Source organism: Natronobacillus azotifigens (assembly GCF_026805325.1).
Taxonomy (GTDB): Bacteria; Bacillota; Bacilli; order Bacillales; family Amphibacillaceae; genus Natronobacillus; species Natronobacillus azotifigens.
In genome coordinates this window covers 1-44,234 of sequence record NZ_JAPRAT010000033.1, presented here as the reverse complement: position 1 = coordinate 44,234, position 44,234 = coordinate 1, and the positions used below count along the sequence as shown (strand labels likewise).

The 44,234-nt window shown below is 38.4% G+C and carries 36 protein-coding genes and 2 riboswitches; of the genes, 2 read left to right on the top strand and 34 right to left on the bottom strand.

Annotated elements, in window-relative coordinates; translation table 11 throughout:
• Positions 1–650: 650 nt before the first annotated feature.
• From OWO01_RS14110 to rhaM, 9 genes are all read right to left on the bottom strand, one after another.
• Positions 651–3,170 (bottom strand): exo-rhamnogalacturonan lyase family protein, encoded by a 2,520-nt coding sequence (locus OWO01_RS14110; protein ID WP_268781107.1) that lies wholly within the window; start codon positions 3,168–3,170, stop codon positions 651–653.
• Between the two features lie 15 nt (positions 3,171–3,185).
• Positions 3,186–3,836 carry a YesL family protein gene (locus OWO01_RS14105; RefSeq protein ID WP_268781106.1) on the bottom strand — a complete coding sequence of 217 codons (651 nt, stop codon included), beginning with the start codon at positions 3,834–3,836 and terminating at the stop codon, positions 3,186–3,188.
• Between the two features lie 24 nt (positions 3,837–3,860).
• Positions 3,861–4,553: a DUF1961 family protein gene (locus tag OWO01_RS14100; protein ID WP_268781105.1), complete on the bottom strand. Its 693-nt coding sequence runs from the start codon at positions 4,551–4,553 to the stop codon at positions 3,861–3,863.
• A 204-nt stretch (positions 4,554–4,757) separates the two neighbouring features.
• On the bottom strand, positions 4,758–7,013 hold the full coding sequence (locus OWO01_RS14095; protein WP_268781104.1) for a helix-turn-helix domain-containing protein: 2,256 nt from the start codon (positions 7,011–7,013) through the stop codon (positions 4,758–4,760).
• A gap of 20 nt (positions 7,014–7,033) precedes the next feature.
• Positions 7,034–8,875 carry a rhamnogalacturonan lyase gene (locus tag OWO01_RS14090; protein ID WP_268781103.1) on the bottom strand — a complete coding sequence of 614 codons (1,842 nt, stop codon included), beginning with the start codon at positions 8,873–8,875 and terminating at the stop codon, positions 7,034–7,036.
• 83 nt (positions 8,876–8,958) lie between these two features.
• Entirely contained in the window at positions 8,959–10,728 is a 1,770-nt protein-coding gene (locus OWO01_RS14085) for a glycoside hydrolase family 35 protein (protein WP_268781102.1), read from the bottom strand.
• Positions 10,729–10,936: 208 nt separating this feature from the next.
• On the bottom strand, positions 10,937–12,028 hold the full coding sequence (gene bglB, locus OWO01_RS14080) for a beta-galactosidase BglB (RefSeq protein WP_268781101.1): 1,092 nt from the start codon (positions 12,026–12,028) through the stop codon (positions 10,937–10,939).
• A gap of 22 nt (positions 12,029–12,050) precedes the next feature.
• Complete coding sequence (locus tag OWO01_RS14075) at positions 12,051–12,878, bottom strand: sugar phosphate isomerase/epimerase family protein (RefSeq protein WP_268781100.1); 828 nt, start codon at positions 12,876–12,878, stop codon at positions 12,051–12,053.
• 1 nt (position 12,879) lies between these two features.
• Positions 12,880–13,203 carry an L-rhamnose mutarotase gene (gene rhaM / locus OWO01_RS14070; protein ID WP_268781109.1) on the bottom strand — a complete coding sequence of 108 codons (324 nt, stop codon included), beginning with the start codon at positions 13,201–13,203 and terminating at the stop codon, positions 12,880–12,882.
• A gap of 312 nt (positions 13,204–13,515) precedes the next feature.
• Between rhaM and OWO01_RS14065 the strand changes: the two genes are divergently transcribed.
• Positions 13,516–14,292 carry an IclR family transcriptional regulator gene (locus OWO01_RS14065; RefSeq protein WP_268781099.1) on the top strand — a complete coding sequence of 259 codons (777 nt, stop codon included), beginning with the start codon at positions 13,516–13,518 and terminating at the stop codon, positions 14,290–14,292.
• A gap of 26 nt (positions 14,293–14,318) precedes the next feature.
• Here OWO01_RS14065 and kduD read toward each other — a convergent pair whose 3' ends face one another.
• The 22 genes from kduD to OWO01_RS13955 all read right to left on the bottom strand — a co-directional run bounded on the left by kduD (position 14,319) and on the right by OWO01_RS13955 (position 36,883).
• A complete protein-coding gene (kduD, locus tag OWO01_RS14060) occupies positions 14,319–15,101 on the bottom strand; it encodes a 2-dehydro-3-deoxy-D-gluconate 5-dehydrogenase KduD (protein ID WP_268781098.1) in 783 nt (260 codons plus the stop codon).
• Positions 15,102–15,120: 19 nt separating this feature from the next.
• Positions 15,121–15,951, bottom strand: coding sequence for a 5-dehydro-4-deoxy-D-glucuronate isomerase (kduI, locus tag OWO01_RS14055; RefSeq protein ID WP_268781097.1), 831 nt, complete (start codon positions 15,949–15,951; stop codon positions 15,121–15,123).
• A 30-nt stretch (positions 15,952–15,981) separates the two neighbouring features.
• Entirely contained in the window at positions 15,982–16,992 is a 1,011-nt protein-coding gene (locus OWO01_RS14050) for a PfkB family carbohydrate kinase (protein WP_268781096.1), read from the bottom strand.
• A 13-nt stretch (positions 16,993–17,005) separates the two neighbouring features.
• Entirely contained in the window at positions 17,006–17,641 is a 636-nt protein-coding gene (locus OWO01_RS14045; RefSeq protein ID WP_268781095.1) for a bifunctional 2-keto-4-hydroxyglutarate aldolase/2-keto-3-deoxy-6-phosphogluconate aldolase, read from the bottom strand.
• A gap of 601 nt (positions 17,642–18,242) precedes the next feature.
• Positions 18,243–18,605: a VOC family protein gene (locus OWO01_RS14040; RefSeq protein ID WP_268781094.1), complete on the bottom strand. Its 363-nt coding sequence runs from the start codon at positions 18,603–18,605 to the stop codon at positions 18,243–18,245.
• Positions 18,606–18,812: 207 nt separating this feature from the next.
• Entirely contained in the window at positions 18,813–19,703 is an 891-nt protein-coding gene (locus OWO01_RS14035; protein ID WP_268781093.1) for a glycoside hydrolase family 43 protein, read from the bottom strand.
• A gap of 35 nt (positions 19,704–19,738) precedes the next feature.
• Positions 19,739–21,361: a hypothetical protein gene (locus tag OWO01_RS14030; protein ID WP_268781092.1), complete on the bottom strand. Its 1,623-nt coding sequence runs from the start codon at positions 21,359–21,361 to the stop codon at positions 19,739–19,741.
• On the bottom strand, positions 21,354–22,148 hold the full coding sequence (locus OWO01_RS14025; RefSeq protein WP_268781091.1) for an ABC transporter ATP-binding protein: 795 nt from the start codon (positions 22,146–22,148) through the stop codon (positions 21,354–21,356). The genes OWO01_RS14030 and OWO01_RS14025 overlap by 8 nt, the downstream gene beginning before the upstream one ends.
• 279 nt (positions 22,149–22,427) lie before the next feature.
• Positions 22,428–23,681: a phosphoribosylamine--glycine ligase gene (purD, locus tag OWO01_RS14020; protein WP_268781090.1), complete on the bottom strand. Its 1,254-nt coding sequence runs from the start codon at positions 23,679–23,681 to the stop codon at positions 22,428–22,430.
• A 26-nt stretch (positions 23,682–23,707) separates the two neighbouring features.
• The gene (purH, locus tag OWO01_RS14015; RefSeq protein ID WP_268781089.1) at positions 23,708–25,243 is read right to left on the bottom strand and encodes a bifunctional phosphoribosylaminoimidazolecarboxamide formyltransferase/IMP cyclohydrolase; all 1,536 of its coding nucleotides are present in this window, start codon (positions 25,241–25,243) and stop codon (positions 23,708–23,710) included.
• Positions 25,244–25,255: 12 nt separating this feature from the next.
• Entirely contained in the window at positions 25,256–25,825 is a 570-nt protein-coding gene (gene purN, locus OWO01_RS14010) for a phosphoribosylglycinamide formyltransferase (RefSeq protein WP_268781088.1), read from the bottom strand.
• On the bottom strand, positions 25,818–26,846 hold the full coding sequence (gene purM, locus OWO01_RS14005; protein WP_268781087.1) for a phosphoribosylformylglycinamidine cyclo-ligase: 1,029 nt from the start codon (positions 26,844–26,846) through the stop codon (positions 25,818–25,820). Before purM ends, purN begins: the two co-directional genes overlap by 8 nt.
• Positions 26,847–26,867: 21 nt before the next feature.
• Positions 26,868–28,280 carry an amidophosphoribosyltransferase gene (gene purF / locus OWO01_RS14000; RefSeq protein ID WP_268781086.1) on the bottom strand — a complete coding sequence of 471 codons (1,413 nt, stop codon included), beginning with the start codon at positions 28,278–28,280 and terminating at the stop codon, positions 26,868–26,870.
• A complete protein-coding gene (gene purL / locus OWO01_RS13995) occupies positions 28,256–30,484 on the bottom strand; it encodes a phosphoribosylformylglycinamidine synthase subunit PurL (protein ID WP_268781085.1) in 2,229 nt (742 codons plus the stop codon). Before purL ends, purF begins: the two co-directional genes overlap by 25 nt.
• Positions 30,468–31,154: a phosphoribosylformylglycinamidine synthase subunit PurQ gene (gene purQ / locus OWO01_RS13990; protein ID WP_268781084.1), complete on the bottom strand. Its 687-nt coding sequence runs from the start codon at positions 31,152–31,154 to the stop codon at positions 30,468–30,470. The genes purL and purQ overlap by 17 nt, the downstream gene beginning before the upstream one ends.
• Complete coding sequence (gene purS / locus OWO01_RS13985; RefSeq protein WP_268781083.1) at positions 31,151–31,402, bottom strand: phosphoribosylformylglycinamidine synthase subunit PurS; 252 nt, start codon at positions 31,400–31,402, stop codon at positions 31,151–31,153. The genes purQ and purS overlap by 4 nt, the downstream gene beginning before the upstream one ends.
• Positions 31,399–32,112 carry a phosphoribosylaminoimidazolesuccinocarboxamide synthase gene (gene purC, locus OWO01_RS13980; protein WP_268781082.1) on the bottom strand — a complete coding sequence of 238 codons (714 nt, stop codon included), beginning with the start codon at positions 32,110–32,112 and terminating at the stop codon, positions 31,399–31,401. Before purC ends, purS begins: the two co-directional genes overlap by 4 nt.
• A gap of 534 nt (positions 32,113–32,646) precedes the next feature.
• The gene (purB, locus tag OWO01_RS13975) at positions 32,647–33,942 is read right to left on the bottom strand and encodes an adenylosuccinate lyase (RefSeq protein ID WP_268781081.1); all 1,296 of its coding nucleotides are present in this window, start codon (positions 33,940–33,942) and stop codon (positions 32,647–32,649) included.
• Between the two features lie 25 nt (positions 33,943–33,967).
• On the bottom strand, positions 33,968–35,101 hold the full coding sequence (gene purK / locus OWO01_RS13970; RefSeq protein ID WP_268781080.1) for a 5-(carboxyamino)imidazole ribonucleotide synthase: 1,134 nt from the start codon (positions 35,099–35,101) through the stop codon (positions 33,968–33,970).
• Complete coding sequence (gene purE, locus OWO01_RS13965; protein WP_268781108.1) at positions 35,088–35,579, bottom strand: 5-(carboxyamino)imidazole ribonucleotide mutase; 492 nt, start codon at positions 35,577–35,579, stop codon at positions 35,088–35,090. Before purE ends, purK begins: the two co-directional genes overlap by 14 nt.
• A 349-nt stretch (positions 35,580–35,928) precedes the next feature.
• A riboswitch (purine riboswitch) is annotated at positions 35,929–36,028 on the bottom strand.
• Positions 36,029–36,105: 77 nt separating this feature from the next.
• Positions 36,106–36,285 carry an NETI motif-containing protein gene (locus OWO01_RS13960; RefSeq protein WP_268781079.1) on the bottom strand — a complete coding sequence of 60 codons (180 nt, stop codon included), beginning with the start codon at positions 36,283–36,285 and terminating at the stop codon, positions 36,106–36,108.
• Positions 36,263–36,883 (bottom strand): DUF2179 domain-containing protein, encoded by a 621-nt coding sequence (locus OWO01_RS13955; RefSeq protein WP_268781078.1) that lies wholly within the window; start codon positions 36,881–36,883, stop codon positions 36,263–36,265. The genes OWO01_RS13960 and OWO01_RS13955 overlap by 23 nt, the downstream gene beginning before the upstream one ends.
• Positions 36,884–37,231: 348 nt before the next feature.
• Between OWO01_RS13955 and OWO01_RS13950 the strand changes: the two genes are divergently transcribed.
• Entirely contained in the window at positions 37,232–37,600 is a 369-nt protein-coding gene (locus OWO01_RS13950; protein WP_268781077.1) for an Hsp20/alpha crystallin family protein, read from the top strand.
• A 137-nt stretch (positions 37,601–37,737) separates the two neighbouring features.
• Here OWO01_RS13950 and OWO01_RS13945 read toward each other — a convergent pair whose 3' ends face one another.
• The 3 genes from OWO01_RS13945 to OWO01_RS13935 all read right to left on the bottom strand — a co-directional run bounded on the left by OWO01_RS13945 (position 37,738) and on the right by OWO01_RS13935 (position 44,138).
• Positions 37,738–39,039 (bottom strand): NCS2 family permease, encoded by a 1,302-nt coding sequence (locus tag OWO01_RS13945; RefSeq protein ID WP_268781076.1) that lies wholly within the window; start codon positions 39,037–39,039, stop codon positions 37,738–37,740.
• A 118-nt stretch (positions 39,040–39,157) separates the two neighbouring features.
• Positions 39,158–39,259, bottom strand: a riboswitch (purine riboswitch).
• A 713-nt stretch (positions 39,260–39,972) separates the two neighbouring features.
• The gene (locus OWO01_RS13940; protein WP_268781075.1) at positions 39,973–43,422 is read right to left on the bottom strand and encodes an FtsX-like permease family protein; all 3,450 of its coding nucleotides are present in this window, start codon (positions 43,420–43,422) and stop codon (positions 39,973–39,975) included.
• 14 nt (positions 43,423–43,436) lie between these two features.
• Positions 43,437–44,138, bottom strand: a complete 702-nt coding sequence (locus tag OWO01_RS13935) for an ABC transporter ATP-binding protein (protein ID WP_268781074.1) — start codon at positions 44,136–44,138, stop codon at positions 43,437–43,439.
• Positions 44,139–44,234: the final 96 nt, after the last annotated feature.

Below are 44,234 nucleotides of genomic sequence, written 5' to 3'. Positions count from 1 at the left end.
CAACTTGATATTTTTGAAGTGGGAGTCTTACGGACGGTTGCTCCGGGATGAAAAATCACTTTCTAATGATGGGATATTTTTCATAAATTACTTAAATACGATACCAATTAGTACCTATGCTCCCTTATTCGTAAAATGGATTCGATCATCGATTCCGGAATGATTAAATAATTTGTTTGTAGTTTCTCTAAATCTCTATTTCTATCATTTTTTTGCACTTATGACATCAAATCAATGACAAGTAGTTTATTTTCTTTAAGAAAAGTTATCATCTGATTTATATAGGGGGGAATATCATCTACACCATTGTCCTTTTTAAAAATAAAAAGTAGGTACAGGTGTAATTAATATTGGGGTTGTTTTACATTATTGAATTTTTTTCATAACTAATAAAGGCTCTGACTCTTGGAATATCAAAAACTTATCCTTCCCAATACTATATCAAAAGGCCGAAAATTCACCCTATACACATTTAAGGGCAGCTTCAAAATAAGTTTTCTGAACTTACAAGGAAAGCAAGACGTTGACATGCTTATGCGTGTCAACGTCTTTCCCTGCTTACATCAACCAGGTTCTATTCAATTCTAACGGGGAAGTTTGAACTTCCCTATAGTCACTAGTTTGACCAATTGGCTTGCTGGCGTCCGCACCTAATTAGTAAAAACTTCATCTAATACCTCACTCGCATAACTCAATGCGAGGAATATATTTAAGCTCCACTGAGCAACAACATTTGTTGTTATCCAAGGGATTTCGAGTAAAGTTCGATAACTTGTTCCTTCTACTGGTGATATCGGTAATGGCACTCCGCTTACCTTTTGATCCAATAAATGTTTCCATGCAGTTTTCGCCAAAGTTAGGTCATGATCATATTTTGCGCTGTATGCCATTAAGCCACTTGCAAACATTGGCCAATGAAAGTGGTTGTTAGTTAGTTTCCCTCCAGAGAATTTCTGCTTTTCTTCATTAGTCATGGCGTACACGCGACCGAATTCCGCCACCATATTTTTGAATGTCTGATCATCTAGTAGATCAACTAACTCTAGCCAGACCTGCGGTGCCCCAAAAGCGATAATCATATGGTATCCACCTTCATTACCCGTATCCATATAAATCATTTTTGATCGTTTTGGATCATATTGATAGGTGGGCCCAGAGAGTAACCGATGCGGAGTCTTCTTAATATCATTTAAACTCTGCTTGATTTTATCTAAATACACTTGATTCCTAGTACGCTCATAATAGCTCATCCAGTTTGATGTTAAACTGGCCCAATCAGGACCAACACGAGCATGAGTAAGCTTATCTTCCCGCTGATAAAATTCACGCATCGGATCTAAACGATCTAGTGCTTGATCGGCATCTTTCACCTCATCTAATAACTCGAGCATACGTTCATCAGCTGTTAAATAATAATAATATTTATAAAGACAAGCCATGCTTATCCTCAGTTCTTTACACCCACAACCCCAGTGACTTACATTATGTCTGGAACCTAAACCCTCAAACTCACCAAGATGATAACGATCCACTTCACTGTTATGTCGTGTCATCGCTTCTACCATTCGAAAAATACTGGCATCACCAGTTCGAAAAAAGCTATACCATAGCCACAGGTTCGGAACTAGTTCTGTATTTTGCCAGGCATAACCACCTAAATCATAAAACCATTGTTTTCTCGCATGATCGTAACTATGCATCACATCTCCATAATGCCAATACCCGTACCATTCTCGTTGTTTGATTTCGGCCTGATAAAAACGAACCAAATCATCTAATGCCTTTTCAATAAACTCTTTCGCATGAGAGGAGGTATCTACTAAAGGCCATGTTCCTGTAGCTTTTGTTTTGTAGTAGTATTCAGGGTTTGTTACAACTAACGTCGGTCTTTCTACATAGTTACTGAATTCTGTTAATGCTTGATCACTTGGTGGTTCATCAAACAATTCCAAATATGCTTCCGATGTGTTCGCGACTCCTACAGGTGTTGCTCGCATTTCAGGGAATCCCTCATAAGCACTCTCCACATGAGTTTCTTTTGAATAATGCCGTAAATCCATCGCTTTTGCTTCCGGCGAATAGAACCATAGACTGTATGTTGTATTCGATTCATTGATCTGTTCAACTTGAAAGCCAGTAGGATACTTCTCTTTGAAATCTTTGATTCCTAGTGCAATACCACCATGATCATCTCCTGCATATATAACACCATCCGCATTTTTCAAGGTTGGAATCTGTTTCCAACTACAAGTTTTATCAGTTCGTTTTTGTACAAACGAACGATCGATTGCTTGTTGAGTAACCATAAAATCTTGCCATATAGCATTACCAAATGCTTCTTGATAGATTTCTTGGTTGTCAACATCAAGGGCTTCCCCGCGGAGTTGTTTGTTATATAATTCTGATTGTCTAAATCTCCTTGATGCTAATAACTGTGCGGGTTCGTTATAGACCCCTTCCGTCGTTGTGATTCTGACATGCCGATTAAAGGAGGAACCGCTAAGTTGTCGATGAAACTGAAAACCTAAGCCTTTTATTTGCTCTTCTAGTGATTCGTCATTATAGAGAAAGGTATGTACCATTTTTACTTGCTTGCTATCTTTATAGAAAATCAAGCGTAGCGTAAACAAAAAGCGATCATCTTCATCTAGTGCGCCATCAATTTTTATCGTCGCTTGAATTGGCCCAGATTTCTCGATGATTGTATTTTTAATTTTACTAATTAATGGCTTTCTTTTTGTAAGTACGCCTTTACTCGTTTCTTCTGTTGATTCTAAACTACTCACCAGGCGTCCTTGAGACAATAGGATGCGGCCATTGTAGTCTTTGATCCATTGAATAATATCTTCGCCTTGTTTAGCGATGCTAATGACTAAATTTCCAGTATCGATTTTAACAGAAGACGAATTTTCTTCAACAACGAGTTTATTGTGGGAAAAAACAGCCATATCATTCAAGGTATTCGCATCTTGCTTCGATGCATCTGTAACAAATGCATGCCCTGACCACTTAATACTTCCGTCCGGCCAGTATGCAAGTGGCCAACTTTGGACAGCTTGTTGATTGATAGGCAATTCACTGATGGTTTTATACATCCCTTTTACCCATGGATAACCAAAGGTGACTCCTTCTAACTTTGTCGGACGTAGATCCAGCCATTGTAATTTCATAAAAAGCACCCCCATTTAACTCGTCTTGTTTTTGCGCTCTTCCTCTACCATCCGATCGTTCATTGTAAAAAACGAATACGTGATCCCCATGATTCCATAGGCCAGTCCACTTACTGCCAATAACAAGGAGAACGGATATAATCGATAACTTAAATAACCAATGATCACTATCCAAAACGCATTGAGCAGTGTTGGGACCAAATTTCCCATCATTAGCGTTATTGCTTTTGTTACATATTCATACATGCGTAGTTCGTAATGGACATATAGTGGAAAAATGTAGGAAATGATTATACAAGCTAAAACAGCAATGACAATCGTTGCACCACTTATGATTTGAAAAATTAATTCCGGCTGAATAGAAGCATATCGATAATTAACAAGTAGGATATAGCCAAACAGCATAATGAATATGGCTAACACATTACCACGAACAAAATTTTCTTTATACGTACGAAAATAAAATGTAAAGGTAAAACGATCATCACCCATTTTATTCATGAGTGTTTTTCTAATCGTTGCATATAAAGCAATCGTACTCGGTCCGATCCCAAAAAGACCTAAACCGATAACCATAAAACTAAACCATAAAATATTCAAATAAAGCAATTGATAGATAAATTCAATCCCACCATAAACTTTACCTAAGGAGCCATTTGGTTTCATATCATTCACCCCAACTTTAATGTTTTAGTATGTTTCCGCTTGGTATACTTGTAATCTTCTATATCTCGCTTTCATCGGTGCCATTTGTCTGAACCCAATCTTACCCGCTGAAAGTAGCGATCCGTATGTATACCCATCATCCTCCCATTCAAGAACAACTAAATCATCAATCGAGAATTGGATATAGTGATCAAACTTAACAAGTCGCAATCGATAGTCTTCTTTAGCGTCGGCAACGGTTGGAATAGGATCGGCTCCTTGAGCAACTAAATGAAAACCAGTGCTCTTTCTTAAATTACATGTACAGAATTCACGCTCGTCTTGCCATTTACGTCTAAAATAAGAAAGGTGATACGTGTGAATATCGCTAGAATGATATTGTGGATAATGTCCCGTTCTTTTTTTTAAGTGCTCACTAAAAAGATCTTCACCTCGCTCACCAGTTGCCGAAAAAAACAACATGCATAACCCAGGTTCTTCTATTGGCGTAAAACTCCACTCTATCATGATTCGATCTGGGAAATCTTTGTTCAACCAAAACAACCAATGAGAAAAATCTCCGTTCACCCCCGAGCTTTTTTTAGCAGATAGCATCAAGCCCTCATCAGTAATCTGATAATCTACTTCTCCTTCTGCCACGAAATCCGCTAAATCTGCCATGGTTTTGAAGTGATTTTCATATAATAACGAACCTTTTTTAAAATGAAAGTGTTGCATCATTGACCTCCTTCTTCGGGCTTCCGCTCATTTCGATACGCTTAATTAATCAGTTTTAATTGAACCAGTTATCGCAGTCAAATGAATATTGTCTTCTATCATAGGGACAGTTCTGATATTCGTGTTTCAGGCAATTGGCTAAAGTAGAATCACCCATGATGAATTGTTACCAAACTATCCCCTTTAAAAATCTTTGATCAAGTGCTATGCGTTGTTGCGATACCTACCCGGTGTTACATTGGTATGTTTTTTAAAGATACGGTTAAAGTAACTGTGACGATACCCGACAGCTTCGGCAACCTCTTGTACCTTCAATGTTGAACTCGTAAGCAATATTTTTGCTTTCTCAATTCGATAGCGTGTTAAATATTCAATAAAGTTTTCTCCCTTACCTTGTTTGAACAATTTACTTACCGTATAAGCAGTAAAACCCAATTCTTGTGCACACTGTTCCAAGGAGATATCCTCTTGGTAGTTTTCATGAATATAATCTGTTACCGCTTTAACGATATAATCTTGTTTGGATAATGATTTACTCTCCATTTTTAATAGGTAAGGCTTAATCATACAATCAATAATTAAATACTTTAGTCGCCCAATATCATAACTTTGCAAAATATCTTTAAGAATATTTTTCCCTTTATAAATAGCCAATGGGTACATACCATTTTTTAATATTTCTGTATGAATCGCTCCATATAATTGAATAAATCCGTATTGAATCGATCCATCATTATCTTCCTTTATTTTCTCGATAAAATCATCGATCAATTGGTTAATTAGTGCGTGATCAAACTGAGCGATGGCTTCAAGAATTTTTTTCTCTGTATCAAACGGATACATTACTTGCGGTTCTTTATTCGTCTCAATTTTTTTCGGCATTTTAATCAAGATCGATCGATAACCTAACAATTCTTTATACTTTCTCTGCCTTATCTCTTCTACTGCCAGTGGCAATTCAATCACGTGATAAACAGACTGACTTAAATACATCGTTACCTGCCCATATTGATCTAAATTGTTGATTTTTTCATAAAGCTTCGTTACCGCTTCTTCTAACTCTTGATCATTTTCTGTTATCACGATCATTCCAAAAAAACGATCATTGAAAGGGATAACAAAATGTTTTAGCGGAAAAACCTCTGCAATAATACTCAATAATTGATTTTGGTTTTTCTTCGTTTCGGTTGCAATATCAACATAAGCAATTTTCCGATCATCCATTATGACATTGTATTGCTTTAATTTTAATCGCAATTCTCTTTCCGGTTCTTCATTTAAGTAACCTTCTATTAGTTGAAAAAATAAATTACTAATCAGCTTTTCGTTTAATATGTCTGCATGAAACTCTAATGCTTCTTTTTCTTCATTTAGTTTTAACCAGTTCGCTTCTATTAAACTTAATTCATCTTTCTGCGTATTCCCGTGTCCTGTGATCGCCTGTAAAAGTTTATTGATCGGGCGATACATCGATCTAAATGTTAAATTGGCAACCACAATGGAAATGAGCAAAACTACTAAACTGGCGATCACAATCGTTCTAGATAAGTTGATAATCGGAGCGGTAATGCTTGAAACAGGCACTGCAGAAATGTATGTCCACGTTGAGTTTACTCGATTTAACGTTCCTTTTTTTACGGAATATTCGATGTCATTAAAATTGATTGTTTGTAATATCTTTGTTGGATGATCACTTGCCATTATTTCCTCATAAAAAACAAGATCACTTTGTTCTTCTGTAATTACGACACCCGAATTTTCTTCAACCAAAAAAGAGAAGCCTTCTGTCGATAAACTTAAACCAGCAAGCATCTGTAATACTGCCTGGTGATTTAATTCTACTATGATAGACGCACTGTTCAGGTCCTGATCGTAGCTGTAAGTAGGAATGTTTTTTACCAATACTAAAGGGAAAAAAATATGACCATGATCATCAAGTTCATGACGAGTGGTCCAATAGAAGGCATGTTCATGATGCAAGTAATCTTGATAGATCGATAATTTTTCTTCATCATCTACCCATCGATATTGTGGATTAAAAACAGCCGGTCGTCGTTCAAGATTGACAAATAAATGAATTCTTTCAATTAAACTATTACCATTTTGCTTGGAAAATAATGAAGAACGAATCTCTGACGCAAGCTCGTATTCTTGTTGGTAATTAATAAGGTGTAAATCTTGGGCAAATAAGCTCTCGTGTGACCAGTAATTTAAATTCATTTCCAAACTTCGCATCTGTGAATTGATATAGTCGACTTGGTTCGTAATTTGTTGATTGTGGGCATCGATCAAGGACTCTCTTAAATGAGTAACCCCAAACACATGTATGATTGAACCGATTAATAAGCTAGGAACACTTAAGACAATAAGCAGTATAACTACTTGCTTCTTGTAATAGCTCACGCCAAATTTCGGCATAGGAATGGTGCTACTCTTTAATCGTTGTAGTATCTGCCACAAAGCAATCACCTTCCACTTATTTATTTCCGTTCAATCAACTGTACTCTTGGAATAGGAATCTTCATATATTCTTCATCAAAACCAATATAAAAACTTGGGTGTGGTGGCTGATTATAAGCGACATTTTGCCAGGCGATCGCTACCCGGTATTGACTGTCGTGCATTAAGGCATACAATCGATGCGGACTATAATCTGTCGTCATATAGACACGTAATGCGCTTGAATCTTCTAATCGCCAGATAACCTCCTCCCGCCAATCACCAAATAGATCTGCTTGTAAATTCGGATTTCCTTTTGTTCCATTATTAGATAAAGTGCCCTCTGCACGAAGCAATAAATCTTGCGTTCCCTTTTCCCAATTCCACTTATAAATCGTTCCAACACCGGCTTCTATTTCTGGATTAAATTCATGATCGACTATTTCACGGCCCAAATCACCATCCCACCAAATCACAAAGTTAGCTGGTAATACAGGTCCGTCAACCACTTTACCTTTTGTTGTATAAAAACTCTCTGTTTCTTCTATTCTATGATGACCTTCAGGGGCATATCCCCATAATTGAGCTCCTTTGTAACGGGGATCAATATCAGCAGCCACCCCTCGCCCAATGTCTTCCGATGGAGATGGGATACTAAATAATACTTTTCCTGTCTTGGCATCATGAATTTCAAAGCCGTGCTCATGTGGACTTTCTTCATGGGTCATAAATATTTCTAATCCTGGATTATCTAAATCAAAATCTCCGACATGAAGTGCATCTCCATGCCCAAAACCTGTCGAATATAATAATGTACCATCATGATCAATCACAGCTGAACCATAAACAATTTCATCGAATCCATCTCCGTCAACATCTGCTACACTTAACGAATGTGCTCCCTGCCCAGCTAATTTGGGTTCGTCATGTTCAGAATCGATTACCCAACGTTCCACTAGTTTTTTATCGATTACATCGTAGCTAACTATAACAGCACGAGTATAGTAACCACGACAAACAATCGCACTGGCGTTTTCTCCATCTAAATACGCCACACCACCTAGATAACGATCAATCCGATTCCCATCATAATCTCCCCAGCTTCCGGGTTCCCCACGATCTGGTTTGTAGGGAATCGTATCGAGGGCTGCACCAGTTTCCCCATCAAATAACGTTAAAAACTCATCCCCTTCATGAATAAAGCCTTTTTTGTTACGATAGTCTTTCTGTTTATCTCCAATAATCTGACCTAAACCATCCACCGTACCATCAGCTGTTTTGCAAATCAGTTCAGCAATACCATCTCCATCAAAATCATAAACAAGAAACTGTGTATAATGTGCACCAGATCGAATGTTCACGCCCAAATCAATTCGCCATAATCTTTCTCCTTCAAGCGTATAACAATCAATCAGCGTATTCCCTGTATAACCATCATGCGCATTGTCTTTCGCGTTACTCGGATACCACTTTACAAAAATCTCATAACGTCCATCTCCCGTTACATCTCCAATGGATAGGTCGTTTGCAGAATAGGTATACGTCTTTCCGTCTGGCGTTACGCCATCTTCTGGCTTATCCATTGGAATATCAAAGTAGTTTTGTTCTAATACAGATGCTTCCTTACTCATTTCTGTATAATCGCCTTGTTTTACTTCTATGTTGTAAACGCTGTCAATTTTCCCATTACGATCTAGATAATTTGTATTTTCAGTATTTGTTTGCTTATGAATCGGTTGTTGGTCTCGATAAATGATGAACTCGGCATCGGTAAATTCTGTGATAAATAATCGCCAACTTAAATAAATCCCTTCCACTGTTTTCACAGCAACTAATCCTCGATCAAGTGTTTCTAACTTGCGTCCTTTATTAGAATCTGCCATGTATACCCCTCCATAACTTATCTTTGTTTGCATTCCATAAGTAACCAGTGGAGATTTGTTAAATTGCCCCACTGGTTAAGCTACTATTTGCTAACTAATTCAATTTCCCCTGTCGCTTTTCCTTCCGTTTCAAAAATGATTAATGTATTTGTACCTTTTTTCAAAATCGGTGCAGGAACGTATAATTTTTCTTGAGGTCCTGCTTCATAAAAGCGCCCTAAATGAAAATCATTCATTATCGCTATGCCTTTTCCCCAGTCTTTTAAAGACAAATACGTATCAGCGATTTCCTCTAACTCAAATTCCACTAAATAAAATGCAGGGGTACCTGAAGAATAGGCAGCAGAAAAATCAATATCCTCTACATTATCAAGTGGTAAACAAAAATGTTCCCATCCTGTTTGTTGGTACTCATCAAGCATAACCGCTTTCTTAATACCTTTTCGTTGATCATTTAAATAAGGACCAAAATTTGTCCGCCCCATATTCTCCACTAAAATATCGAGGTGATTATTTACGGTATTGTCTAATTGAATTTTTTTCACTTCATGAAACGATTCTCGATAAGCAGTCCATTGATGTTTTTCATTTAAATACACTTGTGCACGGTCATCCACATCAATTAATTTAATTCGTTGTTCAAAATCACTTGGTCCGAGATTGCTTCGGTATAAAATATATCCATAGCCTTGATCTACATCTTCCATCGTTAATGGGTAATCACTGTAAACAGGTGTCGCTATTTTATCGAGGGTACGAAACAAACTAACCTTTTCTTTCACTTTAAACGTGCCATATGCTTTCGTTTTCGTTGTCTTAGGAACATCGATTGGATCGAGACGATGTTTACGATATTTTTCTATTATTTTTCTAAATTCATAATAACTATTTTTCAACGAACCATCTTCACTAATCGGTGCCCCATAATCATAAGAGGTAGTCGCTGGTGCATACGTTTCAGAGAATTTATCGTCTGTAATTTTCTCATAATAGTTCGCACCATTCATGAAACCAAAATTCGTGCCACCATGAGCCATATAAATATTGATATGTCCTTCTGATAACATGTCATCAAAGTCTTTTAAAATGGGTTCAAGCGCTCTTTTTTCCTCTTGACCTCCCCAAACGTTAAACCAACCAATCCAAAATTCCATCGTCATCCAAGGTCCATTCGGTCGATACGCTTTTAAATGAGCTAAACGTTCTTTAAGGTTTGTTCCACAATTTACAGTTGGTGTTACTTCCTCTGGTAAGGAACCCGCTTTTAAAATACTTGGTCGAGTACTATCAGAGGTAACGATTGGTACAACAACACCAAGATTTTTCATTAGATCTACTAATGCTTTAATATATCCCTTTTCATTACTAAAATAGCCATATTCATTCTCGACTTGCATTAAGATAATGGGACCATCGTAATTAATTTGATAAGACTCCAGCCTACGGAATAATTGCTCAAAATAATCTTGAACATGCTTCATATAAATCGGGTCTAATGATCGGACACGTAGATTGCGGTCTTTTAATAACCAATAAGGAAGTCCACCAAATTCCCATTCCGCACAAATATAGGGCGAAGCACGTAAGATTACGTACAAGTCCAGTTTCTTCGCCAATTCTAAAAAAGCAAATAAATCTGCTTGACCCTCAAATTGAAAGGTCCCTTTTTCAGGTTCGTGTATATTCCATGGTACGTAAGTCTCAATTGCATTACAGCCCATTTGTTTGATCTTTGTTAGTCGATCTTCCCAATATTCCGGCACAATACGAAAATAATGGATGGCGCCAGAAATTATTTTTATCGGTTGATCCCCTATGTATATATGTGGATCATCTTTTATTAAACAGTGCATAAACGCTCTCCTTTCACCTAATCAATTTATCGAATGGAGAACCGAGAAAGTTCCCCAGGTTCTTTAAGACCTTCTACAAGATGTTTGCATGGCACTCCAATTATAGACGGTCGCTTTCCACTGGTGCGGCCTCAGACGGTTGCTCCGGGATAAAAGAATCACGGCAAACTTGCTTACCGATGATTTTTCTTGCTTTTTCCTTTGTTTACTATATATACGTATAAAGATATTCTGTTAAACAAAGAATCGCCAAGGATTGGCCGTACGGCATGGTTGTTTGATCAATTTCACGATAGAAATCCAAATCGCTTCCCATGCCAGTTCCGACTGATACTTTTTCTAAAGCACCCGCTTCATTAATCTCATTGATTACACCATTGATTGCTTTCAACGCGATTGGATAATATTTTTTATTGACATATCGCTTGCGAATTGCTTTTAGCAAGCCATACGCAAAACCAGCAGAGGCAGACGCTTCTAAATAAGAACCTTGATCATCGACAAGCGTATGCCATAGTCCTGATTCATCTTGATATTTTTCTAACGCCTGGATTTGGCGCTCCAATGTACCAACGAAAAAGTCATACAAGCTCTCCCCTTTTTGGAGATTTAACAACTCGATAATCTCAGGTATTGCAATCGTTGCCCAGCAGTTGCCACGCCCCCATAGCGCTTCTGCAAAATTATGATGACCTTCAAAGGACCAACCATGAAACCATAAACCCGTCTTTTTATCTGATAAATATTTTATGTGTAACAAAAATTGTTTTTTTGCTTCTTCAATATAGTCTTCACGATTGATCAATTGACCGATCTTAGCCAGTGGCAAAACTGTCATCATTAATGTATCTGCCCACAATTGATTTTTGTTCTCTGGACCATAAGTCATGTGCTGAAGTCCGTCTTCATCGGTACGTGGCATGTCATACATTACCCAATCCGCCCATTGTTCCAAATACGGCAGATATTCGGTAATGTTTTGTTCTTCATAGAGGTATGCCATCGTTAACAGAGGTGCCATCGTATTTACATTTTTCGGTGGCGATCCTTCTAAAAGACGTTGATCGAACCATTCTTTTAAAATCTTTAGTGCATTCTCACTTTTGGTCATTTGATAATATTGATAAAGTCCGTACAGACCAACACCTTGGGGCCAATTCCACACATGCCAACTTTTGTCATCCACGATTAGACCATCAAAATCCAGCAAGTATTCCCCCGTATCATCCGTAATTTTTGCTAAGTTAGTGGCTAACCGTTCAATCTTATCTATGACTAGTTCTCTATCAATCTCTTTCATTTGTAATCCCCTCCATGCTTCTTTACTTATATTTTTTAATGTGTTGTATAGCATTTTCAATATGAGGTGCTTGTGTTTCCTCTAACAGCACTGGAATCATTGGTTTCTCTGCATCAATTTTTCTCACCAAATACTCGTAATCTAATAAACCGGTACCGACAGGAACGAATACTACTTCATTATCTTTTATTTGATAATCTTTTGCATGGATAATTACAATTCTTTCTCCAAAATATTCAAAAGCTTGATCGATCACTTGGTGCTGTTGCTCATGATTCTCTGTAGTTAAATAGTTTACTGGATCAAAGATAACTTGTAGATTATTTGATTTCACCTGATCAATCAAACGTTTCATCAGTTCAGGACTATAAATTGGGTGGTTGACTCCACCTTCAATCCCAACCATTACCCCAAATTTTTCTGCTTCTTCCACAAGTTCTTTAACACTATTTACAACCTCAAGAAAAGCCTCTTCCGTATAATTGTCTTCTGTATAAATGATTTCAGGATAAACACCACCTGTTTCAGAACCAACGATTGAGCAGCCAAAATCTCTTGCAAAACGAAGGTGTGCTTTGAAATAATCCATGACTTTTTTTCGCTCAGCAAGATCTGGATGAATCATGTTTATATAGCAACCGAGTACGGCAATATCTACGTTCCCTTCTCTCAGATTGTGATTTACATATTTCGCTAAACCGGTATTTAAACTAGTTGACTTGATTTCAAATTCTTTTATCGATTTTTGCAACGCAAACTGGACACTATGTAAACCATAATCGTCTAGTCGGGTCGCTAAATCTTTAATCGTTGTATTTTCAACATCATGAGCACGTATACCAATATTCACCTTATCTCTCTCCTTCTAAATAAAAGACTTCTTTTAAATCAACCGCAATCGGACTTTCATCTGCATTGGTCTTCATAATCGGTGCCATGTAGCTCCACCACTTTCGATTAACTTCCGTACGTGCAACCTTCGACCACAGCTCTTCATTTTCAGTTTCTAAATAGGCATATAATACACTTGTTTCTTTATCAAGAAAGATCACATATTTGATCAAACCGTGCGCACGTAGCATTTCTTCCATTTCAGGCCATAATTCTGCGTGACGCTTGTAATACTCTTTCTGTTGATCTGGATAAACATACATTTTAAAACCTTTTCTAAACAGATGGCATTCTCCTTTCGATAAAGTGAAACTTCACTCAGTGGAGAGTTTTTAGGTATTCCTACACTGATTGTTCCTAAAGGCCCTTGAACCTTTCGGGGTGCTAGCATCCGTTACTCCGACCTAGATTCTTGTTGTTTTGAAGTGGGAGGCTTACGGACGGTTGCTCCGGGATCAAAATATTCCTGTCTAACAATCTTATGTTTCCAATTAATAAATTTAATTTCTTATAAAGAAAAACGTGATGACTTATTCATTTATTTATGATACGATCAGATTATGTCGAATTTATTTTTTCCATGGGAGGGACTTAACTTGGTAAACAATAGCCAACCTTATGGTGGTGTCCTGATAAAAGCAGATCAAATTCTTGATTATCTATCCACACAACCACAACCCCAGCGATTAAGCGAGATTGCTAAACATACTGGACTAACAAATCCAACAGCGTTAAAAATCTTAAATACATTATTATTGATTGGTTACGTTCAAAAAGATCCTGACACGAAAATGTTTAGTCTAGGTACACGGTTAATAAAATACGCGAACAAAAGCGTTGAGCAATTAAGCATTAAAAAAATTGCTCAACCTCATCTCGAATCTTTGCAACATTCCACAACAGAAACGGTTCATTTAGGCATTTTAGAATCAGACCATATTAAATACATTGCTAAGATTGAAAGCAAAAAACCTGTATCTCTTTATTCTCAAATTGGTAAATCCATCCCTCTCTATTGCTCAGCAATGGGAAAAGCGGTCTTAGCCGACCTAAATGATCATGAAGTTGAAAATTATCTTGATAAAATACAGCTGATTGAAAAAACAAAGAATACATTTACAGACAAATCAATGCTTATTGATGAATTAAAAAAAGTAAGAGAACAGGGCTATGCATTTGATAATGGCGAACATGATTTAGAAGTATTTTGTGTTGGTAGTAGTATAACGATTGACGGTACAAATTATGGAGCAATCAGTGTTAGTTTACCTAAATACCGTTTGACCGATGAAGTTCTTGATGATCTCATCAAACAAACACTTCTTTGCAAGCAAAATATCATAAGTACCATTAAAAATGAAAAGCAGGCATAATAGATGCCTGCTTTTTCCTGAGGAAATTACCTCGCTAACCAGCCACCATCAATAGCAAGTATATGTCCATTCACATAATCTGAAGCTGTACTTGATAAAAAGACTACCGTTCCCATTAGATCTGCTGGGTTAGCCCAACGCCCTGCTGGAATACGCGATAAAATTTCTTTATTTCTCGCTTCATCTGCTCGGATCGGAGCGGTATTTGCTGTTGCCACATAACCAGGCGCAATCGCATTGATTTGAATATTGTGCTCAGCTAATTCATTAGCAAATGCTTTTGTTATACCTGCAACAGCGTGCTTACTAGCAGTGTATGGTGGAACAAATTTACCACCTTGAAACGAAAGCATAGAAGCAATATTGACAATTTTTCCACTTTTTTGTTTCACCATTACTTTTGCCACTTCTTGACTTAATAAGTAAACGGCATTCAAATTTATCTCCATTACTGCATCCCAGTCTTCGGCTGTGTATTCAATTAATGGTGCACGCCGGATTGTACCAGCATTATTTACTAATACATCAATGCGTCCATACGTATCGAGGCAGTTATCCACCACCTTCTTTAGTTGAGATCGATCTGTCAGATCCGCTTGTAAGAACGCTATTTTTTGTCCTGTCTGCTCAACAAGCTCACGTGTTTCATCCCAATCCGTATTATAACTAACAACAAAGACATCTGCCCCCGCTTTCGCTAAAGCGACAGCATACCCTTGACCTAACCCTGTATTTCCACCTGTTACAATTGCTACTTTCCCTTTTAAAGAAAAGAAATCTAGTGAAAAATCAGTTAATTTTTCTGCCATTCTAATATCCTCCTGTTCATTAACGTAATTGACTCATTTCCACATGATCCATGTCATCATAAGTAATGTTCTCGCCACACATCGCCCAGATAAACGTATAATTATTGGTAGCAACACCTGTGTGAATGGACCAACTTGGAGAAATTACCGCTTGTTCATTGGATAAAACAAGGTGTCTTGTTTCTTCCGGCTGGCCCATAAAGTGAAATGCTCTCGTTTCCTCGTCCATATCAAAATAGAGATAAACCTCCATCCGTCGTTCATGTGTATGTGCTGGCATCGTATTCCAAGCACTACCTTTACCCAACACGGTATAACCCATTTGCAATTGGCAACTTTCGCAATTGTTTGGGTGAATATATTGATAGATTTTTCGTTCATTTAATGTCTCTGGTTCGCCTTTTTCAAGTGGTGTCATCTTGTTAATATCCAATTTAACGGTTGGATATTTATGGTGTGCTGGTGTTGAATTTAAGTAAAATTTTGCTGGTTTTTCAGCATTGACTGATCGGAATTGAATGTCTTTGGTTCCTTTTCCAACATACAATCCATCTCGATGATTGATTTCATAGGTTTCACCGTCTAATACAACAAAACCATCACCACCGATATTTATAATTCCTAATTCACGTCGCTCTAAGAAATAGTTCACACCTAATTCTTGATCAAGCTTAATCGTTAATGCTTTATCTGTTGGTGTAGCACCACCAAAGATCATTCGATCATGGTGTGTATAGGTAAGTTTTACTTCACCTGGTACAAACACCTTCTCTACCAAAAATTGATTTCTTAACTCTTCTGTTGTTAATCGTTTTATCCCTTCCGGATCTGTTGCATAACGTGTTTCCATGAAATAAATTCCTCCTCAGGTTCATTATATTTAACGGTTAATTTGTGACCCGTTATTCAACATATTGTTCACTTCTTCTTCTGTAACAATATTCGCATCTCCTAAGATCGTATGTTTTAAAACGGAGGCAGCCGTAGCAAAATCGATAATGTTTTGCTCATTCCAATTGCTTAAATAGCCATGCAAAACTCCCGATACAAAGGCATCTCCCCCTCCAACTCGATCGATAATGTGATCAATTGAAAATAAAGGGGATTCATACAACTGACCTTTTGTGTAAAAATAACCAGTCAATTGATTAGTGGAAGCAGACAGATTCTCTCTTTTTGTAGAAAAAAGAACAGCAATATTGTCATATTCTTTCGATAGTTTTTTATAATAAGTTGTTAATCGCTCTGGATAACTTAACCTTTCCGACTCTTGTTCATATCCAAGTAAGTGAATAAAGTCGAGTTCTGCACATGAACAGATATCAACATAAGAAAGTAAGCGCTTAAACACTTGACCTGCTGTTTCCTTTGACCATAATTTGGCACGATAGTTGAAATCAAAACTAATAAGGATCCCTCTTGCTTTTGCTTCTTTAAATAAACACTCCGTTACTTGTACTAAATTATCACTTAATGCTGGGGTAATACCCGTTACGTGTAGTAATTCTTGATCTTTAAAAATTGTCTCATAATCTAAATCCTCTGGGGTTAATTCGGTAATACTGGTATGTGCACGATCATAAATAACTTTTGAACTCCTATTTCCTGCACCTACCTCTAAATAATACGTACCAATTCTTGTTCCTTTTAGTTGAATCAAATTCGTATTGACATCATAACCTTTTAAATAATGGAGAATACCTTTGGAAATCTCGTGATCTGGTATCCTCGAAAATATTGACGTGCGATAACCATACTGAGCAAGAGAAACCGCAACATTCGCTTCTGCACCACCATAATTCACGTGTAACGTGTTCGCTTCGCTAAGGCGTTTTCCTTGATTGGAAGATAAACGAACTAAAATCTCACCAAATGTAAGTATATTTTTCATTTTATCCCTCACCTTACCCGGTTATCCGCGCACGATAGCGTTTCGCTTGCTCCTCGATTGCTTCTAATGAACCTAGTTTTTTCAGTGACGTTAAATTACTGCCAATCCCGCAAGCAAAAGCACCATGCTTTAACCAGTCCTTTACGTTGTTTTCGTCCACACCACCTGTTGGCATAACGTTCACATGGGGAAGTGGTCCTTTTAATGCAGCAATATATTTCGGTCCTGCTAAACTCCCAGGGAATAATTTAATTACGTCCACTCCATATTTTAATGCTTCTTGAACTTCTGTTACCGTCACCGCCCCAGGCAAATATGGGACATGATAGGTATTGCAAAGAAGCGCTGTTTCTTTATCAAACCCTGGACTCACAATAAAAGCAGCACCTTTTAAAATGGCAATCCTTGCCGTACTCGCATCTAGAACCGTTCCAGCGCCAACAACTACATCTTGATCATCATGATATTCTTTTGCTAAATTTTCAATCGCTTCTTCCGCACCCTTTAAGGTAAAAGTAAGTTCAACCGCTTTGATTCCACCTTTAATACAGGCCCGTGATATCGCTAAAGCTTCATTAACGGTCTCCCCACGTACAACAGCAACAAGTTTTTGACTCTCCAACTGTTTAAGTACATGATATTTTTTCAATAATCATCACCTCATTTATTTCTTATTTGGAAATTAATTTTTCTATTAAGAAACTATGTGTTCATTATATCCAATAACTTCTTTTTTTTCAACTACTATTTTTTGTTTGTTTTTATTTTTGTTGTTTTGCGATTGTTTATCTTTATTTTAATTTTCAATCACTATCGGGAGTGGAGCGAAATCAATTACGACTTTTTCTGTTCGCTCTGTTATAGATGGTTGATGATAAGAATATCATTTGAAATTAGGTCGGAATACAGATGAGCAAGAAATAGAGTGAGGTGCTATCTAGTCGTACACTGAACCATATGGAAACTGGAGGGGGGTGCTGGATTCTGTTTCAAAAGTGGTTTTGAATTTTGTGCTACTTTCACAATTCGGGTGCGGATTTCGTGATTTGCTCGCGACTTCTACGCATACACCCGCTAAAAACCGCTCGTCACGAAAACTGAGAAAAATAAAAAGTTCACTCATTCTCTTTTAAAAAAGACAGTTGACCAAGAGTGGTCAACTGTCTTTTCGGTTACGTCCTATGCATTTTGAGGGGGAGTCTTTTCGGAACAAAAACAAATGGTAATACTTCCACACAAGTGCCAATTTTTTAGATTTCTTGGATCATTTCTACTCTATTCCCAAAAGGGTCTCTAAATTCAAAGCGTTCATAGTTCGGAATTGGAATAGAATCTAATATTTTTATATTCTGCTTTTCTAATACTTTTTTCCATTGAGAAATATCTTCTACCTGATAAGCGATATGCGATTTCGTTGTTAACCGATCAAAACCATCTTCTGTACCTACATGTACTTCTTTATCGCCAACTTGTATCCAAAAACCTCCTCGACCTTTAAGTGAATCAGGCTTTTCGATTTCTCTTAATCCTAATATATTGCAATAAAATTGTTTACCCTGTTCCTCACTATTTTTTGGAATAGTAATTTGAGCGTGATGTATGCCTAGAATCATGTATTATCCTCCTTCAGATGTGAAAGATCTATTACTATATGATTTTTCTCTTCAGACTTGAATCCATTATACTATAAGTGCGAGTTTGAAAGTTTTCCCCCTATATGAGGACTGGAAGACGAGCCATCGGAGGACCTCACCGCTTATCATTCGAAGACTTTTTGAACACCCTTCTATAATTGTAGCTGCCTTAACTTATTGACCAAATCACCCTACTAAGAATTTTTCTTTCAAACGAAGATATTCTTCATCACTTATTTCCAAAACACCACCGTGTCTTTTCTTTGTTTTTCCAAAGTGATATTGATCATCCCGAAGCACCTGAAATTCACCATTTGCTAAGTCACTTGTTATCAAAGGTAAATAACCTTTACCTTCTTTAAATCGATCTACAATAAGGCACCATTTCCCTTGCTCTGGTAGTGGGTATATTTCTGGACCTTCTACTCCTTCTAAGCCATCTAACACTGCAGATTCAACCCGCTCATAGGAGCCCGTGAGCTGATCGGATTTTTCCATAACGATCCGACTATTTTGTTCGTTTTTCGTAAAACGATAATACATACCTTGATCATAAACAATGGTTGTATCAATAACATCATGACTATGATCAATAAATAGAAAAGGCTTCTCAAATTTATCGAAGTCCGTTGTATAGCTAGCATACATCCGTTGTTTCCCTGCCACACGAGAAGCCCAGAATACAAGAATCTTTCCGACAGCTTGGTCGTAAATAGCTTCAGGTGCCCATACATTGCCTGCACCTTCTACCCCAACATGCACAGAATTTGGTCCCTGCCAATTGATTAAATCAGTAGATTCCCAAATAATCAAATCAAGACTGCCTGATTCAACCGCATGTTGCCAACCTAATCCTTTTGATAATCTGAGATCTGTAGCGATTAAATAGAATTTCCCCTTGTTTGGATCTCTAATAATAAATGGATCGCGTACACCCTCCTCACCGATTTGTGAACGAAGAATCGGTTTTCCGTGATTCAGGTCTTCAAAATGCAGTCCATCCTTACTAACACTAAAATAGACTTGTTCTCCATCGGCTTGTTCACTTGTGAAATGAGCAAATAAATAAGCTGGCATGTCATCACTCCTTGTTTTTCTTATATTTTGAGAACTCACACTTTCTTAGGCAATATTTTTTTCCACGTAAAGATGTTAATGACAATCAGAATAATAACAAATCCATATATGCCATAAGGAATCAGCTGAATGAGAAAATGAAGAAATGCAAGAAATCCAACCAAAAACATGGTCAAGAACATATACGCACTGTTTGCTGACTGTGCAAACGAAAAATTGCTTGCGAACGGGTAACGTTGGTTATTTAGCAATCGGTAACAAACAATCGTAAATAGCCAGCCCGTCAAAGTAATGACGATAAAGTGAATCACTTGATCAAACCCAGCAATCACAGAAAAAATGACCCCTATGAGAAGCGTGATTGGCAGAAAAATTTGAATTAAAAATGCTTTTAATGTAGCACGATAAAAAAGCATCTGATCTTGAACTGGTAATATTCGATACAGCCACGCGCCTTTGTATTTATTCGAATACTTCAACATATGCACAACAGTTGGAATCATTAACACGACAAAATAGGCAAACAAATAGCTATAGGTATAGTTAGGCGTTTGATCTGGAACACGCATACTAAATATCATAATAAATGGAAAAACAAGAGAAAGTCCTAATGAGGGGTACACTTTCAGCTTGAAATCTCGTTCGTTACGAAGCATCTTGCTTGCAAACCGAAACATGGATTCTTCTTCTACACTAGCAGTGGCGATTCTCGCTATCCATTGCTGTACACGGGCTCTCTTCGGTTTTTTCGCCTTGCTATTTGCCAGTAATTTCTGCAAATTGCGTTCGAAAGTTGGTACTAAATAGATATATAGTACGATTGAAAAAATCGGAATAAACAAAGCTAATAGTGAAAATATAACAATATAAGTCTCACTGTTGCCAAGTAACAACCATTCAAAAGACCCGCTAAACCACATTGGTGGAAGTAGGTAGTGCCACCAATAGAAATCGAGTGTGAACGAGTAATCCACAAATTCAAATGTCCTCACCAATACTTGATACCCTACAATGATCCCAACAGAGAGAAATATTTGAATATAATTAATAATATCCCGCAGTCGTTCGCCATCAAAGAAACGCAAGATAAACATATAGAATAATGCTGTTAAAACAATGATGAATAAGGAGACAAAGATAATCGTAAAGAAAAACAAAATAGAAAACCGAACACCATTAACCGCACTCCCAATCAGAAAAGGGATAAGTAGAAATGCTCCTGTAAGTTGTGTCATATATATCACAACATGCACAAATTTAGCCACACTTATCGTTCTTGCAGTAACAGGTTTGGTGTCTAAAATCGCTTTGTCTCGAACATCTAATAAGACGGCTGAAAAATCAGAGATCATTGATGTCATCAAAATAAACATGATAATTGCAAAAACAATACTCATTTGAAACAAATAGTTATCACCGATCACCAAAAACGGAATAAGAAATAGGCCATAAAATGCGTAAAGCAATAATGATTTTACAAACGCACTTAACATTGGATTCTCTTTTTGTTTATCTCCTTGCATAATTGTTGGAACCCGACGTTTATCCATCGTTAGTTTAAACGATAAAATTAGTCGCATCGCACGGTAATCAACAGATAACAGACGAAACAATCCAGCAAATCGATCTAAAATTTTTAATGTAATGAAATCATTCATTAGACTCATCTCCATGTAACGCTGCAACAATATCTGCTGCAATTTGCTCATGTTGATCAAAACCAGTTAATTGATTAAAAATCTGTTCTAGCGTTCCTTCTTTATTTTTCTCTTTTAACTGATCAAATGTTCCATCTGCAACTACATTCCCATCCGCTAATAAAATAATTCGATTACTAATCTTTTCTACAACATCCATGATGTGCGACGAGTAAAAGATTGTCTTGCCTTCAGCCGCCAATATTGTCATCATCTCTTTAATAATCATTACACTATTAGCATCCAACCCACTTAACGGTTCATCAAAGAAAATTAAATCAGGATCATGAATTAAACTCGAGATAATCAATAATTTTTGTTTCATCCCTTTCGAAAAAGTAGAAACGCGTTTATGTAAAGACTCTGCCATATCAAACTTTTCCAAAAGCCTAATAAGTTTATTTTTTATATCTTCTGGCTCCATTCCGTACATTTGTCCAGTAAAACTAATATATTCAAAGGCGGTTAGATCATCATAGATCTCCCCATTTTCTGGAACATAACCGATTCTTTTTTTGTAAGCGTTCCCTTTATTGCGAATATCTTCACCAAAAACTTCTACCTTTCCTCGGTATCGATCCAATAAACCAAGGATTATCTTCACTGTCGTACTTTTCCCAGCACCATTCGGTCCAATGTAACCAATAATCTGGCCACGATACACTTCTAAATTAATCTTATCGAGAACAACTTTTCCCGTAAAACTAATCGATAAATCAGTAATTTGCAATACTTTTTCTTGACTCAAACAATCATCCCTTCCTGTTTTTTTGTTATCTATTTAACTCTAACACGTCTACCTCATTTCGGAAATAGATAGACAACAATTAAACTATTTCTTGTTAAAGTAAAACTTCAATCAGTGGGGATTTTTAGGGATTCCCCCACTGATTGTTAGCCATAAAGGCCCTTGAACCATTCAGGGTGCTAGCGTCCGTTACTCTCACTCATGAAAATGAACTACACCCCAATTGTTGCACACACAACATTTGGGGTGTAGTTCATTTCCGTGAGCGTTTTTCCATGATTATTTTGTAAAACCAATATCTTTTCGATAGAAAAATTGATCGGTCTGATCGAAGCGAGTTAAATAACGATAGATTTCTGCTTGGGCTTGTGCTGGTGTTGATTGAACGGAACCAACGAGTAACACACGACCTCCATTGCTATAGAAATCACTATCTTCACCTTTTTTCGTTCCTGCATGAATTACATAACATGCTTCGTCTTCTTCAAGTAACGGTAGCTCGACACCTTTTTCATAGTTGTCTGGATATCCTGCTGCCGCTACAACCGTACCGATCGCATAACCTGATTTCCAACGTAATTGTGGATCAATTCCTGCTGATACATCTTCAATTACTTGGATCAAATCATTTTCTAACAATGGTAATACTACTTGCGTTTCCGGATCACCGAAGCGAGCATTAAACTCAATTACTTTAGGCCCTTCTGTTGTTTCTATTAGTCCAGCATACAAAACTCCTGTATACGGTCGGCCTTCTTTTTGCATCCCTTTTGCTACTGGCTTGATTATTTTTTCTACTGCGAAGGTAACATGATTAAGATCAAGATCTGGTATTGGCGCGAATGCACCCATACCACCAGTATTTGGTCCTTTATCACCATCAAAAGCACGTTTGTGGTCACGAGCAGGAATCATTGGGTAAACCTTCTCTCCCTCAACAAAAGCGAATAAAGAGAATTCTTTTCCATCCAAAAATTCTTCAATTACGACTTGACTACCCGCATCACCAAAACGATTATCGACAAGCATGCTTTCCACTGCGTCGTAAGCCTCCGCTTCAGTCATCGCAACGACAACACCTTTTCCAGCTGCTAGGCCGTCTGCTTTAATAACAATTGGTGCACCTTCTGCTTTAATATATGTTTTTGCTTCATTGATATCTGTGAATGTCTGATATTTCGCTGTAGGAATATCATATTTGTACATCAATGCCTTGGCGAAGTCTTTACTTCCTTCAATCACCGCTGCTGCTTTATTCGGACCGAACACTTGTAAACCTTCCGCCCGAAAAGCATCCACAACTCCCAGAGTTAGTGGAATTTCTGGTCCAACAATTGTCCAATCTATCTCTGTTTGTTTGGCAAAAGCAACTAAATCCTCAATCGCATCATCTTTGATGTCCACACAGGTTGCATCCTTCGCAATTCCACCATTACCCGGTGCAACATAAATTTGTTCCACACGGTTGCTTTCTTTTAGCTTTTGAACGATCATATGTTCACGTCCACCACTACCGATCACGAAAACCTTCATAATTTCCTCCTAATGAACACTAGAATTTAATGTTTAAAGTGACGCATTCCCGTCATGACCATTGCGATTCCGTGCTTATTACATTCATCAATCGAATCTTGATCGCGCTTCGAGCCACCAGGTTGAATGATCGCCTTGATTCCTGCTTTTGCTGCATTCTCTACCGTATCTGGCATCGGGAAGAAAGCATCAGATGCTAGTACCGCGCCATTGGCTTTTTCACCTGCTTGTTCAAAAGCGATCGCTGCTGCGCCAACTCGGTTCATTTGTCCCGCACCAACACCTACTGTCTGATTATCCTTCGCTACCACGATCGCATTGGATTTCACATGTTTAACAACTTTCCAAGCAAATAATAATTCTTCTAGTTCTTCTGCTGTTGGTTGACGATCCGTCGCAACGGTGATATCTTCTGCTGTTACTGTTCCATTATCACGACCTTGCACAAGTAGCCCACCAATTACGCTAACGACTTTTTGTCTGTCTGCTGCATTTACTTCCATCGATGTTTCTAGCAAACGAATATTTGGTTTCACTGTTAAGATCTCAAAAGCTTCTTTCGAAAAACTCGGTGCAATAACAATTTCTAAGAAAATATCTTTTAATAGATTCGCTGTTTCAGCATCTACTTCACGATTCAATGCAACAATCCCACCGAAGATCGAGATTGGATCAGCATCGTATGCTTTTTGGAAAGCTTCAACAGTTGTGGAACCAATTCCAACACCACATGGATTCATATGTTTTACTGCTACGGCCGCTGGTTGTTCACCGAATTCTAGTACAATTTCCAATGCTGCATTTGCATCCTGAATATTGTTATAAGAAAGCTCTTTTCCATGCAGTTGTTTCGCATTGGCAATAGACGCGCCTTTTCCATTTGCTTCTTGATAAAAAGCAGCTTTCTGATGTGGATTTTCTCCATAACGTAAAGACTGAACTTTTTCATAGGTAACCGTTAATGTTTCTGGATCTTCTAAGCCTGTAATATCTACAAAGTAATTGGAAATCAGCGCATCATAATTTGCCGTATGACGGAAAACTTTTGCTGCTAACTGTTTACGAAAATCAACCGTTCCACCTTGTTCAGCGAGTTGCGTTAGCACCGATTCATAGTCAGTTGGATCAACCACAACAGTCACATCACGGAAATTTTTTGCGGCTGACCTTAGCATTGTTGGACCACCAATATCGATGTTTTCAATCGCGTCCGCTTCTGTCACACCTTCTTTTGCAATCGTTTCTTTGAATGGGTATAAATTCACGACAACCACATCAATTGGTGCAATGTCACGGGTTTGTAATTGCTCCATGTGCGAAGAATCATCACGACGAGCTAACAATCCGCCATGAATATAGGGGTGAAGTGTTTTTACTCGTCCATCTAAAATCTCATCAAAATTTGTAATCGCTGAAACAGGTAATGCTTCTAAGCCAGCATCTTTTAACGCCTTCAACGTACCACCTGTAGAAATTAACTCATAACCAAGCTCGATTAATCCTTTTGCAAAACCTACTAAATTACTTTTATCAGAAACACTAAGTAATGCTCTCTTTTTCAAAACATATTCCCCCTAGTTGATTAGTTGTTGGATGGTTTTTGGGTATAGACTATGCTCTACTTTTTGAATTGCAGTCTGTAAATCATCACGAGACATTCCTTCTTCGATTAAGACAGGATGTTGAGCAATAATTGAACCAGTGTCCATCCCTTCATCAACAAAATGAATCGTCACACCACTTACCTTTACCCCCGCTTGAAATGCTTGACCAATCGCATCTAAGCCAGGAAACGCTGGCAAAAGCGATGGATGAATGTTAATGATTTTTCCCTCGTAATGCTCCAATAATGTCTTACCAACCAAACGCATATAACCAGCCAATACAAGCCATTCCACCTGCGCATGTTGCAAAGCCTGCAAAATTGCTGATTCAAACGAAGCTTTATTCGGATAGTCTTTCGGTTGAAAAACAAATGTCTCCGTCTCATACTTTTCTGCTTTTTCAAGCACCTTTGCTGTTGGTTGATCAGAAACAAGTAGTGCTACTTCTGCATGAAGTTCCTTACACTCAATCGCGTGCATAATCGCATTATAGTTACTACCTGTTCCAGACGCAAAAACAGCAATCTTCGGATTAGCCATTGACCAGCTTCACCCCTGATTCATTGGTTACTTCTCCAATAACATAGGCCTCTTCTCCGAGGTCTTCTAATAATTGCATCGCTAACGGTACTTCATGACTTGCAACGACAACAGCCATGCCAATCCCCATATTGAAAACACCGAACATATCAACAAAAGATAACCCTGCTTGTTTTTGTAAGTAAGGGAAAATCTTCGGCATTTTCCAGCTGTCTTGATAAATGTTCACCCCAAGATTTTCTGGTAAAGCTCGTGGAATATTCTCATAGAAACCTCCACCAGTAATATGACTAATTCCTTTAATAGTAAGATCTGATTTCAAACGTTGGATCGCTTTTACATAAATTTTCGTTGGTGTTAATAGTGCCTCACCTAGTGATGTTGCTAATTCTGCTGGTGTATCATGATAGTTCAACCCTTGATCAGCAATGATTTTACGAACTAACGAAAAACCATTCGAGTGAACCCCACTTGAGGCTAGACCAATAATTTTATCTCCAGCAGTGATCGTTTCACCCGTGACAATCGTTTTTTTATCTGCTATTCCAACGACAAATCCCGCTAGATCATATTCTTCTTCTCCGTACATGCCTGGCATTTCTGCTGTTTCGCCACCGATTAATGCACTACCACTTTCCACACATCCATCTGAAATACCTTTAACAATCTGTTCAATTTTCTCTGGACTATTTTTTCCACAAGCGATGTAATCAAGGAAAAATAGCGGGTCAGCACCTTGGGCCACAATATCATTCACACACATGGCAACCAAATCAATGCCTACTGTATCGTGCTTATCTAAATCAAAGGCTAGCTTTAGTTTCGTTCCAACACCATCGGTACCAGATACCAATACTGGTTCGTCATAACGAAAGTTACTCAAGTCGAACAAACCAGCAAATGCACCGACACCACCAATTACTTCTGGGCGATCTGTTTTTTTGATATGTTTCTTCATTAATTCCACTGCTTGATAGCCAGCATGTACATCGACACCAGCATCTTTGTAAATATCACTCATGACATTAGCTCCTTTAAACGATCAGTCTTTGTATGCAGGAATAAGCGTATTCGGATAGATTTCCGTTGGATAATTCCCTGTAAAACAAGCGTTACAGATGCCGTGTTCCATGGAATCTGCTTCTGTAATAATTGACTTTTCTAATCCGTCTACCGATAAAAAGGATAAACTATCTGCACCAATTTGCTCCCGGATTTCATTGATCGAGTAGTTTGCTGCGATTAATTCGCCTGTTGTGGACGTATCAATTCCATAAAAACATGGATTCTGGATCGGCGGGGAAGCAATACGCACGTGCACTTCCGTCGCTCCCGCTTCTTTTAATAGGGTTACGATTCTCCGACTTGTTGTACCGCGAACAATCGAATCATCAACCATAATGACACGCTTTCCTTCGACTATCCCGCGAACAGGCGACAGCTTCATTTTCACCCCTTGTTCACGAAGTTCTTGCGAAGGCTGAATAAACGTTCTTCCGACATAACGGTTTTTAATCAACCCTAGTTCATAAGGAATACCGCTTGCTTCTGAGAACCCAATCGCTGCTGAAATACTTGAGTCCGGCACACCAGTAACGACATCTGCTTCCACAAATGCTTCTTTCGCTAATTGTTTGCCCATTTTTTTACGACTAGCATGAACATTCAAGCCATCAATGTTGCTATCTGGGCGAGAAAAATATACGTATTCCATTGAACATAGCGTTCGTTTCATCGGTGAGCTAAACGTTGTTGTTCGAAGACCTTCGGCATCTATCGTTATTAACTCGCCTGGACTCACTTCACGAATGTAGGTTGCACCGATCAGGTCAAATGCGCAAGTTTCTGAAGCTACTACATAAGCGTCACCAAGCTTACCAATCGAAAGTGGACGTAAACCACGAGGATCAAGCGCAACAAACAATTGGTCCTCTGTTAAAATGGTGAAGGCATACGCCCCTTTTACCATACCGAGCGATTGCTTGATTGCTTCTTCCATGTCTAAATATCCGCTTCTTTTGATCAAGTGAGCAATTACTTCTGTGTCAGAAGTAGTTTGTAAAATGCTTCCTTGTGCCTCTAACTGATTTTTTAACGCAAAAGCATTGACGAGATTTCCATTATGCGCAAGCGCCATACTATTTTTCTGTGAACGGAATACGAGGGGCTGAACGTTTTCATAGCCCCCACCACCTTGTGTTGCATACCGAACATGACCAATCGCGGAATCTCCTTTTAGCCGATTGATTTGTCCTTCTTGAAATACTTCCGTAATTAAACCATTGCCTTTATGAAAATGGAGCTCTTTCCCATCACTTGTTACAATACCTGCACCTTCTTGACCACGGTGTTGCAAGGCGTGGAGACCGTAATACGTCATCTCCGCTGCTTTTTCATGACCCCAGATCGCAAACACTCCACATTCTTCATTTAAGCCTTTGATTTCAGCAAGCATGGTATAGCTCCCTTCCAACGTGCTTCTAAATCTGTCACTGCTAGATGAATAAGATCATCGTTGTTTTGTTTCACTTGCAGTTTTCCGGTTGCATTCACTCGACCAATCATCATAGCATTTTCCACTTTTTCTTCAAAAGCAGCTTGATCTCCTGGCTTTACGGTTACTAAAAAGCGTGATTGTGTTTCACTATATAACGCTGTTGTAGCATCTCCGCTAACTTCAATGATAGCACCAAGTCCTTGGCTAGAGAATAGACTCTCTGCTACCGCAACTGCTAGACCACCTTCTGCTAAATCATGTGCAGACTGCACGATACCAGCTTGAATTGCTGCTAATAGTTGATCTTGTCGTTCTTTTTCTACCTGTAAATCAAGTGCAGGTGCTTTACCGAAGTATTCACCCTCTAATACGTTTTGTAGTTCACTTCCACCGAATTCTGGATTCGTTTCTCCAATTAAATAGATCGCATCTCCTTCTGCTCGGAAGAATGATGGAGTAATATGTGCAACCGATGCATGCAATCCTACCATACCAACAATTGGAGTTGGGAAGATTGCTTGCCCGTTTGACTCGTTATATAAAGATACGTTTCCACTAATAACTGGCGTATTTAATACCAAGCTAGCCGAACTCATGCCATCCACGCTTTTTTCCATTTGCCAGAAGTTTTCTGGTTTATCTGGATTTCCAAAATTCAAGCCATCCGTTAATGCTAGTGGCTTAGCACCTGAACAGACAATATTTCGTGCCGCTTCTGCTACTGCAATTTGACCGCCAACTTCTGGATCTAAGTAAATGTAACGAGAATTACAATCGGTAGTGATCGCCAGTGCTTTATCATAATCACGAATTCGAATAACAGCAGCATCCGATCCTGGTGCTACAGCAGTATTAGCTTGCACCATTGAATCATACTGATCATAGACATATTCTTTGCTCGCAATCGTTGGTTGTGCTAACAATGTTTCCAGCATAAGTTCATGATCGGTAACTTTCGGTTGATAAGTTGGCATTGCTTGAAATTTTTCGTAATAAGCAGGTACTTTTGATGGTTTATGATAAACCGGTGCATCTTCTGCTAAAGAATCAACAGGAATATCACAAACTACATCGCCATTGTGCAACAATCGAAATTGTTTATCATCTGTTACCTTACCAACAGCAACCGCTTCTAAGTCATATTTTTCAAAAATGGATATGATCTCTTGTTCGCGACCCTTCTCCACGACAAGCAACATTCTCTCTTGAGACTCGGAAAGCATCATTTCATATGCTGTCATGTTGTCTTCTCGTTGTGGAATTCTATCTAAGTTCATTTCCATCCCCATGCCTGCTTTACTTGCCATCTCACTTGCAGACGACGTTAAACCAGCAGCGCCCATATCTTGCATTCCGACCAAAGCATCGCAATTTATTGCTTCTAAACAAGCTTCGATTAGTAGTTTTTCCATGAATGGATCGCCCACTTGAACATTGGAACGTTTTGATTCAGAGTCTTCGGTTAGATCTTCTGAAGCAAAAGTCGCACCATGAATACCATCACGGCCTGTTTTTGAACCTACATATAATACGGTATTGCCCAATCCTGCTGCAATCCCTTTTTGAATATCTTTTTGATCGATTAAGCCCACACACATCGCATTGACGAGCGGGTTTCCTTCATAACAATCATCAAACTGAACCTCGCCACCAACAGTTGGAACACCAACGCAATTTCCGTAGCCTGCAATACCATGAACGACTTCATCGAATAAATACTTGACACGACCAGTAGTAAGTTGCCCAAAACGCAAGGAGTTCAGGACAGCAATTGGGCGAGCACCCATCGAAAAGATATCACGAATAATTCCACCTACACCAGTAGCCGCACCTTGATATGGCTCTACTGCTGAAGGGTGATTATGACTTTCTACTTTAAAAGCTACCGCCTGACCATCACCAATATCAACAATCCCTGCACCTTCCCCAGGTCCTTGGATTACTTGTGGTCCTTCGGTTGGGAATTTCCTTAACAGAGGCTTGGATGTTTTGTAACTACAATGCTCGGACCACATCACAGAAAAAATACCTGTCTCGGTGAAGTTTGGACGTCTACCAAGAATACGAACGATCGATTGATACTCTTCGTCTGTTAGTCCCATTTCCCGATAATGCTTTTCTGCTTCAATCACTTCTGGTGTAACCTCAAGCGCCTGCAACATATGATTCCCTCCAATTTTTCAGCATTGATGTGAATAATTTTAAGCCGTCAGCACTACCTAAAATATCTTCAGTTGCTCGTTCTGGGTGTGGCATCATGCCTAATACGTTTCCTTGTTCGTTGATAATGCCTGCAATATCTTCAATCGAACCATTGGGATTATTACTATACGTAAAGACGATTTGATTATTTGCTTTCAATTGCTCCAATGTTTGCGGATCACAGAAATAGTTTCCTTCTCCATGAGCAATCGGGATCGAAATCTCTTCTTCTTGTTCGTAATCTGTTGTAAATAATGTTCGATTATTTTTTACAATCAGACCTTCATGGTGACACATGAATTTTAAATTTTTATTACGCAATAATGCACCTGGCAACAGACCAGCTTCTAGTAAGATTTGAAAACCATTGCAAACACCTAAAATTGGTGTACCTTTTTCTGCTTGCACACGCAATTCTTTTACCATAGCAGACGTAGAAGCAATTGCTCCACAACGTAAATAATCGCCATAAGAGAAACCGCCTGGTAGTAAAATAGCATCATAGTTTTCAAGTGTTGTTGCGTCTTGATACCAAACCAGTTCAGCTTCTTGACCTAAAGCATCTTTGGCAGCATGGTACATATCACGATCACAGTTGGATCCTGGGAAAACAATCACGGCAAATTTCACTGTGTGACGCCCTCCTCCACCGTATATTGATAATTCTCAATCACTGGATTGGCAAGAAGTTTTTTGCACATTTCCTCCACTTGCTCTTCAACATTGGCATCATCAGCTAAAATTAATTCTAAATACTTACCAATACGAACTTCTTCCACCGATTGATATCCTAATGTATTTAAAGATCCTTGAACTGCTTTTCCTTGTGGGTCAAGGACACCCTCTTTTAACGTGATATGAATTTTTACTTTTTTCATTTTGCTGCCTCCAGTCGCTTTAATATTTTGTCATATACTTGGATCAAATCGCCTAAATCTTCACGAAAAACATCTTTATCCATCTTCTCGCCAGATGTGATATCCCACAATCGACAAGTATCTGGAGATACCTCATCCGATAAAATAACTTCTCCTAAATGATTCCGACCGAATTCAAGCTTAAAATCAACCAGTTGCAACGAGATCGATTGAAAAAATTTTTTTAGTTTTTCGTTCACTTCTTGTGCCATTGCTTTGATTGCAGCCAACTCTTGTTCTGTTGCATCAGTTAGCCATAATGCATGCGCATCATTAATGATTGGATCGCCTAGTTTGTCATCTTTATAATAAAATTCAACCAATGCTGGTTCAAAGATTGTTTTCTCTTTAATCCCTAACCGGCGGACAATACTTCCAGCCGCTACATTTCGAACAACTACTTCTAACGGAATAATGGTGGTTCGTTCGACCAACTGTTCCGTATCATTTAGTGCTTTTTTAAAATGACTTGGCACGCCTTGGTCATGTAAGAAGTCAAATACTTTCGCTGAGATCAAGTTGTTGTACCGACCTTTCCCAGCAAAATTCGCCTTCTTTTCCCCATTAAATGCTGTCGCGTCATTTTTGTAAGATAACACAAGTAAGTTCGGATCATCCGTTACCGTATATACTTGTTTCGCTTTACCTTCATACAAGAGTTGATCTTTCAAAAAGCAACACCCCTTTTATTTTTGTGTGTAAGAAAAACCGGGAAAAATCGCCCGATCCTTTTAAGACCTTTGTGTACAGCGTAAAACGATGGTAGAAAAGCGTACCGCTATGGAAATACACTACGCTTTCCGTGGGCCCGGCTTCAGCTAACTCAGTAAAGCAACAAACTCTTTACTGAGTGGATCTTCAGCTCGCGCTTTTCCCACTGGAGTCTTCGTGTACTTCCATAGCTAGCTTTCAGTGTTGTTTCACCTGAGCTATTTTCACATTCAAACATGGGGGAAGACTTTAATCTCCTGGTTATCCAATCAAAATCTCGTACCACCCACAAGGAATTTGTTACTCTTCTTGACACGCTATACAAATTTAATAAATGTTTTTCGGCAGTCGGGATTTCTTTTTCTTTCTTGGATTCTTTTTTGATATTTTTCAAGTATAAAAGGCTCTAAACCCTTCGTATATCAGCAAAAAAACTTATAATTTCTTATCTTGTCTTTAATGAAGTAATGTCCCAAAGAATTTTTACTGACTTTTTACTGTAAGCCAATTTTTTTGAAAATATTATCGACGTTCTTCAAGTGATACGTATAATCAAAACATGCTTCGATTTGTTTTTCTGTTAATGTTGAAGTGATCTTTTCTTCTTGTTCAATCAATGTACGGAAATGTGTTGCTGTTTCCCATGCTTTCATTGCATTTGGTTGAACGATATCGTATGCTTCTTCTCGACTCATTCCTTGATCAATTAATGATAATAAAACACGTTGTGAGAAAATCACCCCATACGTACGATCGATATTACGCTTCATGTTATCAGGGAACACGGTTAAATTTTTCACGATGTTACTAAAACGAGTTAGCATATAGTTCAGTGCAATCGTCGCATCTGGTAAAATAACACGTTCAGCAGATGAATGAGAAATATCACGTTCATGCCATAAAGAAACATTTTCATAAGCTGTCATCATGTAACCACGAATGACACGTGCCATTCCCGTCATGTTTTCCGAGCCAATTGGATTTCGTTTATGTGGCATTGCCGAAGAGCCTTTTTGCCCTTTCGCAAAGAACTCTTCTACTTCCCGTGTTTCTGTTTTTTGTAAACCACGGATTTCTGTTGCGAATTTTTCAATTGATGTTGCAACTAAAGCTAGTGCTCCTAAGTATTGCGCATGTCGATCACGTTGTAAGGTTTGCGTAGAAACTGGTGCAGCTTGAAGTCCTAGCTTTTCACACACATATTCTTCAACAAATGGATCAATATTCGCATATGTTCCAACCGCTCCTGATAATTTCCCTGTTTCAATGACTTTGCTCGCTGCATTAAAACGTTCCAAGTTTCGTTTCATTTCTTCATACCAAAGTGCCATCTTTAGGCCGAATGTTGTCGGTTCTGCGTGAACACCATGCGTTCTTCCCATCATTACGGTATGTTTGTGTTCGATTGCTTTATTTTTTAAGATTTCAATAAATTGTTCAATATCCCGACGAATAATATCATTTGCTTGTTTTAATAAGTAAGATAGCGCAGTATCGACAACATCTGTGGATGTAAGACCGTAATGCACCCATTTCTTTTCTTCACCAAGTGTTTCCGATACAGCACGGGTGAATGCAACCACGTCATGACGTGTTTCTTCTTCAATCTCTAGGATTCGTTCGATGTTAAAAGAAGCGCCTTTACGTATGTTTACAACATCTTCTTTTGGAATAATTCCTAATTCACTCCACGCTTCACAAGCAAGGATTTCTACTTCTAACCACGCGTTATAACGATTTTCATCTGTCCAAATTGCACCCATCTCAGGTCTTGTATAACGTTCAATCATTTTGTTTTCCTCCTAATAACTGTCTCTATTCAATTTCAATCATTTGTTTTTGTAGTAAGTTTTGTACTAATTCTTCTCGGTCGTTCGCGACATATGTAACATGACCCATTTTTCGTTTCGGAGCCATTTTATCTTTCCCATACATATGAATGTGTCCTGTATTCTCATCTTGATGTATCTCTTCAAAGAATGACGCAACATCTTGCCCCAGTAAATTCACCATAACAGATGCACCATGAAAATAGACAGGTAATAATGGCAATCCACAAATGGCCCGAACGTGTTGTTCAAACTGTGATACATTGCACGCTTCTATTGTATAGTGCCCAGAATTATGCGGACGTGGCGCAAGTTCATTGATGTAGATGTTATCCCCCCGGACAAAAAGCTCGATCGCAAATGTCCCGACCACATTAATCGTTTCCGCAATGGCTTGAACCGCTTGATGCGCTTTGGTCTTCACAGTATTTGATACTTTTGCCGGCACAATCGTTGTATGAAGAATATGATCTCGGTGGATATTTTCTCCGATCGGGAAATACTGAATCGAACCATCTATACCTCTTGTGAACACAATCGATATTTCTTTATCAAAAGCAATCCAAGCTTCATAGATTAATCGTTCACTTTTTGCTAATAACTGTTCTGCTTCCGCTAAATCATCGGCTGAGCTTAGCTTCACTTGTCCTTTGCCATCATATCCACCACGACATGTTTTTACAACCGCTGGAAAGCCGATCGTTTCAACTGCTTTATTCAACTCATCCTTGGATTGGATAATCGCAAATGGCGCAACGGACTGTCCACTATCAACCATTGCTTGTTTTTCTTTTTCACGATCTTGGGTGATGGCTAATGAATTTGCTCCTTGTGGTAAGATACCTGCTTCTTCTAAATATGTTGCGGCTTGTAAATCAACATTTTCAAATTCATAAGTTACTACGTCACTTTTTTCTGCTAATTGTTTCACAGCGGAAAGATCATCATAAGCGGCGATAATTTGATCATCCGCAAGTTGACCAGCAGGGCAGTTAGGCGTTGGATCAAGCACTACAATTCGATAGCCCATGTGACGAGCTGTTGTCGCCATCATCCGACCTAATTGTCCTCCCCCGATGATTCCGATCGTTGCACCAAACAATAATCTATTTGTTTGCAAGTTCGTCCCTCATTTCTGCTACATTCTGTTTCATTTCGTTTTGATAATTTGCTAAACGTTCTGCTACAGTTTCATCAAATGCACCAATCATTTGCGCAGCCAGAATGCCGGCATTTTTAGCTCCTGCAGTACCAATTGCTACTGTCGCAACAGGTACACCACCAGGCATTTGTACAATGGATAGTAAGGAATCCAATCCATTTAAAGCCTTTGATTGCACTGGCACTCCAATTACAGGTAGGGTGGTTTTTGCGGCTACCATTCCAGGTAAGTGTGCTGCACCACCAGCTCCTGCAATGATGACCTTCAGACCCTTCTCGCGAGCTTGTTCTGCATATGTAAACATATCTTCCGGAGTTCGATGGGCAGAGATTACCTCTTTTTGATACGCAACCTCTAGTTGATCAAGGACCTTACAAGTATGTTCCATCGTTTCCCAATCTGAAATACTTCCCATAATAATACCTACTTGAGCCATGATTCTCCCCTTTTCTTTCTTATATTTTTTAGCCAATCCTTTTTCTCTTCGTCTGTATGAAAAAATCTACAAAAAATGCCTATTCATCCTCTAATAAAAGAGAGAAGATGAATAGGCAATAACATTCATAGCGCCAAAGAAATAGCCGTTTGAAGAGCAAGCTCCCCGAACCGCATATCTCACATTTTATATGGAGAAACCATACAAAACAAATAACATTGCAACATTCATCTATGTGATATTTTTTATAAAATCTTCACTGTTTCGTGTTCAAAAACCATTATAAAATGATTTATCACGAACCCTTCAGTTTAGAAATAAAAATGATTTACTCCATAGATCAATGTTACAATATTTCATCTTCCCTCATAGTCCGTTATTTACGGTAACGGGTAGAAACGCTTGAGCCGTATTCTCAAAATTATATGAGGTAAGTTTCAATTGATAAGCTTTTCACTGCATGTTAATGATACCAAGGAAAGCCTTAAACGTCAATAAAAATCGAACAATAAAATGCACTTTGTAATTAATGTTCGTCTTTAGCTAAAACTGTATCAAAAATGATTTGCTTAGCAATTGGTTCTACATGGTTCACTCCTGTTTTTTCTGTTGTTTGAAAAATAGGTTTTTCTGTTCTTCTTACTGGAAGATAACCTGCTTTTTTTATTCGTTCCAGACATTCATCAATCGTTTCCTTTTCCTCCATCTGAAATCGTTTCTTCGATGGTTTCTTCTGCTTTGATTGCCTCTTGTTGTTCGGCACTTTTTTTGATCCTCGCTTTCTTTACTTGTTTTACCCAGAATCCTCCGTTTATTTGTTTCGGCTCATAGGAAATAATAAATGCTTTCGGGTCAATCGTCTTAATCGTTTCATATAAACTTAACTCATATTTCCGCGGTGTTAAAATTTGCATCGATAAACGATCCCCATCCATTCCATATGCGTACCAACTTGTCACGCCATACCCTTTTTCGCGGAGTTGTTTTGTGAAAGTAATATCAGGATCTGAAGAAATCACATTAACCGTAATATAGCCTAAGGCAAGCTTTTCCTCTATTCGGGAACCTACAATGACCCCGATCCCATAACCTAGACCATAGGCGAGTAAATTTTCGATTCGATCTAAGTTATCCAATACGAGTCCTAAACCTAGTGTATAAATCATAATTTCAAACGTACCAATCGCTGCCGCTACATAGGTTTTTCCTTTTAACGTTAAAATCACCCGGATTGTAGCAAACGATACATAAATGATATTAATTGCTAAAATAATACCAATTACAACTATTGCATTTTCTAACATCAAATACCTCCATCATTACATCATCGTATCTTTTATTGTACATGATTGTGAACACTGTGAGAAGTAATGCAGATTGTTGAAAAGAACGTTTCATCTGCACCTCTTCATTTGGGTAGGCATACACTATCTTTAGTAATTACGCCTTATATCCCCCCCATTTATAGGATAAAGTGAAACTTCAATCAGTGGGGGTTTTAGCTATCCCCCCACTGATTGTTAGTTGAACCATTCGGGGTGCTAGCGGCCGTTACTCCCACTTACACAACTTGGTAGTCTCCTTGTTTTGAAGTGGGAGTCTTACGGACGGTTGCTCCAAGATAAATTAACTTAATTTTAGGAGGAGTATTTATGCAAGCAGAAGAAACGCAAAGTCTTGAAAGTGAAGATCATCAATTTTGGAGTGAATTTGATGATATTCTGATCAAGCCACCCGTTCCAAAAACAAAACTTTTTCAAGAAAATAAAGAAATAACTTGTTATGTTAGCTTACCCGATGTCCAAGCAGTTAATGACATGACGATAGATGTTTATGATCATTACTTACAAATCACAGGAGAGGTTACACGGAAAAATACGAATGAATCGGATATGGAAAAACATCATCCATTAAACCAGAAAATCGCTTTACCTTTTCCAGTGGAGCGGGATAAAATAGGCGGACGATACCACGAAGGATTATTAGTCTTACGTCTTTATCGATTGAATCAAAAAGACTAGCAACTTAAACGGTTTTCATAGAAGAATTTTGAGAAAGTAAATCAACATATGCATGTTTTAGAAGATCAAAATAATGAAAAAACCATGCACTGCGGATCATTAAGATCGAGCATGCATGGTTTTTTATACGGTTATATTTAAGCTAAGAAGACAAAGTAAAGAATAAAGACAACAAACAAGAACCACATAATTGGGCTAACTTTTTTCGCTTTACCTGTTGCTACCATTGTAATTGGGTAGAAGATAAATCCGATTGCAATACCGTCTGCAATACTGTATGCCAATGGCATCATGATTACAGTGAAGAATGCAGGGACTGCAATTTCAAATACATCCCAGTCGATCTCTTTTAACGTGGAAGCCATCATAATTCCTACAATAATTAAAGCCGGAGCAGTAACTGCTTCTGTTACTACGTTTAATAACGGAGAGAAGAATAAAGCTAACAAGAAAAATCCAGCCGTAATTAATGATGTAAATCCTGAACGACCACCAACACTAACCCCTGTTGCAGACTCTACATATGCCGTAGTTGTTGATGTACCTAGGGTAGCACCAATTACCGTTGCAGATGAATCTGCCATTAGCGCTTTACCAGCACGTGGTAATTTATTATCTTTCATTAGACCTGCTTTTTCTGCTACAGCTACTAATGTACCTGCAGTATCAAAGAAGTCAACGAATAAGAATGTTAAGACGATCGTAACCATTTGCCAGTTAAATAAGTCACCTAAATTCATAAATGCTTGACCAAACGTTGGCGATAAGTCAGGTGCTCCACTTACGATTGCAGTTGGCATATCGATTAATCCAAAGATAATTCCAACAATTGATGTGATTACCATTCCGTAGAAAATACCACCATGTATTTTTAACGTAATCAGAATAACGGTAACGATTAATCCGAAAATTGCTAACAAAGTAGGACCATGTGTAAAGTCTCCAAGCGCAACCAACGTTGCATCATAGCCAACGATAATTCCAGCATTTTGGAAACCAATAAATGCGATAAACAAACCGATACCTGCTCCTACAGCTAATTTAAGTGTTGGAGGAATTGCATTAATAATTTTTTCACGAATTCCAGAAAGCGATAAAACAACAAAAATAAGACCAGAAACTAAAACAGCACTTAATGCTGTCTCCCAAGGGATACCTTCCCCAAGAACCACACTATAAGCAAAAAACGCGTTCAATCCCATACCCGGTGCTAATGCAATTGGATACTTTGCATATAATGCCATGATTAATGTAGCGATTGCAGCAGCTAATGCTGTCGCTGCAAATACTGCATCACGATCCATACCTGTACCTTCAGCTGCTAATGTGTTTGGATTGACAAACAAAATGTAAGCCATTGATAAGAACGTTGTTAAACCTGCAAGAAACTCGGTACGATAATTTGTTCCTAATTGATCAAATTCAAAAAACTTCTTCATTTTCCTCTTCCCTTCTTTTCGTCGCGAAAAAAAGCACACACTTAATCGGTCGGATCAAGAGTGCACCTCACTAGTCAGAAGATTGAAATAGATGAAAGATAAATAAATAGATAGTATAATTCCTTCTATTCTTCTGCGTAGTCAGACCATTTACGGTGGTCAGGTAGAAACTCTAGAGCCTTATTCTCAAGATTATACGACGAATTGTTCTATTATTTTCATTACTTTTTTATCATACTAAGGAATATTGCCCACGTCAACCCTAAAAACGAATGTTAAACAAAAAAACACAACCAACGTTCGGTTATGTTTCAGAAATGTTGTATATTTTTGGTTTAAAGGTTCATATTTTTCTATTTACACTTCTTCACTATAAAAAAACAGGGATTTCACACGGGCTTTAAACCTTTTTTTGTGTCTGAGTGGCACTCCAGTTACAGACGCTCGCTTTCCACAGGCGCGGCCTCAGCTAACTTGGTAAAGAAAAGCACTTTACCAAGTGGATCTTCGGACTCGTGGGACTGCGATTACTCCTCCCATCAGAGAGATTCGCTCATCCCGTTGGAGTCGCAGTCTTTCACTTCCGTTCTCACATATTTTTAAGAACGAAATCAAGAAGAAGATATCTTTTTTCATTAGGAAGCATAAGGGAATACGCGACGAATCTTAGGTAACACCAAGTATTTTCGATGGGACGAGTAACCGCATTCCCAAATGTTTTTTAAAACAATGACCTCTGAGAAATTACAAAATCTATTGCATCTATTTAATGATAAAACACCTTAAATACCACTATATAGCCAAAATTTTTTAAACTCCCTCTATATTCTTTCTTATCTTGTAAGAAAAATCAGGGAAAGCAACCATCAGATCAAACTATAATTAAAAAATAGTACGAGCTCTTACTACAAATAAACTTCACTGTTTATTTGTTTATTCATTCGATTTTAATGCCTCGATCATGTCTACTCCCTTTAATTTTCTATGCATGATGCCCATTACAACAGTCGAAAAGACAACGGTTAGGATCGCTGCATATACATAACTGGTCCAGTGTAATGAAGGGTTAAACATCATATTATCCATCGACGCTGTATCGAGTACAAAGACGTGAAGCAACCGCCCAATGCCGGCGCCGACTACAATGCCCATTAAAGTTAAAATGATATTCTCTCGATAGATATACATCGTTACTTCACGATCATAAAAACCAAGTACTTTAATAGTAGATAATTCACGAATCCGCTCCGACACATTAATATTCGTTAAATTGTACAGAACAATAAACGCTAATATTGCTGCGGAGATGATAAGAACAACCACAACAATATTTAAACTTTCCATCGAATCGTCAAACGTATTAATAATCGTAGAATTAAAAGAAGTTGTTAAAACTTTGTCTTGTTGGGTTAATTGTTCAGACAATTGGTCTTCCCAAGTTCTCTCCTGATCATAAATTAAAAGATCGGCATTAAATGTTGGCAACTCTTCTCCAAAAGTAGCTTGATACGTATCCTCCGTCAAATACAAATAATGACCGGTATAATTCTCCACTACTTGAGCAATGTTCACTTGATATACTTCATTATCTGTATCGGTCAATTCGATTGAATCACCTGCTTGTAGACCAAAAAGATCTGCAAGTTTTTCGGTAACGATCGCACCATCATTGGATAATTCATACGTTTCTTCAGAACGACGATCCATTAATGAAACAAAATCAGTAAAGGAAGCTGGCGTTTCTGGAACCATGAGATAAACTTCTTGAATGTTGTAGCCAGGCTCCCGAACTTCAAACGACTCCTGATACACAGCTAACCGCTGATCAATTTCAGATTGATTTTGAATGAACTGCTCGTATTCTTCCTCCGCACCTTCATAAGTATCTTGATCAAACACGACCATTGCATCGTACTTGATCACATCGCCATATTGCAAGGAAGTTAATCCTTCTACCGCACCTTTTAACCCAAAACCTGTTACAATCAGAGCTGCACAACCAGCAATACCAAAAACGGTCATGAGCATTCTTTGCTTATAACGGAACAAGTTTCTTGCGGTAACTTTTTCAATAAAATTCAACCGATTCCATAATGGCGTTATCCGCTCGAGTAGAATTCGTTTTCCTATTTTCGGTGCTTTCGGACGCATCAATACAGATGGTGAACTTTTTAAATCCTTTCGCAAAACAGCCCATGCTGTTACGATTGTACACGTTAATGCAATAGCTGCAGATAAGAGCGTGTAGAATAGGTAACTTGAGACGATTAAGTCTGGTAAATTATACAAAATCCGATATGCATTATAGATGATTCTCGGAAACAGTTGATAGCCTAGAATTAGCCCTAATACCGTACCGAGTGCACTTGCTAAAATCGCATACAAATAATATTTTAGTGAGACTTGCCAGTTTGTATACCCTAATGCTTTTAGTGTCCCAATTTCTCCCCGTTGTTCTTCAATCATTCTCGTAATTGTCGTTAAGGTTACCAATGCGGCAATCGCAAAGAACACACCAGGAAAAATAGTAGCTAACGCCGATAAACGATCCGCATTATCCGCATATTCAACAAACGCAGCATTATCTTCCCGTGACGTTACGTAATACGTTGGTTCTTCTAATTCGCTCAACTCATCTCGCGCGTCCTCAATCTCTGCTTCTGCTTCCGTTATTTCTTCTAATGCAGATTGCTGTTCTTCCTCAAACTCAGCTAATCCTTCTTGATACGCAGCTTCTGCTTCCTCTAACGTCGCTCTTTCATCTTCCAGTGTTGCAAGACCTTCCTCATATTCACGGATACCAGCTTGTAGATCTTGATATGCCTGATCTAACTCTGCTTCACCGGATGCTTTTTCTTCTGCTAATCGAACAGCTTCAGCCGCTAATTGTTCCTGTGCTTGATCTAGTTCTCTTTGTCCAGCCTCTAACGCTTCTCGGCCAGCAAGTAGTTCTTGTTCTTGCCTTGCTAATTCCGCTTCTGCTGAATCAAGCTGTTCCAAACCAGATTCCAGTTCAGCCATCACTTCCGCCATCGCTTGTTCAATCATTGTATCGCTAATTGTTCCTTCAAAATAGCCCGTTAGCAATTCTCCAAGTGTTACATCACCTAGTGGAATGTTATTTGTCTGCTCAATTATTTCTTCCCGAGTCTCCTCAGGTATTTGATCAGGGGAGACAGCAAAAATCGATTCGAGTTGTTGTTGCACAGTTGTAATGCGTTCGATTTGATTTTCTAATGTTTGGCGCTGAGCATCTATTTCAGCTTCGGCAGATCCAAGTTCCCGGAATCCATCCATTATTATCGCTCGCTGATTTGACAGTTCCGCTTGCTCTCGCTCCAACCTTTGCTCTGCCTCTTCTATTTCTTGCTCTGCTTGAGCAATTTCCGCTTCAAACAAAGCTAAATTGTCTTGATACGCTTGTTCGCCTTCTTCTAACTCTATTTTCGCATCGGCTAATTCTTGTTCTGCTTGCTCTATTTCCTGATAACCTTGTTCAATTTGCTCTCTTGCATCATCCAATTCCGCTTCCGCATCTGCTAGTTCTGCTTGACCTTCCGCTATCTCTTGTTCCGCTTCTGTTAACGCCTCTTCTATTTCTTCTCGCAATTCTCGGAAACGTTCTGGCGCATGTTCCTCCAATTGTCTCTCTAATTCCGCTTGATGTTCTCTTGCTTTTTCTTGATAGACATCACTATAGGTATCTATCCCTGCAAGGTCGGAGAAAGTTAAATAAGCATCTGTATAAACAGGTAGATCAAAGTCTTCTTCTAAAATAACACCAAATGCATCTAAAGTTCCTCGGCCGACGGTTGTACTGCCGCGCTGATCTTCGGTAATATACATCGGACTGTTGACAAAACCAACTACCGTGTATTCTGTATGTTTAAACTGCTCCGTTAAATCACTATCACTAGAATCAGAAAACAAATGAATCGTATCGCCAATTTCATAGCGATCTCGCATTAATTCACGATTATCTAATGCAATTTCTCCACTGTTTTCTGGTAGCCTTCCACTTTTCGTCACATATTGATTTAGTTCCTGCTCCGGATGATAACTAAAAACCCTCATTACGAGACGGTTCGATCCTGCTAGCACATCTTGACTGTACCCTGCCTCGATCCGCGCCACAGGTTCATATGCTGCTAGTAAGTTCAAATCCTCTTCTTCTAATCCAAGGGTGGACTGGATCCGAGCATCCATGAAATGCTGATCCTCATAATACTGATTTGCCGTATTCAGCATATTAGGTCCAGAAGCTTGCAATCCTGCAAAAAAACTAACTCCTAAAAGGATTAAAAATAATATGGATAAAAATCGAGCTTTTGAGGTTACGATTTCTTTGAAAATAATTTTTGTTAGCGCCGTGTTTTTCGCCATCTTCTTTTCCCCCATTACCATTCGATCTGATCCACAGAGCGTGGTTTAGGATTCAGAATAGTATCACGGACTTTCGCGTCATTAATATAAATAACGCGGTCAGCCATCGGAGCGATTGCGGAATTATGTGTGATAACAATAACAGTCGTTCCAGTATTTCGTGCAGTTTCTTGTAATAATTTTAAAATTTGCTTTCCTGTTTCATAATCTAACGCTCCCGTAGGTTCATCACAAAGTAATAGTTTCGGATTTTTAGCTAGCGCACGCGCAATCGCAACCCGTTGTTGCTCTCCCCCTGATAATTGGGACGGAAAATTATCGACTCGATCACTCAACCCTACATCCGCTAATACTTTGTCAACATCTAACGCATTCGGAGATATTTGTGTTGCCAGTTCTACATTTTCTTTTGCTGTTAAATTCGGAACCAAATTATAAAATTGAAAAACAAAACCAACATCATCACGACGATATTTGGTCAACTGTTTGGACGTGTAGGTTGCAATATCTATTCCATCAATAAGGACTTGCCCTTCATCTGGTTTATCCATCCCACCAAGAATATTCAGTACTGTAGATTTTCCAGCACCACTTGGCCCTAAGATCACCGTAAACTCACCTTGTTCTATTTCAAAACTAATACCATTATTAGCGACAATTGTACTTTCGCCCATCTGATATCTTTTATATTCTTCAATCATTTTTACATAACTCACAAACATCCACCTTTCAGCACTAGCGAAGATCCCTTCATTTTTCTTTATCTTATTATACTATACTTTTCTAAATATAATGTCGTTCAGACTTACAAG

Bases quoted from the DNA above. Each gene is read 5' to 3' on its own strand.
- OWO01_RS13960 (WP_268781079.1), bottom strand. From the start codon at position 36,285: ATGGAGGAAAAGGAAACGATTGATGAATGTCTGGAACGAATAAAAAAA.
- OWO01_RS14040 (WP_268781094.1), bottom strand. From the start codon at position 18,605: ATGATTCTAGGCATACATCACGCTCAAATTACTATTCCAAAAAATAGT.
- OWO01_RS14100 (WP_268781105.1), bottom strand. From the start codon at position 4,553: ATGCAACACTTTCATTTTAAAAAAGGTTCGTTATTATATGAAAATCAC.
- purE (WP_268781108.1), bottom strand. From the start codon at position 35,579: ATGGCTCAAGTAGGTATTATTATGGGAAGTATTTCAGATTGGGAAACG.
- purF (WP_268781086.1), bottom strand. From the start codon at position 28,280: ATGCTTGCTGAAATCAAAGGCTTAAATGAAGAATGTGGAGTGTTTGCG.
- OWO01_RS14090 (WP_268781103.1), bottom strand. From the start codon at position 8,875: ATGGCAGATTCTAATAAAGGACGCAAGTTAGAAACACTTGATCGAGGA.
- OWO01_RS13950 (WP_268781077.1), top strand. From the start codon at position 37,232: ATGCAAGCAGAAGAAACGCAAAGTCTTGAAAGTGAAGATCATCAATTT.
- OWO01_RS14050 (WP_268781096.1), bottom strand. From the start codon at position 16,992: ATGAAAAATATACTTACATTTGGTGAGATTTTAGTTCGTTTATCTTCC.
- OWO01_RS14035 (WP_268781093.1), bottom strand. From the start codon at position 19,703: ATGCCAGCTTATTTATTTGCTCATTTCACAAGTGAACAAGCCGATGGA.
- OWO01_RS14105 (WP_268781106.1), bottom strand. From the start codon at position 3,836: ATGAAACCAAATGGCTCCTTAGGTAAAGTTTATGGTGGGATTGAATTT.
- purB (WP_268781081.1), bottom strand. From the start codon at position 33,942: ATGATTGAACGTTATACAAGACCTGAGATGGGTGCAATTTGGACAGAT.
- purD (WP_268781090.1), bottom strand. From the start codon at position 23,681: ATGAAGGTTTTCGTGATCGGTAGTGGTGGACGTGAACATATGATCGTT.
- OWO01_RS14085 (WP_268781102.1), bottom strand. From the start codon at position 10,728: ATGCACTGTTTAATAAAAGATGATCCACATATATACATAGGGGATCAA.
- purM (WP_268781087.1), bottom strand. From the start codon at position 26,846: ATGAGTGATATTTACAAAGATGCTGGTGTCGATGTACATGCTGGCTAT.
- kduD (WP_268781098.1), bottom strand. From the start codon at position 15,101: ATGGCAGAAAAATTAACTGATTTTTCACTAGATTTCTTTTCTTTAAAA.
- OWO01_RS14030 (WP_268781092.1), bottom strand. From the start codon at position 21,361: ATGAATGATTTCATTACATTAAAAATTTTAGATCGATTTGCTGGATTG.
- OWO01_RS13955 (WP_268781078.1), bottom strand. From the start codon at position 36,883: ATGTTAGAAAATGCAATAGTTGTAATTGGTATTATTTTAGCAATTAAT.
- OWO01_RS13945 (WP_268781076.1), bottom strand. From the start codon at position 39,039: ATGAAGAAGTTTTTTGAATTTGATCAATTAGGAACAAATTATCGTACC.
- OWO01_RS14110 (WP_268781107.1), bottom strand. From the start codon at position 3,170: ATGAAATTACAATGGCTGGATCTACGTCCGACAAAGTTAGAAGGAGTC.
- purN (WP_268781088.1), bottom strand. From the start codon at position 25,825: ATGGCTAATCCGAAGATTGCTGTTTTTGCGTCTGGAACAGGTAGTAAC.
- purS (WP_268781083.1), bottom strand. From the start codon at position 31,402: ATGAAAAAAGTAAAAATTCATATCACGTTAAAAGAGGGTGTCCTTGAC.
- bglB (WP_268781101.1), bottom strand. From the start codon at position 12,028: ATGAAAGAGATTGATAGAGAACTAGTCATAGATAAGATTGAACGGTTA.
- purL (WP_268781085.1), bottom strand. From the start codon at position 30,484: ATGTTGCAGGCGCTTGAGGTTACACCAGAAGTGATTGAAGCAGAAAAG.
- kduI (WP_268781097.1), bottom strand. From the start codon at position 15,951: ATGGAAACACGTTATGCAACAGATCCGGAAGGGATAAAACGATTAACA.
- OWO01_RS13940 (WP_268781075.1), bottom strand. From the start codon at position 43,422: ATGGCGAAAAACACGGCGCTAACAAAAATTATTTTCAAAGAAATCGTA.